Genomic DNA, 56,679 nt, shown 5'->3' on the forward strand with positions numbered 1-56,679 from the left:
TCCGGCTCACCGTAACGCCACCGCCGCCCCCACCGCCCGGCAACGTCGACGGCCAGGCAGATCGACACGAACGCGACGACGAGCACCACCAATCCGATCGCCATCTGCAGGTAGCCCTGCGCGCGCGGGTCGATGAACGGGTACGGGTACCAGTCGACGATCGGGCCGCGGATCAGCGTGTAGACGCCGTAGACGGCCGGGAACCACAGCCACGTCACGGCCTGCGCGTCACCGATCCGTCGGAACGACGGGAACACCACCCAGTCGAGGAACAGCACCAACGGCAGGATCCGGTGCACGACCTCGTTCGTCCACGTCCCCTGCCCGCCGACGTCGACGTTCGACAACAGCACCGCGTACACGATGCCGGTGATCACCATGTACACGGTGACCGCGCCGCGGAACAGTTGCCAGCGCCGGCCCTGCGGGTCACCGAGAGCGCCCACCGCGAGGACGATCACGGCCATCACGTTGCTCAGGACGGTGAAGTAGCTGAAATAGCTGACGAGGTCGAAATCCGGCTGCCCGGCCTCCCGGACCGGTAACCACAGGATCGCCACCACCCCGAGAACCGCGAACCCGAGTCGCAGGGCCCGGACCGGTACGGGTGTTCGAGGGCCAGGCGCGTTCCCTGCTGCGTCGCTCACCCGCCGATCGTCGCACGCGACAGCCGGTTCCGTCCGATATTGCCGTTGCACGCTTCGATAGGCTGTGCGCAGCATGTCGACTTCATCTTCAGCCGCCGATTCCACGTTCGATCGCCGTGAGGCCCGCAAGCGCCTCGGTGCGCTCACCCTGCGGGACGAACACCGTCTGCGCCGCCGCCTCGATCGGGCCAAGTCCCCGTCCACGCTGGCGGCGCTGTCCGACGAGATCGCCGCGGCCGAGCTGCGAATCGCCGGACGCCGCGCCCAGGTTCCGGCCGTCACCTACCCGGAGGCGCTACCGGTCAGTGCCCGCCGCGACGACATCGCGGCCGCGATCGCATCGCACCAGGTGGTGATCGTCGCCGGCGAGACCGGCTCCGGCAAGACCACCCAGATCCCGAAGATCTGCCTCGAACTGGGACGCGGGGTCCGCGGACTGATCGGGCACACACAGCCGCGGCGGCTCGCGGCCCGCACGGTCGCCGAACGCATCGCCGAGGAGATCGGCCGGGATCTCGGCGACACCGTCGGCTACACCGTCCGGTTCACCGACCAGGTGTCGGATTCGACGCTGGTGAAACTGATGACCGACGGCATCCTGCTCGCCGAGATCCAACGGGATCGGATGCTGCGCCGCTACGACACGCTCATCATCGACGAGGCCCACGAACGCAGCCTCAACATCGACTTCATCCTCGGCTACCTCAAGCAGCTGCTCCCCCGCCGCCCCGACCTCAAGGTGATCATCACGTCGGCGACGATCGACCCGCAGCGGTTCGCGGAGCACTTCGAGGTCGACGGGGTACCCGCCCCGATCGTCGAGGTGTCCGGGCGCACGTTCCCCGTCGAGATGCGCTACCGCCCGCTGTCGGTGGAGGTCGGCGACCAGATCGTCGACCGCGACCCGGTGGACGCGGTGTGCGAGGCCGTCGAGGAACTCGCCGCCGAGGGAGACGGCGACGTCCTCGTCTTCCTGTCCGGCGAACGGGAGATCCGCGACACCGCCGACGCGTTGCGCGACCGCAGGTATCGGAACACCGAGATCGTGCCGCTGTACGCGCGGCTGTCCGCGGCCGAGCAGCACAAGGTGTTCACCCCGCACACCGGACGCCGCGTGGTGCTGGCCACCAACGTCGCCGAGACGTCGCTGACCGTGCCCGGCATCCGCTACGTCGTCGACCCCGGCACCGCCCGCATCTCCCGCTACTCGGTGCGCACCAAGGTGCAGCGGCTGCCGATCGAGGACATCTCGCAGGCGTCGGCCCGGCAGCGCACCGGCCGCTGCGGTCGTGTCGCCGACGGCATCTGCATCCGCCTCTACTCGGAGGACGACTTCGAGTCCCGGGACGCGTTCACCGAACCGGAGATCCTGCGTACCAACCTGGCGTCCGTCGTCCTGCAGATGACGGCGCTCGGACTCGGTGACATCGAGGCGTTCCCGTTCGTCGAGGCACCCGACCCGCGGGCGATCCGCGACGGCGTCGCGCTACTCGAGGAGTTGGGCGCCCTCGACGCCGAAACCACCGGCGGCGGCCCCCAGCTGACCGCGACCGGACGCGAACTCGCGCAACTGCCGGTCGATCCCCGCATGGCCCGCATGCTCGTCGAGGCGCACCGCAACGGGTGCCTGCGGGAGATGCTGGTGATCGTCTCCGCCCTGTCCATCCAGGACGTGCGGGAGCGTCCCGCCGACCATCAGCAGGCCGCCGACGAGAAGCACGCCCGGTTCGCGGTGGAGAACTCCGATTTCCTCGCCTACCTGAAGCTGTGGGAGTACCTGCGCGAGCAGCGGAAGGAGCTGAGTTCCAACCAGTTCCGCAGGATGTGCCGTAACGAGTTCCTGCACTGGCTGCGGATCCGCGAATGGCAGGACCTGCACGGCCAGCTCCGTCAGATCACCCGCGGACTCGGTTGGGAGACAACCGAATCCGAGGCCGGCGAGGCGGTCGTCCACCAGTCGCTCCTGGCCGGCCTGCTCTCCCACATCGGTGTCCGTGAGGGTGAGAAGCGGGACTTCCTCGGCGCCCGCGGCAGCCGGTTCGCGATCTTCCCCGGTTCCGGGCTGTTCAAGAAGCCGCCCCGCTGGGTGATGGCCTCCGAACTGGTCGAGACGACGCGGCTGTGGGCCCGGATGACGGCCCGCATCGAACCCGAATGGGTCGAGAACCTCGCCCCGCACCTGGTCAAACGCACGTACTCGGAGCCGCACTGGTCGAGCAAGCGGGCGTGCGCGATGGCCTACGAGCGGGTGACGCTCTACGGTGTCCCGATCGTCACCGGCCGACTCGTGTCGTACGCGTCGATCGACCCCGAGGTCTCCCGCGACCTGTTCCTCCGGCACGCCCTCGTCCAAGGTGAATGGCAGACGCAGCACCGGTTCTTCCACGCCAACCGGGCCCTCCTCGACGACGTCGAGGAACTCGAGCACCGGGCCCGCCGCCGCGACATCCTCGTCGACGACGAAACCCTGTTCGAGTTCTACGACGAGCGGGTCGGCCCGGAGGCGGTGTCGGCCCGACACTTCGACACGTGGTGGAAGAAGACCCGCCGGGAGAACCCGGAACTGCTGACGTTCACCACGTCGACGGTCGTCAACGCCGACTCCGCCGCCGTCCTCGAGGGCGACTACCCGGACGCGTGGCGGCAGGGCGAGATCCAGTTCCCGCTCACCTACCAGTTCGAGCCGGGCAAGGACGACGACGGTGTCACCGCCCGCATCCCCGTCGCCCTGCTCGCCGGGGTCCGCCCCGTCGGATTCGACTGGCTGGTGCCCGGGCTGCGCACCGAACTGGTGACGGCGCTGATCAAGACGCTGCCCAAGCAGGCCCGCCGCCAGGTGGTGCCGGCACCGGACTTCGCAGCCGCCGCGCTGGCCTCGGTGACGCCGCGCTCGGAGTCGCTGGTACACGCGCTGGCGCGGGAGTTGTCCCGGCTGGGGAACTGCCGGATCGACCCGACCGACTTCGATGTCGCGGCCCTCCCCCCGCACCTGCGGATGACGTTCGCGGCCGTCGACGAGAAGGGCGCCGTCGTCGGGAAGGACAAGTCACTGGCGGCACTGCGCCGCACTCTCGCCCCGCGGGTGGAGGTGGCGGTCGCGAAGGCCGCCGCGACCACCGAGCGGCAGCCCGCCCTGGTGTGGACGGCGCAGACCCTCGGCACTCTGCCCGAGACGGTGACCCGCACGCTCGGTGGGCAGAAAGTCACCGGCTATCCGGCCCTCGTGCCGGAGCAGTCGGGTGTGGCCGTGCGGGTCCTCACCACGCCCGCCGCCCAGCGTGCCGCGATGCGCGCCGGCACCCGCCGGCTTCTCCTCGATGCCGTTCCGACCCAAGCGAAGTCGGCGACGAACGGGATGAGTAACACGGACCGGCTGGCACTCGGCCAGAACCCGGACGGCAGTTTCGACGCGCTCCTCGAGGACTGCCGGGCGTGTGCGGTGGACGAACTGATCGCCGAGAACGGCGGCCCGGTACAGGATCCGGCCGCGTTCGAGGCGTTGACTGCCACCGTGCGGGCCCAGCTGGCGACCCGGGTCACCCGGCTGCTGCGGATGCTGCTGCCGGCACTGGCCGAGGCGCATCGGCTCGCGATCGTCCTCGACCGGGCCTCCGGGGAGGCCGCCGACGACGTCCGTGAGCAGCGGGAGTCGTTGCTGTTCCCCGGATTCGTCACCGAACTCGGCACCCGGCACCTGAAGGATCTGCCCCGCTACCTCGCGGCGGCGACCGCCCGACTCGAGGCGCTCCCGGCGAGCCTGCAGCGAGACCGGGTCGGGATGGATGCGCTCGATCGGGTGTACGCGGCCTACGACCGCATGCTGTCGGCGCTGCCGGAGGATCGGCGCGGCAACGCCGACGTCACCGCCGTCCTGTGGACGGTCGAGGAGTTGCGGGTGAGCCTGTTCGCGCAGTCCCTCGGCACCGCCGGACCGGTGTCGGAGAAACGCGTCCTCAAAGCGATCGACGCGATCCGCCGCTGAGGATCCCGGTCACGTCGCCGGGGACACCACGCCATCGGTGTCCTCGGCGCGGTTCTCGCGGTGGGCGCGCAGATCCTCGATCTCCCGCTCGAAGTCCTCGGCGGAACTGAAGGACCGGTACACCGACGCGAACCGCAGGTAGGCCACCTCGTCGAGATCCCGCAGCGGACCGAGAATCGCCAATCCGACCTCGTGGCTGGGGATCTCGGGCCCCGACGCCCGGACCGCGTCCTCGACCTTCTGCGCCAGCAGGTTCAGCGCATCGTTGTCGACGTGCCGGCCCTGGCAGGCGCGCTGCACGCCGCGGACCACCTTCTCCCGACTGAACGGCTCGGTCACACCACTGCGTTTGACCACTGCGAGGACCGCGGTCTCGACGGTGGTGAAGCGACGCCCGCACTCCGGGCACGAACGGCGCCGCCGGATCGCGGCCCCCTCGTCGGCTTCACGAGAATCGACCACGCGCGAATCGGGGTGCCGGCAGAACGGGCAGTGCATGGTGAATCCTCGCGGTGGGGTGTGACTGACAGGATCCGAGGATACCCGTCCCACCCACACCGTCAGCGACTCCCGGGTACCGAGACCTGCACGGTCTCCGTACCGGCAGGAACCGTCGGCGGGCCGGCCGCGAGGTCCGCGAGCGCATTCAGTCCGACGACGACGCCGACGGTGATCACGACGGTCGCCAGCACGGACGCCCAACCACCCGCCGCCTCAGCCCGCGAGGGTCCCGCCGATCGTGCGACCCGCGATCCCGGCGCGCCGCGGCGCGGTCGGGCGTCGTACCGCACGACGCCACCGCGCGGATGCGTCGTGGCCCGTCGCCGGCGGGACGGCGTCGGGCCGACTCTCCCTGAGCAACGCGCAGTCGATCCATTTCCCGAAAGTACGATCCCCATCCGAACCTCCCAGTGAGTCGTCACAGCTCGTCGGACACTGTGCGAGTCGTCCGAACATCTCCCGTTCACACCACCTGTTCGATCACGTGTTCGATAGAACACATATTCGATTTCTACCACGCGACGGCGGCGAAGTCACCGGTTTCCGCCGCCGCGTGTCGAACAGATGTTTGAAGTGGTGGCGTGATCGGGATAGATTCGGGGCAACGCATGCGGGCACACCAGGGAGGCGAACCGAATGAAGGACGAGACCACGAGTTCCGCCGGACGTGCCGTCGGCAGTGCCGACGACGACACGGGCCGTGAACCGGTTCTCGACGCCGCGCAGCTCACCGACCGGCAGCGCCGTGTCCTCGAGGTCATCCGCGCCTCGGTCGCCGACCGCGGTTACCCCCCGAGCATCCGCGAGATCGGTGATGCGGTGGGTCTGACGTCGACGTCGTCGGTCGCCCACCAGTTACGCACCCTCGAACGCAAGGGTTTCCTGCGTCGCGACCCCAACCGGCCGCGGGCGGTGGACGTGCGCGGGCTCGACAACGTGGTCCAGGCCGCCGTTCCGTCCGGAGCCACCGCGGCCGGCGACCTTCCCGATCCCACGTTCGTCCCGGTCCTCGGCCGCATCGCCGCCGGTGGTCCGATCCTGGCCGAGGAGGCCGTCGAGGACGTGTTCCCGCTGCCCCGCGAACTCGTGGGCCAGGGGTCGCTGTTCCTGCTCAAGGTCGTCGGGGAGTCGATGATCGACGCCGCGATCTGCGACGGCGACTGGGTGGTGGTCCGGCAGCAGAACGTCGCCGACAACGGCGACGTCGTGGCCGCGATGATCGACGGTGAGGCCACCGTGAAGACGTTCAAGCGCACCGGCAAGGACGTGTGGCTCATGCCGCACAATCGGCTGTTCGAGCCGATCCCCGGCAACGACGCGGCAATCCTCGGCAAGGTCGTCACCGTGATGCGCAAACTCTGATCCGACGACCGTAGGGCGGGTCCGCAGCACGATGCTGCGGACCCGCCCTGCGGTGTTTCGTGTGTCAGCTCAGATTCAGGCTGCGCCCGATGATCTCCTTCATGATCTCGGTGGTGCCGCCGTAGATCCGCTGGACCCGGGAATCGAGGTACGCCTTGGCGATCGGGTACTCGCGCATGTAGCCGTAGCCACCGTGCAGCTGCAGGCACCGGTCGACGAGTTCGACCTGCTTCTCCGTCGTCCACCACTTGGCCATCGCGGCCTCCTGGACGGTCAGCTTGCCCTCGTTGAGCAGTTCGATCGACCGGTCGACGAACACGCGCGCGATCTGGGTCTCGGTGGCGAGTTCGGCAAGCACGAAGCGGCTGTTCTGGAAGCTGCCGATCGACTTGCCGAACGCCTTACGGTCCCGGCAGTACCGGATCGTCTGCTCGAGCACCGACTCCATCGCCGCGACCGCGACCACCGCGATCGACAACCGCTCCTGCGGCAGGTTCTGCATCAGGTAGATGAAGCCCAGACCCTCCTCGCCGAGCAGGTTCTCGGCGGGCACCCGGACGTCGGTGAACGACAGTTCGGCGGTGTCCTGCGCCGCGAGGCCGATCTTGTCGAGGTTGCGGCCCCGCTCGAAGCCCTCCATGCCGCGCTCGACGACGAGCAGTGAGAACCCCTGCGCGCCCTTGTCCGGATCGGTGCAGGCCACGACGATCACCAGGTCGGCGTTGATGCCGTTGGTGATGAACGTCTTGGAGCCGTTGAGGATCCAGTGGTCCCCGTCGCGGACTGCGCGGGTCTTGATGCCCTGCAGGTCCGATCCGGTGCCGGGCTCGGTCATCGCGATCGCGGTGATGATCTCACCGGAGCAGAAGCCGGGCAGCCAGCGCTGCTTCTGTTCCTCGGTGGCGAGGTCGATCAGGTACGGGGCCACGACGTCGTTGTGCAGCATGAAGCCGGGACCGCCGAAACCGCCGCGGGTGGTCTCCTCGGTGACGATCGTGTTGTACCGGAAGTCCCGGACTCCCCCGCCGCCGTACTCCTCGGGCACCGCCATACCGAGGAAACCCTGCGCGCCGGCCTTCTTCCAGACCTCGCGGTCGACGATGTGCTGCTCCTCCCACAGGTCGTGGAAGGGGGCGACCTCCTGGTCGAGGAACTTGCGGTAGGACTCCCGGAAGAGGTCGTGCTCGGGTTCGAACAGGGTGCGCTCCACTGAGTCTCCTCACGTCGACATGCACCCGCGAACGGCGGGCGCATCGTTGCCCCGACGGTAGGACGACACTCGGCCGCGATCCATGACCGAGACGATCATGATTCGTGACCGATGTGAGTCACGTCACGGATGCCGGATGAGGCTGCGCCGCAGCGCGTCGAGTCGACGCATCACCGGGTAGGCGATCAGGATGCCGACCGACCCCCACGCGATGCCGCCGAGTTCGACCGATCCGATCGACAGCGTCAGGTCGCCGATCCCGGCGATGAGGGCGGCCGCGACGACAGTGAGGTTGACCGGGTCGGTGAAGTCGACCTTCGCATCCAGCCAGATCCGCACACCGAGGACACCGATCAGGCCGTACAGCACGAGCGTGGCACCGCCGATGACGCCGTCGGGCACCGTGAACACGAGGGCACCGAACTTCGGGGAGAACGACAGCACGACGGCGGTCACCGCGGCCACCCAGTAGGCGGCCGTCGAGTACACGCGGGTCGCGGCCATGACACCGATGTTCTCGGCGTACGTGGTGGTGCCCGAGCCGCCGCCGGCACCGGCGAGGGTGGTGGCCAGACCGTCGGCGAACAGGGCGTGCCCGGCCAGGTCGTCGAGCGGCTTGCCGGTCATCGCGGACACCGCCTTGACGTGCCCGACGTTCTCGGCGACGAGGACGATCACGACGGGCAACGCGAGCAGGATCACCGACAGGTCGAACGTGGGCGACCGCAGATGCGGGACCCCGAACCACGCGGCCTCCCGCAGGGCGTCGACGCGGTCGTCGGCGAGGCCGCCGACCGCCGCCGCGAACACCCAGCCGACGACGACGCCGATGAGGATGCCGAGCCGTCCGACGATGCCCGGGCCGAGGACCGTCGCGAGGAGGATCCCGAGGAGGGTGACCGCCGCGATCAACGGTTGCGCCTGGAACGATCCGGCCGCGGCGGGGGCGAGGTTGAGCCCGATCAGCGCCACCACCGCACCGGTGACGACCGGCGGCATCACCGCGTCGATGACGCGGGAACCGAGCGTCTTGACGACGAGGCCGACCAGCATGAGCACGACGCCCGCGGCGACGACGCCACCGAGCTGCGCGGCCGGACCGGCACCCGCGGACGCGGTCAGCGGGGCGATGAACGCGAACGACGACCCCAGGTAGCTGGGGATACGGCCGCGGGTGAGGAGCAGGAACAGCACGGTGCCGATGCCGGAGAACAGCAGCGTCGTGGTCACCGGGAAGCCGGTGATGGTCGGCACCAGCAGTGTGGAGCCGAACATCGCGATCACGTGCTGCATGCCGATACCGACGGTCCGCGGCCACGACAGCCGCTCGTGCGGGGCCACCACCGCGCCGTCCGCGATCTGCCGGCCGTCGCCGTGCACGGTCCACGAGAACAGCCGGGTCAGCTGTCCGTCCGACGATTGCGTTGTTTCCTGCTGGGTCACGACACGACATCGTAGGGGCAACGGCCGCCGGCCCGGCACGCGAACCCCTGATCTGGCGGGAGGTCGTGGATGCAGGCTGAGCGAAGGTCGCCGCCACACCGATCCGACGTCGATCGGGCCGGCTCACGAACCTGCACAACTCGGTCCCGAGCAAGCTCATGGCGACCACCGTGCAATCTGTGCTTCGGCAGGACACCCTCGCCACTTACGCACTACCTCGATACGCGCGCCATCCAGAACCAAAATCTGTTCTACAGTGCCTTGATCTGCTCGAAAAACGAAGAATGCTGCACGCTCCGAATGCTATCGTCGCTCCATGATCCTGCTCAGCTTCACCGTGCGCAACCACAAGAGCATCAGGGACGAGATCACAGTCGATCTCATACGTTCGTCGCTGCGGACCCTCCGGCCACGGGGCGACGACTGGGGCGCTGTGGCATACACGGTTGCGGGGATCTTCGGCGGCAATGCGACCGGCAAGTCCGCTGTGCTGGATGCGCTTCGCTACACGTTTACGGCGATCAGGCTGTCCGCCACAGCCTGGCAGGCATCGAAGTCGATGTACCGTGCACCGTTCATGCTCGACGGGACCGCGCGCACCTCATCGAGCACCTATGAGCTGGACTTTGTCCACGAGGGACATCGTCATTCCTACGGCTTCGAAGTCGACCATGACGGGATCAAGCGCGAGTGGCTGCGCGATGTGCCCGGCTCACGATGGCGCACGCTGCTGGACCGCGACCGCGACGCAGGCACACTGAAGTTCCACCAGAGTCTGCGCACGAAGATCGAGGTGACCGGACGTGAGCTCGTACTCAGTCGGGCGCTATTGCTGCAGGACTCGCCCTTGAGTCCTGTGGCTCGTGAACTGGCCTCCGCTTTCGACTGCGTTCTGGTGAAGGACTCCCACCGCGAGGCACGCCTGTCGAGCATCGCGGACTCGCTGGCGGAAGGAAGCATTACCTTCACCGATCTCGAAGCGCTGCTCCAGGTTGCCGACATCGGTGTCGTGAAGGTTAGCATCGAGGAGACCAATATCCCCGAGCACATCCGCCGCGCATTCCGCAGACTCCGGCAGGAGTTGCGCGAGGATGCGGACAGTCCAAGCGACACTGCCGCCGACGACGAAGATCTCGGCGATCTGGACGATGACCAACTCGCCCAGGTGGTGAGACATCTGGTCTTCACACACCGCGGCACGGCCGACGAACGCCCCGAGTTCTCCATCCAGGACGAGAGCGACGGGACGATCGCTTGGCTCGCCATCGGGGTGCCGGCGTTGGAGGCGCTGCGCGCGGGGGGGCTGCTACTTGTCGACGAGATCGACGCGAGCCTGCATCCCCACTTGCTCGAGGTTCTGTTGGGAGCCTTCGCGGATCCCCTGGTCAACACTCGGCAGGCGCAGCTCGTCTTCACGAGCCACGAGTCCTACGTCCTCTCGCCGCTGAGCGAAGTGAAGCTGGATCCCGAACAAGTCTGGTTCACGGACAAGACCTACGAGGGCGTCACCGAGCTGACCTGCCTCGCCGACTTCCCGAAGCACCCCGACGCGAACGTGGCGCGGCGCTATCTCACCGGACGGTACGGCGGTACGCCGCGGCTCTCACCGAGCACGCTGGCTGCACTCGTCGGCTCCGAGGAGCGCTGAGGGTGGCGACACGCAAGAGCGGGCGCAACAGCTGTCGTGAAATCAGTCCCTGTGGGCAAGGATCCGACGAAGGTCGTCCAGAAGTGCATTGAGATCCGAGACAAAGCTGCGAGCGACGAGAAGGAGTACGGCGACTGCGTCTGCCTGGTCGATGTCGACCAGCACAAGGCGTTGCCGGCCGCCTGCCAGCTCGCGGCCCGCGAGTCGATCCTGCTACTCGTCTCGAACCTCGAGTTCGAGGCATGGCTTCGGTGGCACGTCGAAGACAAGCGCTCTGCACTGAGCACCTCGCAACTCGACGAGCTCACCGCGAGGCTGGGATTGATCACGAAGAAAATGCTCGCACCGAGCTTCCCGTTCCACGCCGTACACGGAGCATGCGAGATCGCGCGCCGAGCAGACCCGGGTCTGGAGGCCGGGAGGATAGGCCCTGATCCTTCGTCGGCGATGCCACTCCTCGTGGATCTCATGCTGAGACGGCGAGGGTAGCGGCACAGCTAATGGCGCCGGGAGCGGCGTCGAACCGACCAGTAGGTGGCGGCTGCGGCGAGGGCACCACCGATCGCGAGAGTGGGCAGCGTCCACGGTGAGCCGGCCGTGCCGCCCGGCGCGGCGGGGACGTCCGTCGCGTTCGCCGACAGTGCCACCGAACCCGCCGGAGCCGAGCCCGCCGACGACGATTCCGGCGCACCGGCATGCGCGAGGTCGACGGCCCCCGCGAGTATCCGCAGCGGCGGCAGCGGGCCGCCGGCGGCCTCCGAGCCGGAGATCAGGTCGCCGTCCGGGGTGAACGCGAGCGCCTCCCCCTGCGGTTCGTTCGGGAGCGGCACCCGGATCGGGGTGGTGGTCGTGATCGCACGGGCCAGGTCGCCGTCGGGCGCCGAGTACAGGTAGGCGTCGGTGTAGGTGCGCAGTGCGGCAACCGTGCCGTCGGCGGCGACCGCACCCCCGGTGATCAGCGTCGATCCCCCGATGGGGACCGGGCCGCCCGGTGTGCTCGTCGGACCGAGCCGCACCTGCCCGATCCGTTCGAGCGGGGTCGGCCCCGGCGAGGCGAGCGCGTCGAGTCCGGCGCCGCCGACCGGACGGTAGATGCCGCCGGCCACGAGCACCTCCTTGGTGACGATCAGCGGGACACCGTCGCGCCCGATCAGTAGCGTCTCGGCGTCGTGCGGGCCGTCCGGGTAGGTGAGCCGGTGCAATCGTCCGGCACCGGACGCCGGATCCAGGTCGATCAGTGCGACCGTGGACCGGGCCTTCAGGTTGTCGCCGGTGTCCGACAGCCACAGCCGCCCGTCCGGTCCGACACCCATGTCCTCGATGTCGTACGGGTCGACCGGGACCGGCAGGGACCCGGTCACCCGGCAGGTGCCGTCGAGGACGGTGACGGCGTCGTCGGTGCCGCTGTCCCCGATCGCGTACATCACGCCCCCGGCCGTCCCGTCACTGCCGATGGCGAGTCCGGACAGTTCCTCGAGTGCCGGATCGGTAGGGGTGCACAGGGTTTCGAATGCGGCGCCGTCGGCGAGGACCCCGGACCCGGTGGACTGTGCGACGGCGGGGGCACCGGTCAGGATGCCGCCGAGCAGCAGTCCACCGGTGAGTACCGATCCGATCGTGGCGCGGACGCTACCGGTGCCCGGCGTACTCGGCCAGAGCCGACGCGAGCGATTCGGGGACCCGCACCCGCATCCGGGTGCCGTGCTCCTCGTGTTCGGAGTCGAGGATCTGTCCGTCCGCGTGGATGCGGGCGACGAGGTCGCCACGGGTGTACGGGACGAGGACGTCGACCTCGATCTCGGGGCGTCGCACGATCTCCCCCAGGTGTTCCCGCAGTGCATCGATACCCTCCCCGGTCCGGGCGGACACGAACACCGCACCGGGAAGAAGCCCGCGCAGTTGGGTCAGGACCACCGGGTCCGCCGCATCGATCTTGTTTACCACGATCAACTCGGGCGGTGCGGGTGAATCGTTCTCCCGCAGCACCTCGGTGATCACCTCGCGGACCGCCTTGATCTGGTCGGTCGGCAGTGGATCGGAGCCGTCGACGACGTGCAGCAGCAGGTCGGCGTCGGTGACCTCCTCGAGGGTCGAGCGGAACGCCTCGACCAGCTGGGTCGGCAGGTGCCGCACGAATCCGACGGTGTCGGTGAGCACGTATTCGCGGCCGTCCTCGAACGACGACTGCCGGGTCGTCGGATCCAACGTGGCGAACAGCGCGTTCTGCACGAGCACCCCGGACCCGGTGAGGGCGTTGAGGAGGCTGGACTTGCCGGCGTTGGTGTAGCCGACGATCGCGACCGACGGGATCTCGGTGCGCAGCCGATGACTGCGTTTGGTGTCACGGGCCGCTTTCATACCCTTGATCTCGCGCCGCAGTTTCGCCATCCGTTCCCGGATACGACGGCGGTCCGTCTCGATCTTCGTTTCACCCGGTCCGCGCAGACCGACACCGCCGTTGCTGCCGGCGCGGCCACCGGCCTGCCGGGACATGGACTCGCCCCAGCCGCGCAGCCGCGGCAGCATGTACTCCATCTGCGCGAGCGCGACCTGCGCCTTGCCCTCCCGGGATGTGGCGTGCTGGGCGAAGATGTCGAGGATCAGGGCAGTGCGGTCGATGACCTTGACCTTGACGACCTTCTCCAGTGCGGTCAGCTGGGCGGGGGTCAGTTCACCGTCGCAGATGACGGTGTCGGCGCCGGTCGCCAGGACGACCTGCCGAAGTTCCTCGGCCTTGCCGGACCCGATGTAGGTGGAGGCGTCGGGCTTGTCGCGTCGCTGTACCAGACCCTCGAGGACCTCGGAGCCGGCGGTCTCGGCGAGCGCGGCGAGTTCGGCCATACTGGCATCGGCCTGCGCGGCGGTGCCCGACGTCCACACCCCGACCAGCACGACCCGCTCGAGGCGCAGCTGCCGGTATTCGACCTCGGTGACGTCGGTGAGTTCGGTGGACAGTCCCTGGACGCGGCGCAGCGCGGTGCGTTCGTCGAGTTGCATCTCGCCGACCGACGGGACGTGGCCGCCGAAGTGGTCGACCTCGTGCACCGCCGTGTCGTCACCCGCGGTGGAGTCGGTGTGCTGCTGTGATTTCGTCGATTTCGTCATACACGTCCATGGTCCCACGAACCCGGACACGGACGCATTCGGTTATCCCCTGCACGGCGCGGATCCCACCCCGCCCGGGCTTCAGCCCAGTTCGGTCCACCAGCGGTCGTCGATCCGGCCGGACGCGACGAGCACCGACGGCCCGCGCAGTGCGGCACGTCCGGCGTCGACGGTGACCTGGACGCGCCCGCCCGGAACCCGCACCTCGACGGTGCCGTCGGTGGTGCCGCTGCCGCGCAGGGCGGCGACGGCGGCGGCGACGGTACCGGTGCCGCACGAGCGGGTCTCGCCGACACCGCGTTCGTGGACGCGCATGTGCACCGCACCGCCGTCGAGGGCGGTGAGGATCTCGATGTTGACGCCGGCCGGGAAGAAGACCGGGTCGAAGTCGGGTGCGGAAGTCAGGTCCAGCGCGGCGAGCGCGGCCGGGGTCAGATCGGCGGCGACGCACGCGAGGTGCGGGTTGCCGACGTCGATGCCGAGACCGGTCAGTTCCCGGCCGCCGACGGTCGCGGTCGAGCCGCCGAGTTCACGGATCGGCCCCATGTCGACGGTGACGTCGCCGTGGACGTGGTCGGCGGCGTGCACGACGACGGGGCGGGCCCCGGCGCGGCTGCCGACGACGAACTCGTCGCGCGATTCGAGTCCGGTGGCGCGCAGGTAGTGGGCGAACACCCGCACCCCGTTGCCGCACATCTCCGCGACGGAGCCGTCGGCGTTGCGGTAGTCCATGAACCAGTCGTCGGGGCCGACGCCGGCGGGCAGTTCGCGCAGCACCCCGGTGTCGGCGAGCGCCCCGGCGCGGGCGACGCGCAGCAACCCGTCGCCGCCGAGTCCGCGGCGGCGGTCGCACAGTGCGGCGATCCGGTGCTGGGGAAGCGCAAGGTCGGCGTCCGGATCCGGGAGGATGACGAAGTCGTTCTCGGTGCCGTGTCCCTTGCTGAACTCCATGCCCGTCATGTTACCGATCGCGTCCTGCTCATCGGCGCTGCCGAGCGGTCAGCGAGGCACCTCGGCGCTGCCGGGCGATCTCGTAGAGGCACACTGCGCCTGCGGACGGTGCGCCGAGCGAGCTGGCGGCGCCGCCGATCGGGATGCTCACCGTCACGTCGCAGGCTGCACGCCAGGACGCGCTCATGCCGCGGGTCTCGTTGCCGATCACCAGAATCGTGCCTCCACCGAAGTCGTGCTCGAAGATCGGCGCCTCGCTGCCCTCGTCCGTCCCGACGATCATCAGATCACGGCCGTCGCGGCGCGTACGTTCCCGCATCGCCAGCACCTCGTCGGCGTCGGTCGCCGTGTACACCGGCAACGCGAACAGCGAGCCGGTCGAGGCGCGCACGCACTGCGGGTCGAACGGGTCGGCGGCGTGCCCGGTCACGACCACCGCGTCGGCACCGAACGCGTCGGCGGAACGGATCAGCGTGCCCAGGTTTCCGGGCGAGGTCGGCCGGTCGAACACCACCAGCAGCGGCGCACCGGACGTCGAGGCGAGCGCGCCGACGCCCCGCTGACGGGTCTTCGCGACGGCAATGAGTTCCGGTGCGAGGTCGGCCTTCTCCCCCAGTTCGGCCATCAGTTCACCACTGACGCCGACCTTCTCGCCGGACCAGCCGTCGAGGACCCCGCGGGCCCAGCCCGACAGGGCACTGCCGTCGACCCGGTAGAGCACCGTCTCGATCGGCCAGTCGTGCTCGAGCGCCAGGGTCAGCGGCCGCACACCCTGGATCAGGAAACGGCCCGACTTGGTGCGCTTGGCCCTCGTCGTCAGGTACGACTGCCACTGCTGGAACCGGGCGTTGCGCACCGTCACCCGCGGGTCCCGGTGCCCGGCCTGGGCCGTCCGCTGTGTCTTCTTCGTCACGCTCTCTCCACTGTCGTCATGGCCAGATCCACCAGATTGCGGCTCGCGCCGTCGAGCCAGTGCACCCGCGGGTCGCGACGGAACCAGGACCGCTGCCGGCGCACGTACCGGCGGGTGCCGATGAACGTGCGTTCGATCGCCTCGGCGCGGTCGTAGTCGCCGTCGATCAGGGCGAGCACCTGCGCGTAGCCGATCGCACGCTGCGCGGTGACGCCGTCGCGGAGACCGACGTCCACCAGGGCGCGTACCTCGTCGACGAGTCCCCGCTCGAACATCAGCTCGGTGCGCAACCGGATCCGCGCATCCAGCTCCTCGGTGTCCCGTTCGACGCCGAGAATCACCGTGCCCCAGCGGGGTTCGCCGATCGTCGGCGCGGACGCCGCGAACGGGCGTCCGGTGATCTGCACGACCTCGAGCGCCCGGACGATGCGGCGGCCGTCGGTCGGCAGGATCGACGCCGCCGCGTCCGGATCGACCCGGCCCAGTTCGGTGTGCAGGGCCGCGACACCACGGTCGGCGAGCGCCGCCTCCCAGTGCGCCCGCACCGCGGGATCGGTGGCCGGGAACGACCACTGATCGAGCAGCGACTGCACGTACATCATCGAGCCGCCGACGATGATCGGAACGGCACCGCGGGCCCGGATCGCCTCGACGTCAGCCGTCGCCGACTCCTGGTAGCGGGCGACGGTCGCGGTCTCGGTGACGTCGAGGACGTCGAGCTGGTGGTGCGGAATGCCGCGGCGTTCGGGGACCGTGAGCTTCGCGGTGCCGACGTCCATGCCGCGGTACAGCTGCATCGCGTCGATGTTGACGATCTCGCCGCCGAGCCGCTCCGCGAGATCGAGCCCGAGATCGGATTTCCCGGTGGCGGTGGGGCCGACGACCGCGATCGGGGTGGGACCAGCAGTCGGGGTGGACACAGGGGGTGTCGTGGTCACGGGCGCCACATCCCGACGTGGTAGCCGACGCCGTACGGCGCGCCCGCGTACAGCGATTCGGCGGCGGCCGGACCGGACGGGCCGAACACCGCGGCCAACGCCTGCCAGACGGCCCGGCCGGTGAGTCCGATCCCGGCGCACACGTCGGCATCGAGACCGGTGAGGGCCGCCGCATCACCGGCGGCCAGGGCGTCGTCGAGCGCCGCCTGCACCCCGCCGGACCGAGGGTCGAACGCGCCGGGCGCCTTGTCGGTGAGGGTGTTCGCCCCGTCCGCGACCACGAGCAGCCCGTGCGGCGCCGGATCCGCGTCGAGTTCGGCCCGCAGCGCCGCCCCGATCCGCGCGCACTCCCCGGCCGGGGTGCCCGCGTCGAGCAGCCGGACCCGGATCCGCGTCGCGGGGGCGGCCTGACCGCGCAGCCACCCGGCGATCAAGGCGGCCAGCGGCAACTCCGGATCGACCGGACCGTTCGCGTCGGGTGCCAGACGGACCCGCTCGTCGACGCCGTATCCGGCGAACGTGCCGCGCGTGTCCGGGCCGATCCCGGCGACATGCGTGTCGACGGCGTCGACGGCGCTGTTCCGGACCCCGAGGACCGTCCAGTCGGCGGCGGCCCCCAACCGTCCGGCCACCGCGAGCGCTGCCGTGCGCATCGCATCGGTCTCGGAGGCTGCGGCCCCGGCCAGCCCGGGGACCAGCAGGGGCGGTGAGGGCACGAATGCGGCGGCAGTCAACACACTGCGCAACGGTAGTCGACACGAGGTGACGCGTTCGCAGCGTCGTACCTGTTTCAATAGGGGCCGAACAGTTACTGCCTGCTCCCGCGGGTTCCGAACGATCGTTCGGTACGACGCGGACCGTGAGCGGCGGTGACAGGGTGATCAGGCAGCCGTGACGCGCGGCAGAGACGAGGAACGATGACCGAGAGCAACGCACCCCAGCCGGGAACCCCGAAGCCGGGCATCCCCAAGCCGGGAGTCCCCAAGCCCGGTCCCGCTCCGAGCCATGCGGCACCGGCGGCACCGGCCGCCCCGGCCAGCGATCCGAGCCGATTCGGCCGAGTCGACGACGACGGCACCGCGTGGGTGACGACCGCCGACGGGGATCGGCAGATCGGCTCGTGGCAGGCCGGTGACGCCGCCGAGGGCCTCGCGCATTTCGGTCGCCGCTACGACGATCTCGCCACCGAGGTCGCGCTCCTCGAGTCCCGGCTCGCGTCCGGGACCGGTGACGTGAAGAAGACCCGGGCCGCCGCCGAGGCGCTCGCGGAATCACTGCCGACCGCCGCCGTCATCGGTGACCTCGACGCGCTCGCCACCCGCCTGTCGGCGATCGTGGCCGGATCCGAGAAGGCCGCGGAGAAGGCGAAGCACCGCAAGGAGCAGATCCGCCGCACCCACATCGCCCGTAAGGAGGCGCTGGCCGCCGAGGCCGAGCAGCTCTCGTCCGAGTCCACGCAGTGGAAGGCGGCCGGGGACCGGCTGCGGGAGATGCTCGACGAGTGGAAAACGATCCACGGTGTCGACCGCAAGACCGACGACGCGCTGTGGCGCCGCTTCTCCAAGGCGCGGGAGACGTTCAACCGGCGCCGCGGCACACACTTCGCCGACCTCGACCGCGAACGCGCGACCGCCAAGTCCCGCAAGGAGGAACTCGTCGTCGCGGCGCAGGCCCTGTCGACGTCCACCGAGTGGAGTGCGACGGCCGCCCAGTTCCGCGATCTGCTCGCCGAATGGAAGGCCGCCGGCCGCGCCCCGCGGGACGCGGACGACACGCTGTGGCGGCAGTTCAAGGAGGCGCAGGACGTGTTCTTCGCGGCCCGCAACGCCGCCGCGTCCGAGCGGGACGCCGAGTTCGCGGAGAACGCGCTCGCCAAGGAGGAGTTGCTGACGACCGCCGACGGCATCGACCCGGCGCAGGACCTCGACGCGGCGCGCGCGGCCCTGCGTGCACTGCAGGAGAAGTGGGACGAGATCGGCAAGGTTCCGCGGGAGCGCATGCACGACCTCGAGGGCAAGCTCCGGGCGATCGAGAAGCGGGTCCGCGAGGCCGCCGACTCCGAGTGGCGGCGCACCGACCCGGAGGCGCTGGCGCGGGCCGCCCAGTTCCGGGAGCGGGTCGCCCAGTTCGAGGAGCAGGCCGCGAAGGCGACGGCCGCCGGCAAGACGAAGGACGCCGAGAAGGCACTCGCCCAGGCCCGGCAGTGGCGTGAGTGGGCCGACGCGGCCGAGGGTGCCGTCGGCGAGCTCTGACCCGGGACGGTCACCGAGAACAACTGTGGGGCGGCACCTTCCGGTGCCGCCCCACAGTGGTCTCGCGTCCCGTCAGACCGTCCAGTCACCCTGATCGGGGTCGCTACCGGACGCCTGCCGACGCTCCTCCTCCGCGGCGAGCTGCATCGCCGTCCGGGTCCACACGACCTTGATCCAGTGGAATGTCAGGACGATGACGGCGAGCCATCCGAGGATCAGGCCGATACCCGGTCCCGCGCCGGTCTCGGCGGCCGGGACCGTCTGCCGCGACCAGATCGCCAGCATGCCGAACACCACCGACACGGCGGTACCTGCCAGTGCGATCCACGCGAGCACCCAGCGCCGGGTGACGAGCGCGAGGATCGAGAAGATGCCACCGAACACGAGCGCGAACCACACGAACAGCCGCGACGGCAGCTTGATGTGCTCGTCGACGGCGTCCGGCGCGAAGACCAGGACGTCCCACCCGTTCGCCGCGCCGGTGTGCGGCAACGTGAACGACAGCAGCAGCACCAGCACGCACACCGCGACGACCACGGCACGCATACCGGGGTCGATCTCGCCGGCGATCTTCTTCTCCGCGGCCTCGAAGTCCTTCTGGTACTCCTCGATCGGGTCGGGGGTCGGCCCGTCCGGTCGCTGCGGATCACCGGAACTCATACGTTGCATCCCATCTGTGCGGGCAGCGGCGCCGGGGCGCCCACCTGGGGCAGCCCGAGGCCGACGCCGATCGGCGGGGTCTTCGGTGTGACCCCGCGTTCGAACGAGTCACCGGCACGGGTGCGCCGGTGGGTGAGAATCGAGCCGTCGGCCACCAGATGATGCGGGGCGGCGCCGGTGACCACCGCGGTGATCACGTCGCCGGGGCGCAGATCGCCGTCGAGGTTCCCCTCCGGCCGGAAGTGGACGAGACGGCCGTCGCGGGCGCGGCCGCTCATGCGTGCGGTCTCGGCGTTCTTGCGGCCGTCACCGCTGGTCACCAGCAGCTCCACCTCGGTGCCGACGAGTTCCCGGTTCGCCTCGAGAGTGATCTCCTCCTGCAGCGCGATGAGCCGGTCGTAGCGTTCCTGCACGACGGCCTTCGGCAGCTGCCCCTCCATCTCGGCGGCCGGGGTGCCGGGACGCTTGGAGTACTGGAACGTGAACGCGCTGGTGAACCGGGCCTGCCGGACCACGTCGAGGGTGGCCTGGAAGTCCTCTTCGGTCTCCCCGGGGAAGCCGACGATGATGTCGGTGGTGATCGCAGCGTGCGGCATCACGGCGCGGACCTTCTCGATGATGCCGAGGAACTTGGCGCTGCGGTACGAGCGGCGCATCGCCTTGAGCACGCGGTCGGAGCCCGACTGCAACGGCATGTGCAACTGCGGGCACACGTTCGGGGTGGTGGCCATCGCCTCGATGACGTCGTCGGTGAACTCGGCCGGGTGCGGGGACGTGAACCGGACCCGCTCGAGGCCGTCGATCTGCCCGCACGCCGTCAGGAGTTTCGCGAAGGCGCCGCGGTCCCGTTCGATACCGGGGTCGGCGAAGGAGACGCCGTACGAGTTGACGTTCTGCCCCAGCAGCGTCACCTCCAGCACACCCTCGTTCACCAGCGCCTGCACCTCGGCGAGGATGTCGCCGGGCCGCCGGTCGACCTCCTTGCCGCGCAGCGCCGGCACGATACAGAACGTGCACGTGTTGTTGCAGCCCACCGAGATCGACACCCAGCCCGCGTACGCGGACTCCCGCTTGGCGGGCAGCGTCGACGGGAACGACTCGAGCGATTCGAGGATCTCCACCTCGGCCTTCTCGTTGTGCCGGGCCCGGTCGAGCAGCGCCGGCAGCGACCCGATGTTGTGGGTGCCGAACACGACGTCGACCCACGGCGCCTTCTTCACGACGGTGTCGCGGTCCTTCTGCGCCAAGCAGCCGCCGACCGCAATCTGCATGCCGGGACGTTCGGCCTTCACCGGGGCGAGGTGGCTGAGGTTGCCGTACAGCTTGTTGTCGGCGTTCTCGCGGACCGCGCAGGTGTTGAAGACCACCAGGTCCGCCTGCGCTCCCGTCGCCGCCCTGGTGTAGCCCGCGTCCTCGAGCAGGCCCGAGAGCCGCTCCGAGTCGTGCACGTTCATCTGACAGCCGTACGTGCGCACTTCGTAGGTGCGCACCGTGTCCTGAGCCCTGGCCTGGTCGATCGTCTCCACGGCATCAAGGGTACGGCCTCACCCGAAACCGCTCGTCGCGGCCACAATGTCCGATCTGAGAAGAAGGTTCGATCTTGATCGCTTCAGCAGTCTTGCCACCGACCGGCGAGTATGCTCACGATGCCTATAAAGTTATCGGCTATGACACAGCCTGAGACAGCCGGAACGGCTGCGGGAGCCCGGTCGATGATCTCGATGACAGGGGTGAACAAGCACTACGGTGATCTGCATGTTCTGAAGGACATCGACCTCGAGATCCCCACCGGGCAGGTCGTCGTCATGCTCGGCCCGTCGGGGTCCGGCAAGTCGACGCTGTGCCGCACGATCAACCGGCTCGAGCCGATCGATCGGGGCACCATCACGATCGACGGCACCGCCGTCCCCGCCGAGGGTCGTGCTCTCGCCCGCCTGCGGTCCGAGGTCGGCATGGTGTTCCAGAGCTTCAACCTGTTCGCGCACAAGACGGTGCTCGAGAACGTGATGCTGGCACCCATGAAGGTGCGCGGCCTCGACAAGGCCACCGCGAAGAAGAACGCCCTCGCCCTGCTCGAGCGGGTCGGGATCCAGGCGCAGGCCGACAAGTACCCGGCACAGATGTCCGGTGGCCAGCAGCAGCGTGTGGCGATCGCCCGATCGCTCGCGATGGAACCGAAGGTGATGCTGTTCGACGAGCCGACGTCGGCCCTCGACCCCGAGATGGTCAACGAGGTCCTCGACGTCATGGTGGGCCTCGCCAAGGAGGGCATGACGATGATCGTCGTGACCCACGAGATGGGGTTCGCCCGCAAGGCCGCGGACCGGATCATCTTCATGGCCGACGGCCGGATCCTCGAGGACGCCGACCCGGAGACCTTCTTCACCGCCCCGAAGTCCGATCGTGCCAAGGACTTCCTCGGCAAGATCCTCGGGCACTGAGCGAGGACCATGATGAAACGTATTCGATTCACCCCGGCCCGGCTGCTCGGGACTGTCGCGGCACTGGCCGTCGTCGCCCTGACCGCCACCGGTTGCGGCAGCAGCGAGCCACGGGACGTGCTCGCCGACGCCGCCGCCGGGCACCTGACGATCGGCACCAAGTTCGACCAGCCCGGCCTGGCGCTGCGCGAACCCGACAAGACGATGACCGGTTTCGACGTCGCGGTCGCGCGATACATCGCGAACTACCTGGGTGTGCCCGACAGCGGCATCACGTGGCGCGAGGCACCGTCGTCGCAGCGTGAGACGCTCATCAAGAACGGTGAGGTCGACTACGTGGTCGGCACCTACTCGATCACCGACAACCGCAAGAAGGTCGTCGACTTCGCCGGCCCCTACTACATTGCCGGCCAGTCGCTGCTGGTACGCGCCGACGACGACTCGATCACCGGTCCCGAATCGCTCGAGAACGGCAAACGGCTGTGCTCGGTGTCCGGTTCGACGCCCGCACAGAAGATCAAGAAGTCGTACCCGAACGTGCAGTTGCAGCAGTTCGACAGCTACTCGTCGTGCGTCGAGGCCCTGCACCGCGGCAAGGTCGACGCCCTCACCACCGACGACATCATCCTGGCCGGGTACGCGTCGCAGTACCCGGGCGAGTTCAAGCTCGCCGGCGAGCCGTTCACCGTCGAACCGTACGGCGTCGGCCTGCCCAAGGGCGACGCCGCGGCCCGCAGCAAGATCAACGACGCGATCGAGGACATGATCGCGACCGGCGCGTGGGAACGCGCCCTCGAGCAGGCCATGGGCGAATCCGGGTTCACACTGCCCGCACCGCCGACGGTCGACCGGTACTGAGGGGGGTGACATGGGACTGATCGACACTTACGGAGACCAACTCGTCAGCGCGTTCTGGACGACGATCCAGCTGACGTTCTGGTCGGCGCTCGGCGCCGTGATCTGGGGCACCCTGCTCGCAGCGATGCGGGTCTCCCCCGTACCGATCCTGCGCATCTTCTCGACGTGGTACGTCAACATCTTCCGCAACACCCCGCTGACGCTGATCATCGTGTTCTGTTCGGTGGGCCTCTACCAGAACCTGGGCGTGCACTTCGCGCCCGAGAGCTCACCGCACTTCATCGACCAGAACAACTTCCGGCTCGCGGTCCTCGGATTCGTCGTCTACACGTCCGGTTTCGTGTGTGACGCGCTGCGCTCGGGTATCAACACGGTGCCCCTCGGTCAGGCGGAGGCGGCCCGCTCCCTCGGCCTGACGTTCACGCAGTCCATCCGGATGATCGTGCTGCCGCAGGCGTTCCGCGCAGTCATCGCACCGCTCGGCAGCGTGCTGATCGCGTTGACGAAGAACACGACCATCGCGTCGGCGATCGGTGTGGCCGAGGCGTCGCTGCTGATGAAGACCATGATCGAGAACGAGGCGGACAAGCTGTTCCTGGTGTTCGGCATCTTCGCGCTCGGCTTCATGGTCCTGACCATGCCGATCGGATTCCTGTTCGGCTATCTCGGCAAGCGTTTGGCGGTGAAGCGATGACTCAGCAGTCGAGCGTTCTCTTCGACATCCCCGGGCCCCGCGCCCGCGTCCGCAACCGGTTGATCGCCGTCGGTTTCGGTGTCGTCCTCGTCGGTCTCGCGCTGTACGTGCTGAACGTGCTGGCCGACAACGGTCAGCTCGAGGCCGACAAGTGGTCACCGTTCCTCGACCACTTCACGTGGACGACGTACCTGCTGCCGGGCCTCAAGGGCACCCTGCTGGCAGCGGCCCTGTCGATCGTGTTCGCACTGATCCTCGGCGCGGTCCTCGGCATCGGCCGACTGTCGGACCACCGGTGGGTGCGCCTGGTCAGCGGCGCGATCGTCGAGTTCTTCCGCGCCATCCCGGTGCTGATCCTGATGATCTTCGCGTACCAGGCGTTCGCCCAGTACGGCGTGTTCCCGTCCGGACAGTTGGCGCTGGCTGCGGTCGTGGTGGGTCTGACCCTGTACAACGGCTCGGTGATCGCGGAGATCCTGCGGGCCGGCATCCTGTCGCTGCCCAAGGGGCAGACGGAGGCCGCGTCCGCGCTGGGTATGCGCAAGAGCCAGATGATGCGGCTGATCCTGCTGCCGCAGGCGATCACCACGATGCTGCCGGCCCTGGTGTCGCAGATGGTGGTGGCGCTCAAGGACTCGGCCCTCGGCTACCAGATCGGCTACATCGAACTGATCCGCAGCGGCCAGCAGTCGGCGTCGTACTACCGCAACTTCTTCGCGGCCCTCGTCGTCGTCGGCCTCATCATGGTGCTCATCAACTTCGCGCTCACCTCGTTCGCGACGTGGCTGGAGAAGCGCCTGCGGACCGGCGGTAAGAAGGGCGTCGCACGCACCGTCCTGTCCCTCGACGCGGACGTCCTCGACGGCGCTCCCGGCGTCGACGACTTCGGCGCCGACCAGGCGCAGTCACGGCCACGCAGCTGACGCGGTGACACGCCGACGGGCTCGTGACGGATTCGATTCCGTCACGAGCCCGTCGGCGTTTCCACCCGGTTCCGGGGTGCCCGCTCAGAGATTCCCGAGTTCGTCCTTGACGACCGCGAACGACATTCCCGCCGGATAGCCGCGGCGGGCGAGCATGCCGACGAGACGGCGCATCAACCGTTCCCGATCGTCGCGGTCGGCGATGTCGTCGGCGGTGGTGCGGAGCAGTTTCCGGCGCACCAGGTCGGCGGCGCGCTCGCGTTCGTCGTCGGCACTGATCGCCGACAGCGCCTCCTGCGAGGTGGCGTCGTCGACACCCTTGCGTCGCAGTTCGGTGGCCAGGGCCCGCCGGCCACGCCCGGAGTAGGTGTGCCGCGAATGCACCCACTGCTCGGCGAACGCGGCGTCGTCGACGAGACCGACCTCGGTGAGCCGGCCCAGGACGGCGTCGATCACCGCCTGCGGGTATCCCTTCGTCACGAGTTTCTGCTCGAGTTCGGCGCGGCTGCGGGCCCGGTCGGTGAGCAGTCGCAGGCACACGTCCTTCGCGCGGGCCGCCAGGGTTTCCGGGGAGCCCGTCAGCTCGAACGGCTGCCCGTCCTCCCCGAGCGGCCGGCCCGCACTGTCCCGGCGCCGGGGGGCGGCGCGGCGCCGGCCGGTGGTGACGTCGTCGCTGCCGTACCGGTCGTAGTGGCTGTTGTCGTCGTAGCTGGTGTCGTCGCTCATGGTTGGTCGACTGCGTCCGGCCCGGACCCGGGGTGGGGTCCGGGCCGGACGCGAGGGTCGTCGGACCTAGAAGTCAGCCTGCTCGGGGACCTCGTCGGTGAGGACCGCGCCGATACCGAGCTTCTCCTTGATCTTCTTCTCGATCTCGTCGCGGATGTCGACGTTCTCGAGGAGGAACTTGCGGGCGTTCTCCTTGCCCTGGCCGAGCTGGTCGCCCTCGTACGTGTACCAGGAACCGGACTTGCGGATGAACCCGTGCTCGACACCCATGTCGATCAGCGAGCCCTCCTTGCTGATGCCCTGGCCGTACAGGATGTCGAACTCGGCCTGCTTGAACGGCGGCGACACCTTGTTCTTGACGACCTTGACGCGGGTGCGGTTGCCGACCGCGTCGGAGCCGTCCTTGAGGGTCTCGATGCGGCGCACGTCGAGGCGCACCGACGAGTAGAACTTGAGTGCCTTACCGCCGGTGGTGGTCTCCGGCGAGCCGAACATCACACCGATCTTCTCGCGCAGCTGGTTGATGAAGATCGCGGTGGTGCCCGAGTTGTTGAGCGCACCGGTCATCTTGCGCAGCGCCTGGCTCATCAGCCGGGCCTGCAGACCGACGTGGCTGTCGCCCATCTCGCCCTCGATCTCGGCGCGCGGCACGAGCGCAGCCACCGAGTCGATGACGATGATGTCGAGTGCGCCGGACCGGATCAACATGTCCGCGATCTCGAGGGCCTGCTCACCGGTGTCCGGCTGCGACACCAGCAGGGCGTCGGTGTCGACACCGAGCTTGCGGGCGTACTCCGGGTCGAGGGCGTGCTCGGCGTCGATGAACGCCGCGACACCGCCGTTGGCCTGTGCGTTGGCGACCGCGTGCAGCGCGACCGTCGTCTTACCCGAGGATTCCGGGCCGTAGATTTCGACGACGCGGCCGCGGGGCAGGCCGCCGATACCGAGGGCGACGTCCAGCGCGATGGATCCGGTGGGGATCACGGCGATGGGCTGACGGGCCTCCTCCCCGAGACGCATCACCGATCCCTTGCCGAAGCTCTTGTCGATCTGAGCGAGGGCGAGTTCGAGTGCCTTGTCGCGATCGTGTGCCTGTGGTGCCATCGTGGTCCCCTTAGTTGAAGTCTCGGTCGAAGTCTCGTCCAGCGATCTGTGGTTCAGGGTAGAGCCCGGTACCGACAAGTTCGCCGACCCGGACGCCAGCCGGCACCCACCAGCATAATCGAACACATTTTCGAGTCAACGGTGCGAGCGTTCCCGTAACCGGGTCAGCACCTCGGCGAGCGTCGCGTCCTCGCCCGGCACGAGCACGACCCCCAACTCCTGCACTGCGTCGACCACGTCGGCGACCGACAGCGTCACGTGTTCGGTCCCACGGCCGCGGGCGCGGACCGTCCGGGCACCCTCGGTGACGGTCACGTGCGCATCCGGCAGGTGCCGCATCACCCTCAGGTGCTGTGTGAACGGCGAATACGGATCCCGGGACGTGACGACATGCCCGGTCCGCACGTCCGCCGGGTGCACGGGCGCCTCGTCGACGTAGTGTTCGACCTTCCCTCCACGGGTCAGCGCCCACACCGTCGTCCCGTCGTCCACGCTCTTCTGCAGGACGAACTCGCGGTCTCCGTCGACCTGGACGGCGCCGTGCTCGAGCGCGATGGGCCGGGTGATGCTGAACCCGAAACCCGGATCGCACAGCCACCGCCGTCCGTCGATTTCCACTGTGACGGTCATGCGGGTACGGGTGTTGGTGAGTTCGTGGACGCGACCGAGATTGCGCCGGATCGTGAAGCCGAAGTGTTCGAGGGCCGCGGCGAAGAGTTGGCTGTGTTCGAAGCAGTACCCGCCGCGACGCCGTCGGACGAGCTGGTCCTGGACGGCGTCCGGCGCCACCCCGGGATGCGCGCCGAGCAGAACGTCGACGTTCGCGAACGGGAAGGTGTGCACGTGCGCAGAATGCAGGACCCCGAGCAGGTCGAGGGTGGGTTCGCCGGGTACGACGCCGACCGCATCGAGGTAGTCGGGGACGTCGAACAGGTCGGTCCGCCAGGATGCACCCACCAACGGTTCGTCGAGCATCGGCACGCTCCTAGCGCCGCTGGGCGGGGACGTCGAACTCGTCGCACAGGGCGCGCCACACGACACGCGGGTCGATACCGGCCTCGATCGCGCCCGCCGCGGTCCGGCCGTCGAGACTGCCGACGACGTGGTCGACGAGGAGGGAGTCGCCGCGGAGGCGTCCGAACTCGTCGTGGACGAGCTCGCGGAATTCGGTCAATCGCACACTGTCACGGTAGCGGAGGCCGGCGGTCAGGCCACGGCGGCGCGGCAGACCGCGACCGGGTCGGCGACGTCGGCGACACCGGCGGCCGCGCGCCGTGCCGCGGCCGCGAACGACGGATCGTCCAGGACTCGTCGCACACCGTCACGGAGGGCGCCGACGGTCAGCGGCCGCAGCAGCAGGCCGCTGCCCTGTCGGGCCACCCGGTTGGCAACTTCCCACTGGTCACCGCCGCCGGGCACGGTCACCAGCGGCACCCCGGTGAGCAGGCCCTTGGCGAGGACGCCGTGCCCGGCACCGCAGATCAGTGCGGACGCGTCGGCCAGCATCGCGTCCTGGCGGCCGAAGCCGGCGCGCACCCAGTCGGGCAGGTCCATGTCGGGGGCCTCGAACACGGTCACGAGCAGTCGGACACCGAGCCCGTCGAGGGCGTCGATCGCGGTGGCGAGCATGCCCCCGGCACCGGTGGACGCGGTGGACGGCGCGAGCACGATCAGCGGACCGTCCCCGGGCGGCGGTTCCAGAACGTCGTCGGCGGGTTCCCACACGAGCGGGCCGACGACGTGCGCGTTCGACGGCCAGTCCGGGCGCGGCACCTCGAGCGCCGGCAGGGTCGCGACCATCCGCGCGGCCGGACCTGGATCGTCGAACGGCAACCCGACACTCACGCGCGCCTCGCCGCGCTGCACGGTCCCTTTCCTGAGCGCCGGGGCGGTCATCGCCCGCAGCACCGCATCCCGGACCCGGCCGCGCAACCCGGTTCCGGCGGCGAGCCCGGACCCGATGGGCGGCAAGCCTTTCGACGGCAGATACAGCGGGTGCGGGGACAACTCCACCCACGGGATCCCGAGCCGTTCCGCCGCCATGCCCCCGCCGACGGTGATGACATCCGAGACCACCAGATCCGGGGCGGCGTCACGCAGGTCGGGCAGCAGGGCCGTCGACACGTGCGCGGCCCGGGCGTGCAGTTTCGCACCGGAATCGGCGTCGTCGTCGAACTCACGGGGAGCGAGTCCCCCGAGTTTACGGGCGGCAATGCCCTGCTCCCGGGCCACATCGAGCCAGCGTCCGGCCGAGAAGAACACCGGAACATCGCCCGCCGCAACAAGTTTCCGGCACAACGCCAGAGCAGGAACGGCATGCCCGGCCTCCGGCCCGGCGACGACAGCTACACGCATGCGCCCAGCGTGCCACACGTCACAGCGCCGCCCGCGCGCGAGCGACCCCCGGAAGACGATCGTCCCCACATCCGACCCGGCGCGGGCGGTTACTGCGAATCCTTACTCGACGTTCCGTGCAGCAACCGCCCGCAGCGGGGCGGAGCGCTTCCAGAGGCCCGCCAGCACAAGCCCGTTCGCCACGACCATCACGACGTAGGGGCCGACGTACACCACCGTCTCCAGCGGGGTGAGCGTCACCGTCCAACTGTTCGGGTCGAGACGTTCGGACGGCGCGATCGACTCGACGAGCGCGCCGACGACGAATGCGGCTGCCACGATCGTCGTGACCGCACTCCCGAAGGAGAGCAGCCCGCGGCCGCGTCGGAACTTCCGGGGCACCACACGGGCGCCGACCAGTGTGATCACCATCGGCGGGACGAACAGCACCAACCCGACGACGCCGTTCAGGATCCACATCGCCAGTACCGGGGCGATCCACCAGTTGCGGCCGCCCTCGACGATCGTGGCGAGCAGCGTCACGACGAGCAACACCACCGGCAGTACCGCCACCCATACTGCCCGGGCCACGTTCGGCCTCCGGATCACGGCGCCTGCCACCGAGTCGACCGTCATACGACACACCGTAGCCGGGGCACCCCACTCACCCTGCTGCGGCGACGCCTACCGCGCCCTGTCAGCGAGTCGCCGCTGGACATGATCCTGTCCACCGCGGTCAGCAGCCGACTGCCCCGGTTCCTGCTGGCCGGCCCCCGCTACGCCCCTTCGCCCGACGCGGGAGATTACTGCGAACTCTTCTCGACGTTCCGCACAGCAACCGCCCGCAGCGGAGGTCAGCCGCCCAGGGCCCGCTCCGCTGCCGCGACGGCCCGGTCCCGGTCGTCGGCGACGAGGCCGATGCGGGTGCGGCGGTCGAGGAGGTCGTCGACGTCGAGGGCGCCTTCGTGGCTGACGGCGAACGCGAGTTCGGCGTGGGTGACGTCGATGCCGTCGGCGATGGGCGTCGGATCTCCTGCTGCGGCAACGAGACTCGCTTCGCTGCCGTACCGCGCGACCAGGGACGCCGGCAGATTCCGTGACGGCACCGCCTCCGCACCGACCGCGGGCAGACGCGTCGTCACACACGGTCCGGCGGACAGGCCGGACGCAGCGACGGCACTGTCCACGGCGTCCTGCGCCATCTTCCGGTAGGTGGTGAGCTTGCCGCCGACGACACTGATCACCCCGGTCGACGAGTGCAGCACCGCATGGTTGCGGGACAGGTCGGCGGTCGCGCCGTCCCCCGAATCGAGCAGTGGACGCAGTCCGGCGAACGCGCCGAGCACGTCGGTGCGGGCGATCGGGGTGGCCAGGGCGGTGTTGACGGTGTCCAGGAGGAACCCGATCTCGTGTTCGGACGGGGTCGGCACGTCCGGGACCGGCCCGTCGACGGCCTCGTCGGTGAGCCCCAGGTAGACGCGTCCGAGCTGCGCGGGCAGCGCGAACACGAACCGGTTCGTCTCCCCCGGGATCGGCACGGTCAGCGCGGCCGTCGGATTGCCGAGCAGTGCCGCCGGCAGCACCAGGTGCGTGCCGCGGCTGGGCTTGAGCCGGATGTCCGGGTCGACCCGGCCGGCCCACACCCCGGCCGCGTTGACGACGGCGCGCGGCCGGACCGTCAGCTCCTCGCCGGTCAGTTCGTCCCGCAGCCGGGCCGTGTCGCCGGTGACGTCGTAGGCGCCGACGCGGGTGAGGATCGATGCGCCGTGCGCCGCGGCCGTGCGGGCCAGGGCCACCACGAGACGGGCGTCGTCGACGAGTTGCCCGTCGTATGCGAGGAGCCCGCCGCGCAGGCCGTCGCGGCGCACGGTCGGCGCGAGCCGCACCGCCTGCCCGGCGTCGATCCGCCGGGACCGCGGCAGCACCGACGACGGGGTCCGCGCCGTCGCCCGTAGCGCGTCACCGGCCAGGAAACCGACCCGGACCAGCGTCTTCTCGAAGAGACTCACCGACGGCAGCAGCGGCACCAGCTGCGGCAGCGCCCGCACCAGATGCGGGGCGGTGCGGGTCATGAGGATGCCGCGTTCGACGGCGCTCTCCCGCGCGATCCCGACGTTCCCGGACGCCAGGTAGCGCAGCCCGCCGTGCGCGAGTTTGGAACTCCACCGGCTGGTGCCGAACGCCAGATCACGGCTGTCGACCAGGACGGTCCGCAGGCCGCGGGACGCCGCGTCGAGCGCGGTGCCGACCCCGGTGATGCCGCCGCCGATCACGAGGACGTCGACGTCGTTCCGGTCCCCGAGGTCCGACAGTTCACGCCGTCGCCGGTCGGCGTTCAGCGCGGAGCGCGAATGATCCTGCACGATGTCCTCCTGGATCGATCCGATGCGGCTTCAGCGGGGCGCGAGATACGCGTCGACGGCGACGGTGAGTTCGGCGGCGAGCGGACCCGCGGGCAGCACGTCCGCGATCATGCTGGCGGACTGGACGGCGGACTGCGCGATGAGCAGCACCATCGCCGCCAGGTGTACCGGATCGCCCGCCCGGATCGACCCGTCGTCCTGCCCGGCGGCGACGGTCCGCGACAGCAACCCGACGATCGCCCGCTGGCTGGTGCCGATCCGTTCCACGATGTACGTCATGAGCACGTCCGGGTCCGAGCGCAGGATCTTCGCGAACAGTGGATGCGTCCGCATACCGACGGCCACCTCGACCACGCCGCGCACCAGACGCGTCCGCGCCGGATCGTCCCCGGTCATGAGTGGGACGACCACGGCGATCTCCCGGGTGAGCAGATCCGCGACGACCGCCCGGGTGTCCGGCCAGCGCCGGTAGACGGTGGGCCGGCTGACCCCGGCACGGCGGGCGATCTCGGCGAGCGTGGTGCGGCGCAACCCGAAGTCGAGGACGCACGAGCGGGCGGCGTCGAGGATCTGATCGTCGACGGTCGGCCCGGGAATCGTCTCGGGACACGCCGACGATTCGACCGATTCGGAAACTTCGTTACAACTAGACATTTCATGTAACACTGTAATGCATGTCGGATGCCTTCGTCCCCGAGTTCCCCACCACCGCGGCCCCCACGATGGAGTGGGACGCCTGGGGTGTCGCCGAGTCCCGCCGCACCCTGTCCGAGCAGGTCACCACCCTGTTGCAGCAGGCGCTCGGGGTGTCCGCGGAGCAGTCGCCGCAGCCCGCCGAGGCCGACACGGTCCTGCGTCCGAGCGCGCTCGCACCGGCCCTCGCCGACACGCTCGCCGGCCTGCTCGGCACCGACCACGTCCGCACCGACGACGCCACCCGGCTGCGGCACGCCGGCGGCAAGAGCACCCCGGACCTGCTGCGCCGCAAAGCCGCCGACGCGCAGGACGCCCCCGACGCGGTCCTGCTGCCCGGCACCCACGACGAGGTCCTCGCACTGCTGCGGTTCTGCGCCGCCGAACAGCTCGCGGTGGTCCCCTTCGGCGGCGGCACGTCCGTCGTCGGCGGTGTCGACCCGGACCGTGGCCGCTTCGGGGCCGTCGTCGTCCTCGACCTGCGCCGGTTGAACGCGCTGGTCGACCTCGACACGGTGTCCGGTGTCGCGACACTGCAGGCCGGTACGACGGGGCCGCAGGCCGAGCAACTCCTCGGCGCGCACGGATTCTCCCTCGGACACTTCCCGCAGAGCTTCCAGTTCGCGACCATCGGCGGTTTCGCGGCGACCCGCTCGTCGGGGCAGGCGTCCGCCGGGTACGGCCGTTTCGACGACATGGTCGAGTCGCTGCGGATCGCGACCCCGTCGGGCACCCTCGACCTCGGTCGCGGACCGGCATCCGCGGCGGGCCCGGACCTGCGGGAGTTGTTCGTCGGCTCCGAAGGCACGCTCGGCATCGTCACCGAGGTGACGGTGCGGGTGCATCCGGTTCCCGCCCGCACCGGCTACCGGGCGTGGTCGTTCCCCGACTTCGCGACCGGCGCCGACGCCCTGCGGGCCGTCGCCCAGTCCGGGTCGGCGCCGACGGTGATGCGCCTGTCCGACGAGGCCGAGACCGGCATCAACCTGGCCCTCGCCGGCGACATCGGCGGCGACAGTCCCACGTCCGGCTGCCTGGCGATCACCACCGTCGAGGGCACCGACGCGCACGTCGAGTCCCGGTCCGCGGAGGTGAACGCGATCCTCGCCGCCGCCGGCGGCACCTCGCTCGGGGAGGGGCCCGCGCAGAAGTGGGAGCACGGCCGCTTCGATGCCCCCTACCTGCGCGACGCCCTGCTCGATGCGGGCGCGATCGCCGAAACCCTCGAAACCGCCACCCGCTGGTCGAATCTCGCGCACCTACGCACCGCCGTCACCGCCGCGTTGACGGAATCACTTGCCGCGCAGGGTACCCCGGCGCTGGTGATGTGCCACATCTCGCACACCTACCGGACCGGGGCGTCGCTGTACTTCACGGTCGTGTGCGCGCAGGCCGCCGACCCGCTCACCCAGTGGGCGACGGCGAAGAAGGCTGCGGGCGACGCGATCGTCGCCGCGGGCGGCACCATCACCCACCACCACGCCGTCGGCCGCGACCACCGGCCGTGGATGGGCGCCGAGATCGGCGACCTCGGCGCGAAGGTGCTCCGCGCGGTCAAGAACGAACTCGACCCCGCCGGGATCCTCAACCCCGGCAAGCTGATCCCTTGACTACTCCCCGCCCGGAAGGACGGGGATTCTCGGACTCACATCCGGGAGTTCCTGTTTCACCACGGATTGCCGATGGGCGAACCCATGCGGTCTGACATCCGCTCCGCAGGCGTTTCGTGTCTCCGCCAGCCCGGCGGCGACGAGGATGTTCTGTGCGGCGTTGTGGTCCCGGTCGTGCCGGGTGCCGCAGTTCGGGCACGTCCACTGTCGTGTCCCGAGGGGCAATACGGCGAGCCGATGCCCGCACGCACTGCACGTCTTGGAGCTGGGGTGCCAGCGGTCGATCACCACGAACCGGCGGCCGGCCCGCGCGGTCTTGTACTCGAGCATCGACCGGAACTCACCCCAGCCGGATTCGCTGATCGACTTCGCCAACGACCGGTTACGGACCATCCCGGACACGTTCAGGTCCTCAACAGCGATCGTGTCGAACCGCTGCACCAGCGCCGTGCTGGTCTTGTGCAGGAAGTCGCGGCGAGCATCCCGCACCCGGGAATGCTTGCGTGCGACCTTCCGGCGTTGCCTGTTCCGGTTGTTCGAGCCTTTCCGCATCCGCGCCAGGCGCCGCTGGTGCCGTCGCAGACCGCGTTCGTGGCGGGCCATGTGCTTCGGGTTGGCGATCTTCTCCCCGGTCGACAGCACTGCAAAGTCCTTGACGCCGAGATCCACACCGACCGACATGCCCGTCGCGGGAAGTGGTTCCGGGTCGGTGTGGTCGACGGCGAACGTCACGAACCAGCGGCCGTCCGGCTCGCAGGAGACGATCACCATCGTCGGGTCGAGCGTCGCGAGGTCGATGCCGGGCCAGGACCACGCGACCCGCAGCGGCGCGGTGGTCTTGGCGAGCCAGAATCCGCCAGCCTTGATGCGGAACGCGGAGCGCGTGTAATGCGCGGACTGACGAGAACGCCGACTCTTGAACCGCGGGTACCGGGCCGTGCCCGTGAAGAACGACCCGAACGCGGTGTGCTGATGCCGCAGGGCCTGCTGCAACGGCACCGACGACACCTCCGACAGAAACGCGAGGTCGTCGGTCTTCTTCCACTGCGACAGCGCCGCATCGGTCTCCTTGTAGGACGTCGACTTCTGCTCTGTCGTGTACCGGTGTCGCCGGTCCGCGAGGGTCTTGTTCCACACGACCCGCACACACCCGAACGTGCGGCGCAGCAGCGCCGCCTGTTCGGGGTCCGGGTAGGCCCGGACCTTGTATGCGGTCCTCACCCCACCATCACAACAGAAGGGTCCGACATGTTCGACGCCATTCCTCCCCGCCGTGAACGACGGGGCATCCTGGCGAGGGTTCGGTGACCCGCTCCTCGGTCACGGTCCTGACCAATCCCGCCGCCGGCAGCGGGCACGCCCCCGCGGCCGCCGCCGCGGCGGTGGCCCGGCTGCGGGAACGGGGTGTCACGGTCACCGAGATCGCAGGCACCGACGCCGACGACGCCCTCGCCCTGGCCCGCCGGGCCGTCGCCGACGGCACCGACGTCCTCGTCGCCGCCGGAGGGGACGGCCTGGTCAACATCGCGTGGCAGGCGCTGGCCCAGACCGGGACACCCCTCGGGATCGTGCCCGGCGGCACCGGCAACGACCACGCCCGGCTGTTCCACATTCCCGTCGACGACCCGGTCGCCGCCGCCGACATCGTCGCCGCCGGCGAGATCGCGACCGTCGACCTCGCCCGCGCCGGGGACCACTGGTTCGGCACCGTCCTGTCGAGCGGCTTCGACGCCCTCGTCACCGACCGCGCCAACCGGATGCGGTGGCCGCACGGCCCGATGCGCTACAACCTCGCGATGATCGTCGAACTCGCGCAGCTGACCCCGATCCCCTACCGACTCGTCCTCGACGACCGGACCGTCGACCTCGACGCGACGATGGTGTCCGTCGGCAACGGCACCTCGTACGGCGGCGGCATGCTCATCACCCCGAACGCGAAACTCGACGACGGCCTCCTCGATGTCACCGTCGTCGCCGCCGGCAACCGGCTGAAACTGGTGCGCCTGTTCCCCACCGTCTACAAGGGCACCCACATCCGGCTCGACGAAGTGCAGACGTTCCGCACCCGCACCCTGCGGTTGGAGACCGGTGTACCGGTGACGTCGTACGCGGACGGCGAGTTCGTCGGACAACTCCCGATCGACATCGAGGCCGTGCCCGGTGCCGGACGCGTCGCCGTCGGGGCACCACTCACCTGACGCGGCTCGGCCGGCCGCATCACGAGGCGGCTCAGCCACTGCATCACGAGGCTGCTCAGCCGCCGAACACGAAGAGTTCGAAGCCGACAGCCCGTTCGGCGTCGAATCCGGGTTTCGGTCCGGTCGCCATCTCGATCTGCCGGGCCGCCTGGTCCACGACCGGGTCGGTGCCGAGCGCCGCGAGGTAGGCGTGGTGCTCGCACAGGGACTGCACCGCGCGTTCGACGGTCGCGGTGACGTCGACGGCGTGCGTGACACCGAGCATCGCGTTGACCGCCGCCCAGCGCACGCCCGTCCACGGCGACTCGACCAGTTCCGGGAAGATCCACTCGTTCGCGGCGTCCGAGACGGCGTCGAGGACCGCCGACCCGACCGCCCGATGGTCGGCACTGTTGAGGAACCCCGGCCCCCACGTCTCCCGATGGTTCATCGTCACCACCATCTCCGGACGGTGCTGCCGGATCACCCGGGCCAGATCCATCCGCAACTGCGTCCCGTACTCGATGCGGCCGTCCGGGTAGCCGAGGAACTCGACCTGCGTCACGCCGACGACGGCGGCCGACCGGCGTTCCTCCTCCTCGCGCAGCGGCCCGCACTCGCGGGGATGCAGGCCGGCGATCCCGGCCTCACCGCTGGTCACCAGCACGTACCGGACGTCCTTGCCCTGATCGGTCCACCGCGCCACGGCGGCCGCGGCCCCGTATTCGATGTCGTCGGGATGCGCGACGATCACCAGTGCGTGCTGCCAGTCCTCGGGAATCGGCTCCATGTCCGTCAGCATGCCCGGGTCGGGCGCCGGGCGCAGCCCTTACCGGAAACGGGTCAGAACCGGGTGCGGTCGGTGCCGTCGGCCCGATCCTTGCCCTTGAACAGGACGTACAGGCCGAAGACGACCGCGCTGATCGCCAGGATCCAGAACAGCCCCTTCACGAGGACCCCGAGCAGCGCGAACGCGATCCACACCAGCGCGACAATACCGATAATCTTCCAGAACACGACGATCCTCCTGATGTGCTTCTCGCTGCCGATCCTACCGACCGCGACCACTCGATCGTGGCATGCACAGACCCGGAAATCACCAGCTCAGCGGCAAGATCAGGGAAAGATGGGGGTTCACCCTGAGATCTCCGACACCGCTCCGGCAGGACTGCCCGCCGGCCGGCCCCGCAACCTGGCATAGGCTCGCGACGTTGGATCGGTCCCGTTCGTGAACACCCGAGGAGCAGTCGATAGCCGTGTCGCCGACATCCCAGACGGGCACTCCCCGCAACACCGCCCGCGATCTCGCACAGATCGCGGTCTTCGCCGCGCTCATCGTCGCACTGGGCCTGCCCGGCACCATCGCCCTCGGCGGTTCCGCCGTCCCCATCACGCTGCAGAGCCTCGGCGTCATGCTCGCCGGCGCGCTGCTCGGGCCGCGCAAGGGCACCCTGTCGGTCCTCACCGTCATCGTCCTCGGACTCGCACTGCCCGTCCTCGCGGGCGGACGCACCACCCTCGTCTCGCTGTCGAGTCCCACCGCCGGGTTCCTCATCGGCTGGCTGCCCGCGGTCGCCGTCGTCGGCTGGCTCAGCTACCGGATGCTGCCGAAGTACCACACGCTCGCCGGTGTCGCGATCAACGTGCTCGGCGGTGTCGTCGTGCTGTACGCGTTCGGGATCGCCGGCATGCTGGCACGCACCGACATGACCCTCCCGGCCGCGTTCGCCGCCAACATCACGTTCCTGCCCGGTGACATCGCCAAGGCCGTCGTCGCCGCGGTCGTCGCCGCCCAGGTGCACCGCGCGTACCCCGCGCTCGCGGCGTCCCGCCGGTCCCCGGCGCCCGTGGCCGCCGACGCCGCCTGACCGCCCCGACATGAGCGAGATCCGGTTCGACGCCGTCCACCACTCGTACGGCGAGCGCACCGTGCTCGCCGGGATCGACCTGGCCCTCACCGAACAGCGCATCGGGATCATCGGCGCGAACGGCAGCGGCAAATCCACCCTGTCCCGGATGATCAACGGCCTGGTCGCCCCCACGGCGGGCACCGTCACCGTCGACGGTCTCGACACCGCCCGCAAGGGCCGTCAGGTGCGTCGCACGGTCGGTTTCGTGTTCACCGACCCCGACCACCAGATCGTCATGCCGACCGTGTCCGAGGACATCGCGTTCTCGCTGCGCCGCAGCGGCCTGAGCAAGACCGAACGCGCCGAGAAGGTCACACAGGTCCTCGCCGACTTCGGGCTGTCCGGGCACGCCGACCACCCCACCCACCTGCTGTCCGGCGGGCAGAAGCAGTTGCTGGCCCTCGCCGCCGTCATGGTCACAGAACCGGACGTCATCGTCGCCGACGAACCCACCACGCTGCTCGACCTGCGCAACGCCCGCCTGATGCGCCGCACCCTCGCCGGGCTGCGGCAGCAACTCGTCGTCGTCACCCACCATCTGGATCTGCTCGACGACTTCGACCGGGTGATCGTGATCGACTCCGGCCTGGTCGCCGCCGACGGCCCACCCGCCGAGTCGATCGCGCACTACCGCGAGCTCGTCGAATGACCACGCTCGGCCTGTACACCCCCGGACCCTCCCTGCTGCACCGGCTGCCGCCGGGCCCGAAACTGGCCGCGATGATCGCGGCGATCGCGGCCGTGACGATCCTGGTCCGCCAGCCGTGGCAGCTGCTGCCCGTCGTCGCGGTGGCCGCCGGCCTGTACGCCGTCGCCCGCATCCCCGCACGCGTCGCACTGGCCCAACTGCGGCCGCTGCTGTGGATGCTGCTGTTCATCGGCGCCTTCCAGGTGATCTTCACCGGCTGGGCGCGGGCCGTCGTGGTGTGCGGCACGATCCTGCTCGCCGTCGCCCTCGCCGCCCTGGTCACCCTCACCACCCGGGTCTCGGACATGCTCGACACCATCAGCCGCACGCTGCGGCCGCTGCGCCGGGTGGGCGTGAACCCGGACCGGGCCGGCCTCGTCCTGGCGATGACACTGCGCTGCATTCCCCTGCTCACCGGGATCGTCACGCAGGTGTCCGACGCCCGCAAGGCCCGCGGACTGGGCTTCTCGCTGCGCGCGTTCGCGGTGCCCGTCGTGGTGTCGGCGCTGATGACCGCGGAAGCCATGGGCGACGCCCTCGCCGCCCGCGGCGTCGACGACTGAGCCGCCCGCGGCGTCGGTACGACGACGGAGCCGGCCGGTCGGGGACGTTCTCCCCGACCGGCCGGCTCTCGTGGTACTCGTCTGCTACTGCGCGGACGTCTCACCGTTCGGCGAGGCGACCGACGGCTTCGGTGCCGCCGCCGGGGTGCCGGTGGCCGTGCCACCGGACGGCAACGCGTCGCCCTTCATCGAGGCGCGGATCTGTTCGAGACGGCTGTGGCCGGCCATCTGGACGCTCGCCTGCTGGACCTCCATCATGCGACCCTGCACCGAGTTCTGGGCCAGCTCCGCGGCGCCGAGCGCATTGGCGTACCGCTGCTCGATCTTCTCGCGGACCGCGTCCAGGCTCGGGGTGTTACCCGGCGCCTGCAGCGTCTGGTCCATCGAACGCAGCGAGTCGGACACCCGCTCCTGCATCTTGGCCTGCTCGAGCTGGCTGAGGAGCTTGGTGCGCTCGGCGACCTTGGCCTGCAGGGTCATCGCGTTCTGCTCGACGGCCTTCTTCGCCTGTGCCGCCGCCTGCAGCGCCTGATCGTGCAGCACCTTGAGATCCTCGACCGACTGCTCGGCCGTCACCAGCTGGGCCGCGAACGCCTCGGCCGCGTTGGTGTACTGGATCGCCTTCTCGTTGTCCCCCGCGGTGGCGGCCTGGTCGGCGAGCGTGACGGCCTGCCGCGCGTTCGCGTTGAGCTTCTCCACCTCGTCGAGCTGACGGCTCAGCTTCATCTCGAGCTGACGCTGATTGCCGATGACCGACGCAGCCTGCTGAGACAGGGCCTGATGCTGACGCTGCGCGTCCTCGATCGCCTGCTGAATCTGAACCTTGGGGTCGGCCTTCTCATCGATCTTGGAATTGAAGAGCGCCATCAGGTACTTCCATCCCTTGACGAAAGGATTAGCCATGGGGTGATCCTGCCTCCATCTGCTGCGCCGCGCATCGCGCGACCCGATGCGCGACCGTCACGCATCGAACTCGGGTACTGGCCCTACCTGCTCGTCCGATCACGAATCACCGTCGGGATGCCGTGATCGTCACCGTCGAATCTATCTGTTTCCGGGTAGCCGCGGCACGCCTATGCGGCTGCCAACGCCCGCGCGGCGGGTGCCGGGATGACGACCCGGGTGTCCTGCGCGATCCGGCCGCTCACCGCGGTGTCGACCACGGGGCCGCGGTCGGCGGTACCACGCGCACCCACCACCCGGGTCCGCCCGACCGCGAGGGACTCGCTCACGTCGACCAGCACCTCGGACAGCGGAACCGCCAGCGCATCACAGATCGCGGCGAGTAGTTCGCTCGACGCTTCCTTGCGGCCACGCTCGATCTCGGACAGGTAGCCGAGGCTCACGCGCGCGCTGTTCGACACCTCACGCAGGGTTCGGCTCTGCGAAACGCGGGTGCGTCGAAGACTGTCACCGATTGCCTCACGCAATAGCAGCGCCATCTCGCTCCTCCTTCATCCGATACCCCACTCGTCAATTCAAACGCACGAGCGCAAGCGATTGGTTCCCGAAACCCTATCGCGCCGCGCGCATCAGCAATCCAGACACCGCCGCACGAACACTCCCGATCCGGATCCCCCACCGATCTCCCGGCAGGTCGAGCTCGGTCACCTCGGTGCCGTCGGGTCCCGCGATCCCCAGGAACACGGTGCCCGGACGGTGGCCGTCCTGCGGGTCCGGGCCCGCCACCCCGGTCAGTCCGACGCCCCAGTCGGCGCCGCAACGCTCGGCGGCACCCTCGGCGAGCTGGGCCGCGGTGCGGCGTGCCACCGGACCGTCGTGCGCCAGTACGCCGGCGTCGACACCGGCGAGTGTCTCCTTGAGGTCGGTCGCGTAGACGATCAGCCCGCCCCGCAGGACGGTGCTCGCCCCGGGCACCCCGGCGATCGTCGCGGCGAGCAGGCCTGCGGTGAGGGATTCGGCGGTCGCGACCGTCTCGCCGCGTCGACGCAGGACTGCGACGACGTCGTGCGCCGGGATCGACGCGGTGAGCGGATCGCTCACGCGCCCGCACGCCGGACGCCGGCCCGCAACCGCACCGCCTGCAGCACGTAGTCCAGTCCGGTCGCCACGGTGAGCACGACCGCCAGACCCATCAACACGGCCGTGAACGGCGCGAACCCGTCCGGCAGCGGCGCCAGGTAGAACCCGATCGCCACCGACTGCACGAGCGTCTTGAGTTTGCCGCCGCGGCCCGCCGGGATCACCCCGTGCCGCAGGACGGCGAACCGCATGAGCGTGATCCCGAGTTCGCGGGCAGCGATGACGCCCGTCACCCACCACGACAGATCCCCGAGCATCGACAGACCCACCAGGGCGGCGCCGATGAGCGCCTTGTCCGCGATCGGGTCCGCCATCTTCCCGAAGTCGGTGACGAGACCGTACTTGCGGGCCAGCTGGCCGTCGATCCGATCGGTGACGGCCGCGACCGCGAAGATCGACGTCGCCACGATCCGCCACCCGGCCGAATGTCCGTCGTCGGCGAACAGGGCGACCAGGAACACCGGCACCAGCACGATGCGCAGCACCGTGAGCACGTTCGCGATGTTCAGCAGCGGGACCGGGGTGTGGCCGGCGATACCGTCGGTGGGCTGCGCGTCGGTGGCGGCGGCCACGTCACGGCGTGGCGCGGTCACGGCCGCACCGATCGGACGGGACGCCCCGGCACACCCGGAACGGACGGGACCTGGTGTGGGGCGATGGATCGGGGCGGCACACTGCCCACAATATCGGTTGAGCCGGTGACTACTGTGCACCACATGACATCTGAAACTCCGGCGGCTGGCACGAACGAGGCTGAAGGGATGACGGTGCGCCGCGCGCGTACCTCGGATGTGCCGGAGATCAAGCGTCTGATCGACATCTACGCGGGCAAGATCCTGCTCGAGAAGAATCTCGTGACACTGTACGAGTCGGTGCAGGAGTTCTGGGTGGTCGAGCAGGCCGGCGCCGTCATCGGCTGCGGTGCGCTGCACGTGTTGTGGTCGGACCTGGGCGAGATCCGGACGATCGCCGTCGACCCGCAGGTCAAGGGTCGTGGCGCCGGGCACCTGGTGGTCGCCAAGCTCGTCGACGTCGCCCACGATCTCGAACTCGAGCGACTGTTCGTCCTCACCTTCGAGGTGAACTTCTTCGCCAAGCACGGTTTCGCGGAGATCGAGGGCACCCCCGTCACCGCCGAGGTGTACGCGGAGATGTGCCGCTCGTACGACACGGGTGTCGCCGAGTTCCTCGATCTGAGCTATGTGAAGCCGAATACGCTGGGCAACACGCGCATGCTGCTCACGCTCTGATCTCACCCACCCCTATCGGAATCGAGAAATCATGCCGCTGTTCGCCGTCCAGTACACGTACGCACCGGAGAAGTCCGCGCTGCGCGACGATCACCGCACCGACCACCGGGCGTGGCTGGCCGACCTGGTACGCCGCGGTGTCGTGCGTTCCTCCGGACCGTTCGCCGACGGCAGCGGCGCCCTCATGACCGTCGAGGCCGGCACGGCCGACGAGGTGCGCGAGATGTTCGACCAGGATCCGTTCGCGCACCTCGACCTCGTCGAGGACCGGACGATCCGCGAATGGATCCCGGTCTTCGGCGTCTTCGTCGACTAGTTCGACACCGGCGTGTCGTCGGACGTCCGGTTGCGGGTCTTGATCAGGCTCGCAACCGCCGTGACGGCGAGGACGCCGAGGATGACCGACAGCGACGTGACGGTCGAGATCTCCGGCACCGACACGGGCTGTCCGCCGCCCACGAACGGCAGCGTGTTCTCGTGCAGTGCGTGCAGCACCAGTTTGACGCCGATGAACGCCAGGACGATCGACAGACCGTACGACAGGTACACGAGTCGTTCGAGCAGGCCGCCGATGAGGAAGAACAGCTGCCGCAGGCCCATGAGCGCGAACGCGTTGGCGGTGAACACCAGGTACGGCTCCTGTGTGAGGCCGTAGATCGCGGGGATCGAGTCGAGCGCGAACAGCACGTCGGTGAAACCGATGACGACCAGCGCCAGGAGCAGTGGGGTGACCATCCGCTTGCCGTCGATCCGGGTGATCAGCTTGTCGCCGTCGTACTTCTCGGTGGCCGGCAGGAACCGCTTCACGACGCGGACCAGCTTGTTCTCCCGGTCCTGCTCGCTGTCGGCGCCGTGGTCGGCGGCGTCCTTGACCAGTTTGACGGCGGTGAAGACGAGGAACGCGCCGAACAGGTAGAACACCCAGCTGTAGGTGTTGATCGCGGCCGCGCCGACGGCGATGAACGCGCCGCGCATGACCAGTGCCATGACGATGCCGATGAGCAGCACCTTCTGCTGGTATTCGCGGGGCACCGCGAACGTCGACATGATGATCACGAAGACGAACAGGTTGTCGACCGACAACGCTTTCTCGGTGACGTATCCGGCGAAGTATTCACCGCCGAACGTGGTACCCCAGATCGCCGTGACGACGATGCCGAACACGATCGCGATACCGATGTAGACCGCGGACCAGAACGCCGATTCCCGGAACGTCGGGGCGTGCGGGGTGCGCACGTGGGCGAAGAAGTCGAAGACGAACAGTCCCAGGATCACCGCGCAGGTGATGATCCAGACGAGGGGTGAAACATGCACGGGTGCCGAACCTCCGGTAGGTATGCGTGACTACCGGAGGTCTCTCCCACCGTGTCCCCCGGCAGTGCCGGGCGGAACGATCGACAGAACCGGAACGACAACGGTGTCGCTCGTGTTGACGAGTCTGTCGCGGAAACGGGGATACTCCCCTCCACAGTGGCTCCATTCAACCACAGCCGCGCCGGACCGCCCGAACGATCGGACCGATCACTCCGATGCCGGCGCCGCCGCGGGGTCGCCGCCCCGGATGGTCCACAGCAGCCCGTCGAGTTCGTCGGGCTTGACGAGCACCTCGCGGGCCTTCGAGCCCTCGCTCGGGCCGACGATCTCACGGGTCTCCATGAGATCCATCAGCCGACCCGCCTTCGCGAACCCGACCCGCAACTTGCGCTGCAGCATCGACGTCGACCCGAACTGGCTGGACACCACCAGTTCGACGGCCTGCAACAGCACGTCCATGTCGTCGCCGATATCGGGGTCGACGTCCTTCTTCTCCCCCGCCTTCGCTGCCGTCACACCCTCCGTGTAGTCGGGTTCGGCCTGGTTCTTGGCGAAGTCGACGACCGCGGAAATTTCCTCGTCGGTGATGAACGCGCCCTGCATACGGACCGGTTTACCCGCCCCCATCGGCAGGAACAGTCCGTCGCCCATGCCGATGAGCTTCTCGGCGCCCGGCTGGTCCAGGATGACCCGCGAGTCGGTCAGCGAGGAGGTGGCGAACGCCAGCCGGGACGGCACGTTGGTCTTGATCAGGCCGGTGACGACGTCGACGGACGGCCGCTGCGTCGCGAGCACCAGGTGGATACCGGCGGCACGCGCCTTCTGCGTGATCCGGACGATCGCCTCCTCGACGTCCCGGGGGGCGGTCATCATCAGGTCGGCGAGCTCGTCGACGATCGCGAGAATGTACGGGTACGGCTTGTAGACGCGCTCGCTGCCCAGCGGCGCTTGGATCTCACCGGACTTGACCTTCTTGTTGAAGTCGTCGATGTGCCGGACCCGACTGACCTGCATGTCCTGGTAGCGCTGCTCCATCTCCTCGACGAGCCACGCGAGCGCCGCCGCGGCCTTCTTCGGCTGAGTGATGATCGGGGTGATCAGGTGCGGGATGCCCTCGTACGGGGTCAGCTCGACCATCTTCGGGTCGATCAGGATCATCCGGACCTCGTCCGGGGTGGCTCGCTGCAGCAGCGACACCAGCATCGAGTTGACGAAACTCGACTTGCCGGAGCCGGTGGAGCCGGCGACCAGCAGGTGCGGCATCTTCGCCAGGTTGGCGCTGACGAAGTCGCCCTCGATGTCCTTGCCGAGACCGATGAGCAGCGGGTGATGATCCTTGCGGGTCGACGGGGCCGCAAGCACGTCCGCCAGGCGCACCATCTCCCGATCCGAGTTGGGGACCTCGATACCGACCGCCGACTTGCCGGGGATCGGCGCGAGCAGGCGCACGTTGTCGGTCGCCACCGCATACGCGATGTTCCGGTGCAACGCGGTGATCTTCTCGACCTTCACGCCGGGACCGAGTTCGACCTCGTAGCGGGTCACCGTCGGGCCGCGCGTGTAGCCGGTGACAGCCGCGTCGATCTTGAACTGCTGCAGGACCTCGGTGATCGCCTCGATCATCGCGTCGTTCGCGGCACTGCCCAGCTTGGGGGGATCGCCCTCGATCAGCAGCGATATCGGCGGCAGCGCGTAGTCGCCCTCCACGACCCGGTCCGGGACGAACACGTCCTCGTCCTTCGCGACGGGGGCCGGGGCCGGGGGCGTGACCCGGGCCCGCGGTGCCGGTGCCGGCTTCGGCACGGGTGCGGGCTTCGGGGCCGGTTCGGGGACCGGTTCCGGTTCCGGCGGCGAGACCGGAGCGCCGTCGGGGTCGCCCGGATCCCACAGCCCGAGGACCTCGGTGGCCGTGTCCGCGTGGACCTCGTCGGTCGGATAGTTCTGCGCCGGGGTGCGCCGGGCCGGACTGCGCCGGGGGCGCCGTGCCGGCTCCCGACCCCGGTCGACGGGATAACCGTCGGCGTCGAACAGGGCCGGATCGTCGGTGTCGTCGTAGCTGTCGTACTCGTCGTCGAAATCCGGGTCGTCGGCGTGGTCGTACGCGTCGTCGTGGTACGACGTGCCGAACCACGACCGCAGCCGGTCCGGAACCTCACGGACGGTGGTCCCGGTGAGCAGCAGGACGCCGAAGAACATCGCCAGCAGCAGCAGCGGCGCCGACAGCCACGGGGTGACCCCGTCGGTGAGCGGACCGGCGACGACGTAGCCGACGATCCCGGCCGCGTCCGGCCATCCCTCCGACGTCGACGGCGCTCCGGCCGCGATGTGCCACATGCCGACCGCCGGCAGGCCGACGAGCAGGGAACCGAGGATCAGCCGGGACCGGATGTCGGGTTTCGGCTCGGTCCGCATGAGACCGACCGCGACGCCGACGCCGACGATCGGCAGGATCGCGGCGACCGCACCGACCACGGCGCGCACGCAGGTTTCGATGAACCCGCCGACCGGGCCGCCCGCCGAGAACCACATGCCGACGGCGATGACGACGCTGACGGCGATCAGTCCGAGCGCGATGCCGTCCCGGCGGTGACCGGACTCGATGTCGGCGGCCTTGCCGACGGTGCGGGTGGTGGCGCCGACACCCTTCGCGACCATCGACCATCCGGCGCCGATACCGCGGCCGACGGACGCGAGCGTGCCGGCGCCGCGCTGCGGTGCCGGACGGCGTCCGGCCGGCTTGCGCGCCGCGGTCGTCTTGCGGGGTGCGGTCTTCTTGGGTGCAGCCTTGCGGGGTGCGGGCTTGCGCGTCCCGGCCGATGCTCGGGGCTTGGATGCTCCCGACGACCCTCCCGAACCGGAGGCGGAACCGCGGGATGCGGCGGTCGAGCGGGCACGGGTCCGCGACGTGGATGCTGTGGAACTCGTTCCGCGGGCGCTCGCCTTTCCTGCCATACCGGTCAGGTTAGTCCCTGGCATCCCATCGGGACCATCCGCAACACCCGCCACACAGTTCCACCTGCGGCGACACGACTCGGCGTGCGGGTCGCTCAGATGCCCCGATCGAGGCGGGTCACGGCCGCCACATCGTCGGCGGCGCCGTCGAACTCGATGCGCGCCTGCTCGCGTCCGAAGGCGTGCATCAGGAGTTCGGACGGCTCCCCGCGCAACGTCACCGCACGGGCGCCGCCCGAGTGGACCGTCGTCCTCGCCCTGCCGGGACGTTCGAGAACCACCGTGACCGGCGCCTTGCGGTAGCTGCGGCGGCCGATACCGGATGCGAGCGTCCACAACTTGTCCTGCATGCCGGACGGCAGGTCGCGCACCGACCAGTCGGCGGCGGCGCGTCGCACGTCCTCGTGGTGGACGAACATCTCGGCGAGGTTCACCTGTTCGTCGAGCAGTCGGAACGGCGACCAGAGCGGCGGGCCGGAGTCGACGTCGCCCAGCAGTGCGTCCCAGTCCTGCGCGGCGATCGACTGCTGCACGCGGGCGGTGTGCCCGGACAGCGCCGGGATCATGATGCCGGGGGTGGCGTCGAGGCGGCGTTCCCGCAGCACGAGGTGTGCCGCGAGATCCCGGACCGTCCAGTCGCCGCACAGCGTCGGCGCGCCGGGTCCGACGGTGCGCATCGTCTCGACCAGGGCGTGGCGTTCGTCACGGGTGTAGGGCACGCCCCACCGTAGCCCCGGAAACGCCGACGAGGGCGGTTACTGCGCGGGCCTCTCGGCCGATGTCGCAGCAACCGCCCTCGGCGGAGGCTAGGGGTCGACTACCGGGGTCAGGGCACCCCGATGACGGTCGGCACGATCATCGGGCGGCGACGGTACTTGTCCGCCACCCAGCGTCCGACGACGCGTCGCACAGCCTGCGCGATGCGGTGGGTGTCGTTGATGCCCTCCGCCGCGAGATCGCCGAGGACCTTGTCGACGAGACGCGCCGCCTCGGACAGGGCCTGCGGGTCGTCGGAGAAACCACGGCCGGACACCTCGGGTTCGCTGACGGCCCGACCGGTCTCGGTGTCGACGGCGACGGAGATCGAGATGAAGCCGCCCTCCCCGAGGATCAGTCGATCCGACAACGTGGAGTCGCCGACGTCTCCCACACTGTTGCCGTCGACGTAGACCATGCCGACCGGGACGCGGCCGACGATCTCGGCGAGCCCGTCGACCATGTCGACGACGACGCCGTCCTCGGCGAGCACGATCCGCTCCTCCGGCACGCCGGTGGCCTTCGCGAGGGCCGCGTTGGCCCGCAGGTGCCGCCATTCGCCGTGCACGGGCATGGCGTTGGTGGGCCGGACGGCGTTGTACAGGTACAGCAGCTCACCGGCAGACGCGTGCCCGGAGACGTGCACCTTGGCGCTCTGCTGGGTGACGACGGTGGCGCCGCGCTTGGCGAGACCGTTGACGACCGCGAACACCGAGTTCTCGTTGCCGGGGATCAGCGACGACGCCAGCACGACGAGGTCGTTGGCCTGGACGTTGATCTGACGGTGTTCGCCGCGCGCCATCCGGGACAGCGCCGACAGCGGCTCGCCCTGCGAACCGGTGGAAATCAGCACCAGCCGGTCGTCGGGCAGGTTGGCGGCCGTGTCGAGGTCGACGACGACACCGTCCGGCACCGTCAGGTAGCCGAGGTCCTGCGCGATCTGCATGTTGCGGACCATCGACCGGCCGACGAACGCGATCCGGCGGTTGTAGCGCACCGCGACGTCGACGACCTGCTGGATGCGGTGCACGTGGCTGGCGAACGACGCGACGATCACCCGCTGGGTGGCCTTGCCGATGACGTTGTCGAGGACACCGCCGATCTCGCGTTCCGGGGTGACGAAGCCGGGCACCTCGGCGTTGGTGGAGTCGACGAGGAACAGGTCGACGCCCTCGTCGCCGAGCCGGGAGAAGCCGGCGAGGTCGGTGAGGCGGCCGTCGAGCGGCAGCTGGTCGAGCTTGATGTCGCCGGTGTGCAGCACCAGACCGGCCGAGGTGCGGATCGCGACGGCGATCGCGTCGGGGATCGAGTGGTTGACGGCGAAGTATTCGCAGTCGAACGGGCCGTGGCTGGTCTTGTCGCCCTCGATCACCTCGACGAGGTTGGGACGCTGCCGGTGCTCACGGCACTTGGCGGCGACGAGCGCGAGCGTGAACTTGGCACCGACGACGGGGATGTCGGGGCGCAGGCGCAGCAGGAACGGCACGGCACCGATGTGGTCCTCGTGGCCGTGGGTGAGGACGATCGCCGCGACGTCGTCCATCCGGTCCTCGATGTACCGGAAGTCCGGGAGGATCAGGTCGACGCCGGGCTGCTGGTCCTCGGGGAACAGGACACCGCAGTCGACGATCAGCAGCTTGCCCTGATGCTCGAAGACGGTCATGTTGCGGCCGATCTCGCCGATGCCGCCGAGCGCGACGACGCGCAGCCCGTTCTTCGGTGCCTTCGGCGGCAGGCCGAGTCGTTCGGTGGGGTCGGTGACGACCGGGGCGGCCGGCGCCTTGGAGCGTCCGCTGCGGCGGGACTTGCTGCGGCCACCGGACTTGGCGGCCGCGTCCTTGGGTGCGGACTCCTTCGGTGCGGAGGCCTTCGGCGCAGCAGTCTTCGGTGCGGAAGCCTTCGGCGCGGCAGCCTTGGATGCCGTCTGCTTCGGGGCGGGGGCCTCGGCCGGTGCCGGGGTCCGCTGGGACAGTTCGGTGTCGGTCATCGGCGGGCCGGCCTGACGGGAGGCGCTGCGGCGACGTGTGGGACGAGTCATGCGAGAACCCCCGCGGTGTGGAGTTCGGCAGCCAGGATGTCGAGCTGCTCGGTGGTGGGAGCGATCTGCGGTAGCCGCGGGTCGCCGACGTCGATGCCCTGCAGGCGCAGTGCCGCCTTGGAGGCGCTGACCCCGCCGAGTCGGGCGACGGACCGGTTGACCGGGACCAGGCTGAGGTTGATCTCGCGGGCCTTCGCGAGGTCGCCTTCCATGAACGCGGTGTGCAGGGCACGCAGACGCTGCGGGACGATGTGGCCGATGACGCTGACGAAGCCGACCGCGCCGACGGACAGCCACGGCAGGTTCAGTGGGTCGTCACCGGAGTAGAAGGCGAGATCGGTGGTGCCGATCAGTTCGGCACCGGCGTTGAGGTCGCCCTTGGCGTCCTTGACCGCGAGGATCCGCGGATGCTCGGCGAGCCGGCGGATGGTCTCCGTTTCGATCGGGACCACGGAGCGGGGTGGAATGTCGTAGAGCATCACCGGCAGGTCGGTGGCGTCGGCGACGGCGGTGAAGTGCGCGTACAGGCCGGACTGCGGCGGACGCGAGTAGTACGGGGTGACCACGAGCAGGCCGTGCGCGCCGGCGCGGGCGGCATCGCGTGCGAGTTCGACGCTGTGCGCGGTGTCGTTGCTGCCGGCACCGGCGACGATCCGGGCCCGGTCCCCGACGGCGTCGACGACGGCACGCAGCAGTTCGAGCTTCTCGTTCTCGGTGGTGGTGGGCGATTCACCGGTGGTGCCGGCCAGCACCAGCCCGTCGCAACCGTTGTCGACGAGATGGGTGGCCAGCCGCACACCGGCGTCGACGTCCAGCTTTCCGTCCTTGGTGAACGGGGTCACCATTGCCGTGAGGACGGTGCCGAACGGATGCTCGACGGATGCAGCTGAATCACCGTAGGTCATGGTCAGAAGGCTACCCGGTCACGGTTGCGGATCTGCACACGACGGCACCCCGTCCGTGTCGACCTGCTCATCCGACCGTGTCGAACATGCTGCGGGCCACCTCGGAACCGTCCGGCAGCATCGAAATCTCGAAGTCTCCGAACACATTCGGCGCTGTCTCCTGCAGCCGGCGGAGGCACTCGACGGCCACCCGGCGGATCTCGACGTCGGCGTGTTCGGTGGCGCGCATGTCGACGAAATGCCGCCACGCGCGGTAGTTCCCGGTGACGACGACACGGGTTTCGGTGGCGTTGGGCAGCACCGACCGGGCGGCCTGCCGCGCCTGTTTGTTGCGGATCGGCCCGCTGGGCACGTCGGCGAGTTCGTCCTCGAGCGCGGTGAGCAGTTCGGCGTATGCGGCGAGGCTGGCGTCGGTGGCCTTCGCGAACAGCGCCTCGAGCCGGGCGTCACCGGCGATCGCGGGCGGGATGACGACGTTCGCGTCGTTCTCCCGGACGAACCGCTGCGACAGCTGCGAGTAGGAGAAGTGCCGGTGCCGGATCAGTTCGTGGGTACAGGACCGTGAGATACCGGTGATGTAGAAGCTGACGCTGCCGTGCTCGAACACCGACAGATGCCCCACCTCGAGGAGGTGTCGCAGGTAGCCGGCGTTGGTGGCCGTCCGCGGATTCGGTTTGGTCCAGCTCTGGTAGCAGGCGCGTCCGGCGAACTCGGCGAGCGCCTCACCGCCGTCGGCGTCGGTGTCCCACGGGATGTCGGCGAGGGGCACGAACTCCGTCTTGGCGACGAGTTGCACCGTCAGGGGTACCGCGTTCTGCATCGCACGTCCTCTCCGAATCCGGCGTCGCGCCGATGCCCGCACGATAGCCCGCCGCACCGACATCGGCGGGTGGCCCACACTGGGGACATGGATCGCACGTTCGAGGATCTGGTCGCCGAGGCGGCGGCCGCACCGGTGGACGGCTGGGACTTCTCGTGGCTCGACGGCCGCGCCACCGAGCAGCGTCCGTCGTGGGGATACCAGCGCCTGCTCGGGCAGCGGCTGGCGCGGGCGACGGCCGCCCTGGACATCGACACCGGCGGCGGCGAGGTGCTCGCCGGGGCCGGCGCCCTGCCGCCGACGACGGCCGCGACCGAGTCGTGGCCGCCCAACCTCGCGAAGGCCACCGCGCTGCTGCATCCGTTGGGGGCGGTCGTCGTGGCCACACCGGATGCGCCGCCGCTGCCGTTCGCGGACGGCGCGTTCGATCTCGTCGTCAGCCGTCATCCCACGACGGTGTGGTGGGACGAGATCGCCCGGCTCCTCACCCCGGGTGGCACGTATCTGGCGCAGCACGTGGGTCCGGCAAGCGTGTTCGAGTTGACCGAGTTCTTCCTCGGCCCGCAACCGGAGGCGCGGCGGCTCCGGCGTCCGGACGACGACGTCGCCGCGGCGCGGGCGGCCGGCCTCGAGGTGGCGGACGTGCGATGCGAGCGGCTCGAGATGGAGTTCTTCGACGTCGGCGCGATCGTCTATTTCCTGCGGAAGGTGATCTGGATCGTGCCGGGATTCACGGTCGACGACCGCCGCGCACAGCTACGGGACCTCGATGCACGCATCCGCGCGGACGGGTCGTTCGTCGCGCATTCGTCGCGGTTCCTCATCGAGGCACACAAACCCGAATGACGCCACTTCGTGACATCACATCCGTTGAAGTGACGCCGACAAGACGGCACACTGACGTCATGGATCTCATCGAATACACGTCCCGGCTGCGTGACGACGTCACCGCCGCGGCCACCCTCGGCGACGACGAGACGAAGCGGATCGCGCAGGCCCTCGCGAGCGCAGTGGAACGGTCGGCGCAGCTCATGCTGGTCTCGGCGCTGTCGGAGTTCGCCCGCGAGGCGTCCGACGAGCTCGGCGACCGCACCCTGCACGTGCGCCTCGACGGCACCGCCGTCACCGTCGAGGCGGCCCGCCGGCGCCCCGACACCGGCACCCGCGAGCCGTACCGCACCCTCGAGGATGTCACCGGCGACATCAGCCGGGTGACGCTGCGGCTGGTCGACCAGATCAAGTCCCGCGCGGAGGAGGCCGCCCTGCAGGACGGTGTGTCGCTCAATTCGTGGGTGTCGCAAGCGGTTCAGGAGGCGCTGCGCGACAACCTCCGCCGTGCCCGCCCCGACGACCGTCCCTGCGAGAGGCCCCGGGAGAGGCCCGACGAGAACTGACGGTCACCTCCCCTGCCGGACACTGCCGGAATGGTCTAATGGCGTCTCATCGTTCACAGGTCTCGAGGAGTGGGGAATGGCCGTTTCCGGCGCAAAGGAGTTCGAGGTCGGGGTTGCACCGGCGGAGGTGATGGCGGCACTCGTGGCCGTCGAACGCCTTCCCGAGTGGTCGTCGGCGCACAAGAAGGTCGTCGTCGAGAGCACGCATCCGGACGGTCGTCCGCTGCGGGTGCGGATGACGGTGTCGATCCTCGGCATCAACGACGAGCAGGTCGTCGACTACGCGTGGGACGGCGACGCCAGCATGTCGTGGTCGCTCGTCGAGAGCACCCAGCAGAACAGTCAGGACGGCGCCTACACGCTCGCCCCGAAGGGGGACGGCACGCTGGTGACGTTCGAGTTGACGGTCGACCCGAAGATCCCGCTGCCCGGCTTCCTGCTGAAGAAGGCCCGGAACATGGCGCTGGACACGGCCAGCAAGGGTCTCGCCGAGTTCGTCGACGGAAAGTGACGACGGGCGTGAGATTCGTCCGGCTCGCGGGGGCGGTCGCGGTCGCGGCCGCCGCCGCGGGTTGTTCCACCGCCGTCGACGGCGCCGCCACGGCCGACGGGTTCACACCGGCCGCGTCGAATCCGGATCCGTCGGTCTCGATCGAGGGCATCACGGTCGTCGACTACCCGGTGGGTGACCATGTGGGTGCCGAGCAGCGGGTCGCCTACGATCGCACTCCCCCGTTCGGTGGTCCGCACGATTCGGTGTGGGCGACGTGCACGGGCACCGTGTACGACGTCCCGATCCGCAACGAGAACGCGGTGCACTCGCTCGAGCACGGCGCCGTGTGGATCGCGTACGACCCGGCGCGGGTGTCCGGCACGGACCGTGACCGGCTCGTCGCCCGGGTCGAGGGACAGCCCTACATGCTGCTGTCGCCGTACCCGGGGCTGCCGGCGCCGGTGTCGCTGCAGTCGTGGGGACATCAGCTCACGGTCGACGACACCGCCGACGAACGGATCGACGAGTTCATCGGGGCACTGCGGCTGAACCCGGACACCTACCCGGAGCCGGGCGCGACGTGCTCCACGATCCCCGGCATGTTCGATCCGTCGAATCCGCCGCCACTGCAACCGGATCCGCCGGACCCGGCATCACCGAACACGGTGCCGATGAACTAGCTGCCACCAGCCGCTTTCCCTGTGAACGGGAAAGCCCTGTCGCAGATCACATTCGAAGAGCAACGTGATTCCCGTCACTGCAAATCGGCGCCGAGGGATATCGGCGCCGCCGATGTCGATGGGAGACCGTGATGGCAGCATTCGACGGCACGACCGATGGGATCGTCGCCCCGGACGAGCGGGGGTGGTCGCCGCGCCTGATCTTCTCGCTGGTGTCGATCGTCCTCGTCCTCGAACTGCTCAGCGTCAGTTACATGATGATCTCGATGGCGTTGCCCGCCATCACCGCCGACTTCGACACCGCGCAGGGCGCATGGCTGCTCACCGCGTTCCTCCTGCTGGGCGCGGTCGCGGCACCACTCGTGGGAAAACTCGCGGACATGTACGGCAAACGCCGGCTTCTGCTGGTCTGCATCGTGATCTCCATCCTCGGCTCGCTGATGTCCGCCGTCGCCACCAGTTACGCCGTCATGATCGCGGGTCGCGCGCTGGCGGGCCTGCTCGTCCCGTGCCTGTTCCTGAGCTATTCGCTCATCCGTGACGTCTTCCCCCCGAAGACCGTCCCGCTCGCGGTCAGCATCGCCACCGCCGGCATGGGCCTGATCACGGTCGCCGCACCGTTCCTCGCCGGTTGGCTCATCGACGGGTTCGGGTGGCGCAGCATCTTCTGGTTCTCCAGCGCGATCCTGGTCGTCCTCGCGTTCATGCTCGTCGCCAGTACTCCCGAGACCACGGTGCGCCTGCGATCGCGGGTGGACTTCCTGGGCGCGGCCCTGCTGGGCTCCGGTATCGCCGGTGTGCTCGTCGCCATCAGCTTCGGACCCACGTGGGGGTGGGCCGAACCCGCGACACTGCTCTACCTCGTCGGCGGTATCGCCCTCGTCGCCGCCTGGTATGCGACCGCGAAGCGGATATCCGATCCCCTCATCCGGCTCGACGTCCTGCGCCGCCGTCCGATCTTCCTCACCGTGACGGCCGCGGGCAGTGTCTACGGTGTCGGCGCCCTGTACTCGATCATGCTGCCCCTGATGGCCATGACGTCCGCCGATCTCGGTCTCGGCTACGGCTTCGGTCTCAGCGCGGAGGGATACGCCGTGTTCCAGGTGCCGATCGGCGTGATGACGATGGTGGGCGGTATCGCTGTCGGAATACTGTGCGGTCGCGGAGTCCCCACTCGCACCCTGCTCGCCGCCAGCATGGTCGTCGCGGGCACCGGTGCCGCGCTGACGGCGCTCGAGCACGACAGCAAGCCCTGGATTCTCCTGTTCGCCGGGATCGTCGGGCTCGGGATCGGCCTCGGCTACGCGGCGATCCCCAACATCCTCATCGTCGCCTCCCCGCCCGAACTGCAGGCGTCGACGGCGAGTATCGCGGGTGTCGTCCAGAGCCTGATCTCCGGCGTCATGCCGGTGATCGCGTTCGCCGTGATGAACAATTCGTTCGTCGCAGCACTGTCCCCCGACACGACCGGGGGCGCGGCGGCCTACACCGACGGCGGCTTCGTCGCCGCCTTCGTCATCACGGCCGTCACCGCCGTGCTGGGCGTGGTGGCGGCGCTGGCGCTGCCGCGGCGCATCGAGCAACTCGACGTCGACATCGCACCGTCCGCGGCCGCGACGGTTCCCGCACGTTCCGTACCGGCGGCGGGCTGAGTGCCGGTCCCCGAGGAGGACACCATGATCACAGCCGTTGCGTTGCTCGCCCGTCGACCGGATCTGTCGCACGAGCAGTTCGTCGACTACTACGAGAACAATCATGCGAAGCTGATCCGCAGTCTGCTGCCGCAGATCCGGGGGTACCGCCGCAACTATCTCGACCACGGCTCCCGGATCGGTGCGGCCGACGCTCCCGGCTTCGACGTGATCAGCGAGTTCGTGTTCGACGATCGCGCTGCCTACGACGACATGCCGGCCACCCACGCCCGGCCCGAGGTGAAGGCCGTCATCGAGGCCGACGAGGAGAACTTCCTCGACCGTGCACGGACCCGCATGTACCTCGTCGACACGCGTCAGAGCTGACCCGGGTCCTCAGCGATCCCCGGCGACCGTGGCGCCCCCGTTCGGGCGTCACGGTCGTCCGGCGTTCAACCCGCCATCAACTGCGCGGCGACGGTCGCGCCCAGTTCCCAGCACGCCTCCAGCACCGTCTTGTCGGGTTTGTTCGACGCGACGACGTACTCGGCGACCTTCTCCCACCCGAGTCCGGCGGTGATCCGATCCACCGCGTTCTCGGCGCCTTCGGTGCCCTCGTTCCCGTGGAGATAGAGGCCGAACGGGCGGCCCCGCGTCGAGTCGAGGATCTGGTAGTAGCTGCCGTCGAAGGCGTGTTTGAGGGCGCCCGAGATGTAACCGAGGTTGACCGGCGAGCCGAGCAGGTAGCCGTCGGCCTCGAGGAAGTCGCTCGCCGACACCGAGAGCGCCGCCCGACGCACGACGTCGACGCCCTCGATCTCGGGGTCGGTGGCACCGCTGACGACGGCCTCGAACATGGCCTGGCAGTGCGGCGACGGTGTGTGGTGGACGATCAGTAGGCGCGGCACGGCAACTCCCCCGTCAGTGCTCCCGCTCGTGCTTCTCGAGGGCGACGGCGCGGCGCATGGTGTCGCGGGCGCGGCTGCGGTCGCCGGCGTAGTCGTAGGCGCGGGCGAGCCGGTAGGAGCTGCGCCAGTTGTCGGGGTCGGCGTCCCATTCCTGCTTGACCTGCGCGAACAGTGCGTCGGCGGCGTCGCGTTCGATGCGGCCGGACGGGCGGCGCGGCAGATCGTCGACGTCGAGTTCGAGTCCCTCGTCCTGGATGCGGCGGGCGAGATGCTGATGCGACAGCCCGGACCGGATGGTGGCGACCACCATCCACACCCCCAGCAGCGGCAGCACGAGGACCGCGATACCGAGGCCGACGGGCACGGCCCGGCCGTCCTGGATCAGCGCGATGCCGCGCTGACCGAGGAGCACGAAATAGAACGCGAGCGCGACGACGATCGCCGCGATCGCGACGACGACCCGCGTGGACTTGTTGTTCACAGGTCCAGCAGGGGGTCGATGCCGACGGTGAGGCCGGGACGCTGCCCGATCTGACGCACACCCAGCAGGACGCCCGGCGCGAACGAGTTCCGGTCGATGGAATCGTGCCGGATGGTGAGGGTTTCGCCCTGCGTACCGAGCAGCACCTCCTGGTGGGCGACGAGTCCGGCCAGGCGCACCGAGTGCACGCGCACCCCGCTGACGTCGGCGCCGCGGGCACCCTCGAGTTCGGTGGTGGTGGCGTCAGGACTCGGACCGCGGCCGGCCTTCTCCCGGGCCTCGGCGATGAGGGCCGCGGTGCGGTAGGCGGTGCCGGAC

At 69.5% G+C, this 56,679-nt stretch carries 59 protein-coding genes (2 of these 59 cut by a window edge); 22 read left to right on the forward strand and 37 right to left on the reverse strand.

Annotated elements, in window-relative coordinates; all coding sequences use genetic code 11:
- Window positions 1-647 carry the 5' portion of a Pr6Pr family membrane protein gene (locus tag E0497_RS10760; RefSeq protein ID WP_137724792.1) on the reverse strand. It extends 49 nt beyond the left edge of the window, so the window shows 647 of its 696 coding nt (coding positions 1-647); it begins with the start codon at window positions 645-647; its stop codon lies beyond the left edge, outside the window.
- 73 nt (window positions 648-720) lie between these two features.
- Between E0497_RS10760 and hrpA the strand changes: the two genes are divergently transcribed.
- Window positions 721-4,629, forward strand: coding sequence for an ATP-dependent RNA helicase HrpA (gene hrpA / locus E0497_RS10765; RefSeq protein WP_137724793.1), 3,909 nt, complete (start codon window positions 721-723; stop codon window positions 4,627-4,629).
- 9 nt (window positions 4,630-4,638) lie between these two features.
- On the opposite strand, the gene nrdR is transcribed toward hrpA, so the two are convergent.
- Window positions 4,639-5,127 carry a transcriptional regulator NrdR gene (gene nrdR, locus E0497_RS10770; RefSeq protein WP_137724794.1) on the reverse strand — a complete coding sequence of 163 codons (489 nt, stop codon included), beginning with the start codon at window positions 5,125-5,127 and terminating at the stop codon, window positions 4,639-4,641.
- 62 nt (window positions 5,128-5,189) lie between these two features.
- Window positions 5,190-5,321 (reverse strand): hypothetical protein, encoded by a 132-nt coding sequence (locus E0497_RS20975; protein WP_277751678.1) that lies wholly within the window; start codon window positions 5,319-5,321, stop codon window positions 5,190-5,192.
- 445 nt (window positions 5,322-5,766) lie between these two features.
- On the opposite strand from E0497_RS20975, the gene lexA reads away from it, so the two are divergent.
- Window positions 5,767-6,492 carry a transcriptional repressor LexA gene (lexA, locus tag E0497_RS10775; protein WP_137724795.1) on the forward strand — a complete coding sequence of 242 codons (726 nt, stop codon included), beginning with the start codon at window positions 5,767-5,769 and terminating at the stop codon, window positions 6,490-6,492.
- Window positions 6,493-6,556: 64 nt separating this feature from the next.
- On the opposite strand, the gene E0497_RS10780 is transcribed toward lexA, so the two are convergent.
- Together E0497_RS10780 and E0497_RS10785 are read right to left on the reverse strand one after the other, a co-directional pair.
- Entirely contained in the window at window positions 6,557-7,702 is a 1,146-nt protein-coding gene (locus E0497_RS10780; protein ID WP_137724796.1) for an acyl-CoA dehydrogenase family protein, read from the reverse strand.
- 123 nt (window positions 7,703-7,825) lie between these two features.
- Window positions 7,826-9,145, reverse strand: a complete 1,320-nt coding sequence (locus tag E0497_RS10785) for a uracil-xanthine permease family protein (protein WP_338325467.1) — start codon at window positions 9,143-9,145, stop codon at window positions 7,826-7,828.
- A gap of 316 nt (window positions 9,146-9,461) precedes the next feature.
- On the opposite strand from E0497_RS10785, the gene E0497_RS10790 reads away from it, so the two are divergent.
- Window positions 9,462-10,793, forward strand: a complete 1,332-nt coding sequence (locus E0497_RS10790; protein ID WP_137724797.1) for an AAA family ATPase — start codon at window positions 9,462-9,464, stop codon at window positions 10,791-10,793.
- Window positions 10,794-10,829: 36 nt separating this feature from the next.
- Window positions 10,830-11,282 (forward strand): RloB domain-containing protein, encoded by a 453-nt coding sequence (locus tag E0497_RS10795; RefSeq protein WP_137724798.1) that lies wholly within the window; start codon window positions 10,830-10,832, stop codon window positions 11,280-11,282.
- A gap of 8 nt (window positions 11,283-11,290) precedes the next feature.
- Here E0497_RS10795 and E0497_RS10800 read toward each other — a convergent pair whose 3' ends face one another.
- From E0497_RS10800 to E0497_RS10825, 6 genes are all read right to left on the reverse strand, one after another.
- Complete coding sequence (locus E0497_RS10800) at window positions 11,291-12,409, reverse strand: hypothetical protein (protein WP_421958335.1); 1,119 nt, start codon at window positions 12,407-12,409, stop codon at window positions 11,291-11,293.
- Between the two features lie 13 nt (window positions 12,410-12,422).
- Window positions 12,423-13,898: a GTPase HflX gene (hflX, locus tag E0497_RS10805; protein WP_137724799.1), complete on the reverse strand. Its 1,476-nt coding sequence runs from the start codon at window positions 13,896-13,898 to the stop codon at window positions 12,423-12,425.
- Window positions 13,899-13,979: 81 nt separating this feature from the next.
- Window positions 13,980-14,849 carry a diaminopimelate epimerase gene (gene dapF / locus E0497_RS10810; RefSeq protein WP_137724800.1) on the reverse strand — a complete coding sequence of 290 codons (870 nt, stop codon included), beginning with the start codon at window positions 14,847-14,849 and terminating at the stop codon, window positions 13,980-13,982.
- Between the two features lie 28 nt (window positions 14,850-14,877).
- Window positions 14,878-15,762 (reverse strand): TrmH family RNA methyltransferase, encoded by an 885-nt coding sequence (locus E0497_RS10815; RefSeq protein WP_241665834.1) that lies wholly within the window; start codon window positions 15,760-15,762, stop codon window positions 14,878-14,880.
- Window positions 15,759-16,682 (reverse strand): tRNA (adenosine(37)-N6)-dimethylallyltransferase MiaA, encoded by a 924-nt coding sequence (gene miaA, locus E0497_RS10820; protein ID WP_137724885.1) that lies wholly within the window; start codon window positions 16,680-16,682, stop codon window positions 15,759-15,761. Before miaA ends, E0497_RS10815 begins: the two co-directional genes overlap by 4 nt.
- A 14-nt stretch (window positions 16,683-16,696) precedes the next feature.
- Window positions 16,697-17,437 (reverse strand): class III extradiol ring-cleavage dioxygenase family protein, encoded by a 741-nt coding sequence (locus E0497_RS10825; RefSeq protein ID WP_137724801.1) that lies wholly within the window; start codon window positions 17,435-17,437, stop codon window positions 16,697-16,699.
- Window positions 17,438-17,617: 180 nt separating this feature from the next.
- Between E0497_RS10825 and E0497_RS10830 the strand changes: the two genes are divergently transcribed.
- Window positions 17,618-18,952 (forward strand): DUF349 domain-containing protein, encoded by a 1,335-nt coding sequence (locus tag E0497_RS10830; RefSeq protein WP_137724802.1) that lies wholly within the window; start codon window positions 17,618-17,620, stop codon window positions 18,950-18,952.
- 72 nt (window positions 18,953-19,024) lie between these two features.
- On the opposite strand, the gene E0497_RS10835 is transcribed toward E0497_RS10830, so the two are convergent.
- Both E0497_RS10835 and miaB read right to left on the reverse strand, forming a co-directional pair.
- Window positions 19,025-19,621 carry an Rv2732c family membrane protein gene (locus E0497_RS10835; protein WP_170312946.1) on the reverse strand — a complete coding sequence of 199 codons (597 nt, stop codon included), beginning with the start codon at window positions 19,619-19,621 and terminating at the stop codon, window positions 19,025-19,027.
- Window positions 19,609-21,138 (reverse strand): tRNA (N6-isopentenyl adenosine(37)-C2)-methylthiotransferase MiaB, encoded by a 1,530-nt coding sequence (miaB, locus tag E0497_RS10840; protein WP_137724804.1) that lies wholly within the window; start codon window positions 21,136-21,138, stop codon window positions 19,609-19,611. Before miaB ends, E0497_RS10835 begins: the two co-directional genes overlap by 13 nt.
- 186 nt (window positions 21,139-21,324) lie before the next feature.
- On the opposite strand from miaB, the gene E0497_RS10845 reads away from it, so the two are divergent.
- Genes E0497_RS10845 through E0497_RS10860 form a run of 4 tightly spaced genes read left to right on the forward strand, consistent with a single transcriptional unit; the run spans window position 21,325 to window position 24,528 of the window.
- On the forward strand, window positions 21,325-22,053 hold the full coding sequence (locus E0497_RS10845) for an amino acid ABC transporter ATP-binding protein (protein WP_161987408.1): 729 nt from the start codon (window positions 21,325-21,327) through the stop codon (window positions 22,051-22,053).
- A gap of 12 nt (window positions 22,054-22,065) precedes the next feature.
- Entirely contained in the window at window positions 22,066-22,911 is an 846-nt protein-coding gene (locus E0497_RS10850; RefSeq protein WP_137724806.1) for a glutamate ABC transporter substrate-binding protein, read from the forward strand.
- Window positions 22,912-22,921: 10 nt separating this feature from the next.
- On the forward strand, window positions 22,922-23,605 hold the full coding sequence (locus tag E0497_RS10855) for an amino acid ABC transporter permease (protein WP_137724807.1): 684 nt from the start codon (window positions 22,922-22,924) through the stop codon (window positions 23,603-23,605).
- Window positions 23,602-24,528 (forward strand): amino acid ABC transporter permease, encoded by a 927-nt coding sequence (locus E0497_RS10860; RefSeq protein WP_137724808.1) that lies wholly within the window; start codon window positions 23,602-23,604, stop codon window positions 24,526-24,528. The genes E0497_RS10855 and E0497_RS10860 overlap by 4 nt, the downstream gene beginning before the upstream one ends.
- A gap of 84 nt (window positions 24,529-24,612) precedes the next feature.
- Here E0497_RS10860 and recX read toward each other — a convergent pair whose 3' ends face one another.
- The 8 genes from recX to E0497_RS10900 form a co-directional block, all read right to left on the reverse strand.
- Entirely contained in the window at window positions 24,613-25,254 is a 642-nt protein-coding gene (gene recX / locus E0497_RS10865; RefSeq protein ID WP_137724809.1) for a recombination regulator RecX, read from the reverse strand.
- A 66-nt stretch (window positions 25,255-25,320) separates the two neighbouring features.
- Entirely contained in the window at window positions 25,321-26,358 is a 1,038-nt protein-coding gene (gene recA / locus E0497_RS10870; protein WP_137724810.1) for a recombinase RecA, read from the reverse strand.
- A 135-nt stretch (window positions 26,359-26,493) separates the two neighbouring features.
- Complete coding sequence (locus E0497_RS10875) at window positions 26,494-27,333, reverse strand: arylamine N-acetyltransferase family protein (RefSeq protein ID WP_137724811.1); 840 nt, start codon at window positions 27,331-27,333, stop codon at window positions 26,494-26,496.
- A 10-nt stretch (window positions 27,334-27,343) separates the two neighbouring features.
- Entirely contained in the window at window positions 27,344-27,538 is a 195-nt protein-coding gene (locus tag E0497_RS10880) for a DUF3046 domain-containing protein (protein ID WP_137724812.1), read from the reverse strand.
- A 26-nt stretch (window positions 27,539-27,564) separates the two neighbouring features.
- Window positions 27,565-28,713: a glycosyltransferase gene (locus tag E0497_RS10885; RefSeq protein ID WP_137724813.1), complete on the reverse strand. Its 1,149-nt coding sequence runs from the start codon at window positions 28,711-28,713 to the stop codon at window positions 27,565-27,567.
- 102 nt (window positions 28,714-28,815) lie between these two features.
- Window positions 28,816-29,328: a hypothetical protein gene (locus tag E0497_RS10890; protein WP_137724814.1), complete on the reverse strand. Its 513-nt coding sequence runs from the start codon at window positions 29,326-29,328 to the stop codon at window positions 28,816-28,818.
- A gap of 218 nt (window positions 29,329-29,546) precedes the next feature.
- Window positions 29,547-31,055 (reverse strand): glycerol-3-phosphate dehydrogenase/oxidase, encoded by a 1,509-nt coding sequence (locus tag E0497_RS10895; RefSeq protein ID WP_137724815.1) that lies wholly within the window; start codon window positions 31,053-31,055, stop codon window positions 29,547-29,549.
- Window positions 31,056-31,085: 30 nt separating this feature from the next.
- Window positions 31,086-31,709, reverse strand: a complete 624-nt coding sequence (locus tag E0497_RS10900) for a TetR/AcrR family transcriptional regulator (protein WP_137724816.1) — start codon at window positions 31,707-31,709, stop codon at window positions 31,086-31,088.
- 20 nt (window positions 31,710-31,729) lie between these two features.
- Here E0497_RS10900 and E0497_RS10905 point away from each other — a divergent pair, with 20 nt between their 5' ends.
- Entirely contained in the window at window positions 31,730-33,358 is a 1,629-nt protein-coding gene (locus tag E0497_RS10905; protein ID WP_137724817.1) for an FAD-binding oxidoreductase, read from the forward strand.
- Here E0497_RS10905 and E0497_RS10910 read toward each other — a convergent pair whose 3' ends face one another.
- Entirely contained in the window at window positions 33,359-34,579 is a 1,221-nt protein-coding gene (locus tag E0497_RS10910; protein ID WP_137724818.1) for an RNA-guided endonuclease InsQ/TnpB family protein, read from the reverse strand. It abuts the gene before it with no gap.
- A gap of 83 nt (window positions 34,580-34,662) precedes the next feature.
- Between E0497_RS10910 and E0497_RS10915 the strand changes: the two genes are divergently transcribed.
- Window positions 34,663-35,556 (forward strand): diacylglycerol kinase, encoded by an 894-nt coding sequence (locus E0497_RS10915; RefSeq protein WP_137724819.1) that lies wholly within the window; start codon window positions 34,663-34,665, stop codon window positions 35,554-35,556.
- Between the two features lie 55 nt (window positions 35,557-35,611).
- On the opposite strand, the gene E0497_RS10920 is transcribed toward E0497_RS10915, so the two are convergent.
- Together E0497_RS10920 and E0497_RS20610 are read right to left on the reverse strand one after the other, a co-directional pair.
- Entirely contained in the window at window positions 35,612-36,325 is a 714-nt protein-coding gene (locus E0497_RS10920) for a PIG-L deacetylase family protein (RefSeq protein ID WP_137724820.1), read from the reverse strand.
- A 53-nt stretch (window positions 36,326-36,378) separates the two neighbouring features.
- A complete protein-coding gene (locus E0497_RS20610) occupies window positions 36,379-36,552 on the reverse strand; it encodes a hypothetical protein (RefSeq protein WP_170312947.1) in 174 nt (57 codons plus the stop codon).
- 239 nt (window positions 36,553-36,791) lie between these two features.
- Here E0497_RS20610 and E0497_RS10925 point away from each other — a divergent pair, with 239 nt between their 5' ends.
- Genes E0497_RS10925 through E0497_RS10935 form a run of 3 tightly spaced genes read left to right on the forward strand, consistent with a single transcriptional unit; the run spans window position 36,792 to window position 38,696 of the window.
- Complete coding sequence (locus E0497_RS10925; RefSeq protein WP_137724821.1) at window positions 36,792-37,403, forward strand: biotin transporter BioY; 612 nt, start codon at window positions 36,792-36,794, stop codon at window positions 37,401-37,403.
- 10 nt (window positions 37,404-37,413) lie between these two features.
- Entirely contained in the window at window positions 37,414-38,094 is a 681-nt protein-coding gene (locus E0497_RS10930; protein ID WP_137724822.1) for an energy-coupling factor ABC transporter ATP-binding protein, read from the forward strand.
- On the forward strand, window positions 38,091-38,696 hold the full coding sequence (locus E0497_RS10935) for an energy-coupling factor transporter transmembrane component T family protein (RefSeq protein WP_137724823.1): 606 nt from the start codon (window positions 38,091-38,093) through the stop codon (window positions 38,694-38,696). The genes E0497_RS10930 and E0497_RS10935 overlap by 4 nt, the downstream gene beginning before the upstream one ends.
- A gap of 84 nt (window positions 38,697-38,780) precedes the next feature.
- On the opposite strand, the gene E0497_RS10940 is transcribed toward E0497_RS10935, so the two are convergent.
- From E0497_RS10940 to pgsA, 4 genes are all read right to left on the reverse strand, one after another.
- Window positions 38,781-39,599 (reverse strand): PspA/IM30 family protein, encoded by an 819-nt coding sequence (locus E0497_RS10940; protein ID WP_137724824.1) that lies wholly within the window; start codon window positions 39,597-39,599, stop codon window positions 38,781-38,783.
- 170 nt (window positions 39,600-39,769) lie between these two features.
- A complete protein-coding gene (locus E0497_RS10945; RefSeq protein WP_137724825.1) occupies window positions 39,770-40,138 on the reverse strand; it encodes a helix-turn-helix domain-containing protein in 369 nt (122 codons plus the stop codon).
- Window positions 40,139-40,211: 73 nt separating this feature from the next.
- Window positions 40,212-40,700 (reverse strand): CinA family protein, encoded by a 489-nt coding sequence (locus E0497_RS10950; RefSeq protein WP_137724826.1) that lies wholly within the window; start codon window positions 40,698-40,700, stop codon window positions 40,212-40,214.
- Entirely contained in the window at window positions 40,697-41,332 is a 636-nt protein-coding gene (pgsA, locus tag E0497_RS10955; RefSeq protein ID WP_137724827.1) for a CDP-diacylglycerol--glycerol-3-phosphate 3-phosphatidyltransferase, read from the reverse strand. The genes E0497_RS10950 and pgsA overlap by 4 nt, the downstream gene beginning before the upstream one ends.
- A gap of 123 nt (window positions 41,333-41,455) precedes the next feature.
- Here pgsA and E0497_RS10960 point away from each other — a divergent pair, with 123 nt between their 5' ends.
- The gene (locus E0497_RS10960) at window positions 41,456-41,989 is read left to right on the forward strand and encodes an amino-acid N-acetyltransferase (RefSeq protein ID WP_241665835.1); all 534 of its coding nucleotides are present in this window, start codon (window positions 41,456-41,458) and stop codon (window positions 41,987-41,989) included.
- 31 nt (window positions 41,990-42,020) lie between these two features.
- On the forward strand, window positions 42,021-42,305 hold the full coding sequence (locus E0497_RS10965; protein ID WP_137724829.1) for a YciI family protein: 285 nt from the start codon (window positions 42,021-42,023) through the stop codon (window positions 42,303-42,305).
- Here the strand turns inward: E0497_RS10965 and E0497_RS10970 are convergent.
- The 6 genes from E0497_RS10970 to thyX form a co-directional block, all read right to left on the reverse strand.
- On the reverse strand, window positions 42,302-43,303 hold the full coding sequence (locus E0497_RS10970; RefSeq protein WP_137724830.1) for a TerC family protein: 1,002 nt from the start codon (window positions 43,301-43,303) through the stop codon (window positions 42,302-42,304). The genes E0497_RS10965 and E0497_RS10970 overlap by 4 nt on opposite strands.
- Window positions 43,304-43,510: 207 nt before the next feature.
- Window positions 43,511-46,255: a DNA translocase FtsK gene (locus tag E0497_RS10975; protein WP_170312948.1), complete on the reverse strand. Its 2,745-nt coding sequence runs from the start codon at window positions 46,253-46,255 to the stop codon at window positions 43,511-43,513.
- A 95-nt stretch (window positions 46,256-46,350) separates the two neighbouring features.
- On the reverse strand, window positions 46,351-46,974 hold the full coding sequence (locus E0497_RS10985; protein WP_137724831.1) for a TIGR03085 family metal-binding protein: 624 nt from the start codon (window positions 46,972-46,974) through the stop codon (window positions 46,351-46,353).
- Between the two features lie 107 nt (window positions 46,975-47,081).
- Window positions 47,082-49,049 carry a ribonuclease J gene (locus E0497_RS10990; RefSeq protein WP_137724832.1) on the reverse strand — a complete coding sequence of 656 codons (1,968 nt, stop codon included), beginning with the start codon at window positions 49,047-49,049 and terminating at the stop codon, window positions 47,082-47,084.
- Window positions 49,046-49,954: a 4-hydroxy-tetrahydrodipicolinate synthase gene (gene dapA, locus E0497_RS10995; RefSeq protein WP_137724833.1), complete on the reverse strand. Its 909-nt coding sequence runs from the start codon at window positions 49,952-49,954 to the stop codon at window positions 49,046-49,048. Before dapA ends, E0497_RS10990 begins: the two co-directional genes overlap by 4 nt.
- A 67-nt stretch (window positions 49,955-50,021) precedes the next feature.
- A complete protein-coding gene (gene thyX / locus E0497_RS11000; RefSeq protein ID WP_137724834.1) occupies window positions 50,022-50,774 on the reverse strand; it encodes an FAD-dependent thymidylate synthase in 753 nt (250 codons plus the stop codon).
- A gap of 87 nt (window positions 50,775-50,861) precedes the next feature.
- On the opposite strand from thyX, the gene E0497_RS11005 reads away from it, so the two are divergent.
- The 6 genes from E0497_RS11005 (at window position 50,862) to E0497_RS11030 (ending at window position 55,359) form a co-directional block, all read left to right on the forward strand.
- Window positions 50,862-51,620 carry a methyltransferase domain-containing protein gene (locus tag E0497_RS11005; protein WP_137724835.1) on the forward strand — a complete coding sequence of 253 codons (759 nt, stop codon included), beginning with the start codon at window positions 50,862-50,864 and terminating at the stop codon, window positions 51,618-51,620.
- A gap of 59 nt (window positions 51,621-51,679) precedes the next feature.
- A complete protein-coding gene (locus E0497_RS11010) occupies window positions 51,680-52,168 on the forward strand; it encodes a toxin-antitoxin system HicB family antitoxin (protein WP_137724836.1) in 489 nt (162 codons plus the stop codon).
- A gap of 76 nt (window positions 52,169-52,244) precedes the next feature.
- A complete protein-coding gene (locus E0497_RS11015; RefSeq protein WP_137724837.1) occupies window positions 52,245-52,679 on the forward strand; it encodes an SRPBCC family protein in 435 nt (144 codons plus the stop codon).
- Window positions 52,680-52,687: 8 nt separating this feature from the next.
- Window positions 52,688-53,341, forward strand: coding sequence for a DUF3105 domain-containing protein (locus E0497_RS11020; RefSeq protein WP_137724838.1), 654 nt, complete (start codon window positions 52,688-52,690; stop codon window positions 53,339-53,341).
- Between the two features lie 131 nt (window positions 53,342-53,472).
- Entirely contained in the window at window positions 53,473-54,993 is a 1,521-nt protein-coding gene (locus E0497_RS11025; RefSeq protein ID WP_137724839.1) for an MFS transporter, read from the forward strand.
- Window positions 54,994-55,017: 24 nt separating this feature from the next.
- On the forward strand, window positions 55,018-55,359 hold the full coding sequence (locus tag E0497_RS11030; protein WP_137724840.1) for an EthD domain-containing protein: 342 nt from the start codon (window positions 55,018-55,020) through the stop codon (window positions 55,357-55,359).
- Between the two features lie 65 nt (window positions 55,360-55,424).
- On the opposite strand, the gene E0497_RS11035 is transcribed toward E0497_RS11030, so the two are convergent.
- The 3 genes in view from E0497_RS11035 to dapB are tightly spaced (at most 13 nt apart) and all read right to left on the reverse strand, a layout consistent with a single transcriptional unit that may run on beyond the window.
- Window positions 55,425-55,880 (reverse strand): flavodoxin family protein, encoded by a 456-nt coding sequence (locus tag E0497_RS11035; RefSeq protein WP_137724841.1) that lies wholly within the window; start codon window positions 55,878-55,880, stop codon window positions 55,425-55,427.
- 13 nt (window positions 55,881-55,893) lie between these two features.
- The gene (locus tag E0497_RS11040; protein ID WP_137724842.1) at window positions 55,894-56,361 is read right to left on the reverse strand and encodes a hypothetical protein; all 468 of its coding nucleotides are present in this window, start codon (window positions 56,359-56,361) and stop codon (window positions 55,894-55,896) included.
- Window positions 56,358-56,679, reverse strand: the 3' end of a protein-coding gene (dapB, locus tag E0497_RS11045) for a 4-hydroxy-tetrahydrodipicolinate reductase (RefSeq protein ID WP_137724843.1). 437 nt of this gene lie beyond the right edge of the window; only the last 322 of its 759 coding nucleotides appear in the window; the start codon falls outside the window, past its right edge; the stop codon is at window positions 56,358-56,360. The genes E0497_RS11040 and dapB overlap by 4 nt, the downstream gene beginning before the upstream one ends.

It is taken from the genome of Prescottella subtropica (assembly GCF_005434945.1).
GTDB lineage: Bacteria > Actinomycetota > Actinomycetes > Mycobacteriales > Mycobacteriaceae > Prescottella > Prescottella subtropica.

Excerpts from the sequence above, each read along its gene's own strand:
- hrpA (WP_137724793.1), top strand. The coding sequence starts at position 721 with ATGTCGACTTCATCTTCAGCCGCCGATTCCACGTTCGATCGCCGTGAG.
- nrdR (WP_137724794.1), bottom strand. The coding sequence starts at position 5,127 with ATGCACTGCCCGTTCTGCCGGCACCCCGATTCGCGCGTGGTCGATTCT.
- lexA (WP_137724795.1), top strand. The coding sequence starts at position 5,767 with ATGAAGGACGAGACCACGAGTTCCGCCGGACGTGCCGTCGGCAGTGCC.
- E0497_RS10790 (WP_137724797.1), top strand. The coding sequence starts at position 9,462 with ATGATCCTGCTCAGCTTCACCGTGCGCAACCACAAGAGCATCAGGGAC.
- hflX (WP_137724799.1), bottom strand. The coding sequence starts at position 13,898 with ATGACGAAATCGACGAAATCACAGCAGCACACCGACTCCACCGCGGGT.
- dapF (WP_137724800.1), bottom strand. The coding sequence starts at position 14,849 with ATGGAGTTCAGCAAGGGACACGGCACCGAGAACGACTTCGTCATCCTC.
- E0497_RS10830 (WP_137724802.1), top strand. The coding sequence starts at position 17,618 with ATGACCGAGAGCAACGCACCCCAGCCGGGAACCCCGAAGCCGGGCATC.
- E0497_RS10835 (WP_170312946.1), bottom strand. The coding sequence starts at position 19,621 with ATGCAACGTATGAGTTCCGGTGATCCGCAGCGACCGGACGGGCCGACC.
- E0497_RS10845 (WP_161987408.1), top strand. The coding sequence starts at position 21,325 with ATGATCTCGATGACAGGGGTGAACAAGCACTACGGTGATCTGCATGTT.
- E0497_RS10850 (WP_137724806.1), top strand. The coding sequence starts at position 22,066 with ATGAAACGTATTCGATTCACCCCGGCCCGGCTGCTCGGGACTGTCGCG.
- E0497_RS10855 (WP_137724807.1), top strand. The coding sequence starts at position 22,922 with ATGGGACTGATCGACACTTACGGAGACCAACTCGTCAGCGCGTTCTGG.
- E0497_RS10860 (WP_137724808.1), top strand. The coding sequence starts at position 23,602 with ATGACTCAGCAGTCGAGCGTTCTCTTCGACATCCCCGGGCCCCGCGCC.
- recX (WP_137724809.1), bottom strand. The coding sequence starts at position 25,254 with ATGAGCGACGACACCAGCTACGACGACAACAGCCACTACGACCGGTAC.
- recA (WP_137724810.1), bottom strand. The coding sequence starts at position 26,358 with ATGGCACCACAGGCACACGATCGCGACAAGGCACTCGAACTCGCCCTC.
- E0497_RS10875 (WP_137724811.1), bottom strand. The coding sequence starts at position 27,333 with ATGCTCGACGAACCGTTGGTGGGTGCATCCTGGCGGACCGACCTGTTC.
- E0497_RS10885 (WP_137724813.1), bottom strand. The coding sequence starts at position 28,713 with ATGCGTGTAGCTGTCGTCGCCGGGCCGGAGGCCGGGCATGCCGTTCCT.
- E0497_RS10890 (WP_137724814.1), bottom strand. The coding sequence starts at position 29,328 with ATGACGGTCGACTCGGTGGCAGGCGCCGTGATCCGGAGGCCGAACGTG.
- E0497_RS10900 (WP_137724816.1), bottom strand. The coding sequence starts at position 31,709 with ATGTCTAGTTGTAACGAAGTTTCCGAATCGGTCGAATCGTCGGCGTGT.
- E0497_RS10905 (WP_137724817.1), top strand. The coding sequence starts at position 31,730 with ATGTCGGATGCCTTCGTCCCCGAGTTCCCCACCACCGCGGCCCCCACG.
- E0497_RS10920 (WP_137724820.1), bottom strand. The coding sequence starts at position 36,325 with ATGGAGCCGATTCCCGAGGACTGGCAGCACGCACTGGTGATCGTCGCG.
- E0497_RS10930 (WP_137724822.1), top strand. The coding sequence starts at position 37,414 with ATGAGCGAGATCCGGTTCGACGCCGTCCACCACTCGTACGGCGAGCGC.
- E0497_RS10935 (WP_137724823.1), top strand. The coding sequence starts at position 38,091 with ATGACCACGCTCGGCCTGTACACCCCCGGACCCTCCCTGCTGCACCGG.
- E0497_RS10940 (WP_137724824.1), bottom strand. The coding sequence starts at position 39,599 with ATGGCTAATCCTTTCGTCAAGGGATGGAAGTACCTGATGGCGCTCTTC.
- E0497_RS10945 (WP_137724825.1), bottom strand. The coding sequence starts at position 40,138 with ATGGCGCTGCTATTGCGTGAGGCAATCGGTGACAGTCTTCGACGCACC.
- E0497_RS10960 (WP_241665835.1), top strand. The coding sequence starts at position 41,456 with ATGACATCTGAAACTCCGGCGGCTGGCACGAACGAGGCTGAAGGGATG.
- E0497_RS10965 (WP_137724829.1), top strand. The coding sequence starts at position 42,021 with ATGCCGCTGTTCGCCGTCCAGTACACGTACGCACCGGAGAAGTCCGCG.
- E0497_RS10975 (WP_170312948.1), bottom strand. The coding sequence starts at position 46,255 with ATGGCAGGAAAGGCGAGCGCCCGCGGAACGAGTTCCACAGCATCCACG.
- E0497_RS10990 (WP_137724832.1), bottom strand. The coding sequence starts at position 49,049 with ATGACTCGTCCCACACGTCGCCGCAGCGCCTCCCGTCAGGCCGGCCCG.
- dapA (WP_137724833.1), bottom strand. The coding sequence starts at position 49,954 with ATGACCTACGGTGATTCAGCTGCATCCGTCGAGCATCCGTTCGGCACC.
- thyX (WP_137724834.1), bottom strand. The coding sequence starts at position 50,774 with ATGCAGAACGCGGTACCCCTGACGGTGCAACTCGTCGCCAAGACGGAG.
- E0497_RS11005 (WP_137724835.1), top strand. The coding sequence starts at position 50,862 with ATGGATCGCACGTTCGAGGATCTGGTCGCCGAGGCGGCGGCCGCACCG.
- E0497_RS11010 (WP_137724836.1), top strand. The coding sequence starts at position 51,680 with ATGGATCTCATCGAATACACGTCCCGGCTGCGTGACGACGTCACCGCC.
- E0497_RS11015 (WP_137724837.1), top strand. The coding sequence starts at position 52,245 with ATGGCCGTTTCCGGCGCAAAGGAGTTCGAGGTCGGGGTTGCACCGGCG.
- E0497_RS11025 (WP_137724839.1), top strand. The coding sequence starts at position 53,473 with ATGGCAGCATTCGACGGCACGACCGATGGGATCGTCGCCCCGGACGAG.
- E0497_RS11030 (WP_137724840.1), top strand. The coding sequence starts at position 55,018 with ATGATCACAGCCGTTGCGTTGCTCGCCCGTCGACCGGATCTGTCGCAC.